The 56,558-nt window shown below is 72.0% G+C and carries 52 protein-coding genes, 1 pseudogene and 1 riboswitch; of the genes and pseudogenes, 19 read left to right on the top strand and 34 right to left on the bottom strand.

The features are described from left to right. The 3 genes from macS to EAO76_RS45935 form a co-directional block, all read right to left on the bottom strand. The coding region (gene macS, locus EAO76_RS07270; RefSeq protein ID WP_148835615.1) for a MacS family sensor histidine kinase at positions 1-1,080 on the bottom strand (1,080 nt) is incomplete at its 3' end. 51 nt (positions 1,081-1,131) lie between these two features. Further along, positions 1,132-1,893 (bottom strand): lysophospholipid acyltransferase family protein, encoded by a 762-nt coding sequence (locus tag EAO76_RS07275; protein WP_187438486.1) that lies wholly within the window; start codon positions 1,891-1,893, stop codon positions 1,132-1,134. 33 nt (positions 1,894-1,926) lie between these two features. After that, complete coding sequence (locus EAO76_RS45935) at positions 1,927-2,058, bottom strand: hypothetical protein (protein WP_262375296.1); 132 nt, start codon at positions 2,056-2,058, stop codon at positions 1,927-1,929. A gap of 46 nt (positions 2,059-2,104) precedes the next feature. On the opposite strand from EAO76_RS45935, the gene EAO76_RS07280 reads away from it, so the two are divergent. Both EAO76_RS07280 and EAO76_RS07285 read left to right on the top strand, forming a co-directional pair. Next, positions 2,105-2,884 carry a carboxylesterase gene (locus tag EAO76_RS07280; RefSeq protein WP_148834477.1) on the top strand — a complete coding sequence of 260 codons (780 nt, stop codon included), beginning with the start codon at positions 2,105-2,107 and terminating at the stop codon, positions 2,882-2,884. Then, positions 2,877-3,614, top strand: a complete 738-nt coding sequence (locus EAO76_RS07285; protein ID WP_148834479.1) for a hypothetical protein — start codon at positions 2,877-2,879, stop codon at positions 3,612-3,614. Before EAO76_RS07280 ends, EAO76_RS07285 begins: the two co-directional genes overlap by 8 nt. 45 nt (positions 3,615-3,659) lie before the next feature. Here the strand turns inward: EAO76_RS07285 and EAO76_RS07290 are convergent, their stop codons facing one another. From EAO76_RS07290 to EAO76_RS07315, 6 genes are all read right to left on the bottom strand, one after another. After that, entirely contained in the window at positions 3,660-4,442 is a 783-nt protein-coding gene (locus EAO76_RS07290) for an endonuclease/exonuclease/phosphatase family protein (protein ID WP_148834481.1), read from the bottom strand. A 64-nt stretch (positions 4,443-4,506) separates the two neighbouring features. Further along, complete coding sequence (locus tag EAO76_RS07295; RefSeq protein WP_148834483.1) at positions 4,507-5,448, bottom strand: ROK family glucokinase; 942 nt, start codon at positions 5,446-5,448, stop codon at positions 4,507-4,509. Positions 5,449-5,523: 75 nt separating this feature from the next. After that, a complete protein-coding gene (locus EAO76_RS07300) occupies positions 5,524-5,982 on the bottom strand; it encodes a DUF5304 domain-containing protein (RefSeq protein ID WP_148834485.1) in 459 nt (152 codons plus the stop codon). 212 nt (positions 5,983-6,194) lie between these two features. Next, complete coding sequence (locus EAO76_RS07305; RefSeq protein WP_148834487.1) at positions 6,195-7,478, bottom strand: ArsA family ATPase; 1,284 nt, start codon at positions 7,476-7,478, stop codon at positions 6,195-6,197. A gap of 5 nt (positions 7,479-7,483) precedes the next feature. Beyond that, positions 7,484-7,930: an SRPBCC family protein gene (locus EAO76_RS07310; protein WP_148834489.1), complete on the bottom strand. Its 447-nt coding sequence runs from the start codon at positions 7,928-7,930 to the stop codon at positions 7,484-7,486. 106 nt (positions 7,931-8,036) lie between these two features. Continuing rightward, on the bottom strand, positions 8,037-8,843 hold the full coding sequence (locus EAO76_RS07315; RefSeq protein ID WP_187438487.1) for a metallophosphoesterase: 807 nt from the start codon (positions 8,841-8,843) through the stop codon (positions 8,037-8,039). 279 nt (positions 8,844-9,122) lie between these two features. Here EAO76_RS07315 and EAO76_RS07320 point away from each other — a divergent pair, with 279 nt between their 5' ends. Continuing rightward, a complete protein-coding gene (locus tag EAO76_RS07320) occupies positions 9,123-10,922 on the top strand; it encodes a long-chain fatty acid--CoA ligase (RefSeq protein ID WP_148834491.1) in 1,800 nt (599 codons plus the stop codon). Between the two features lie 107 nt (positions 10,923-11,029). On the opposite strand, the gene EAO76_RS07325 is transcribed toward EAO76_RS07320, so the two are convergent. Next, the gene (locus EAO76_RS07325; RefSeq protein ID WP_148834493.1) at positions 11,030-12,172 is read right to left on the bottom strand and encodes a glycosyltransferase family 4 protein; all 1,143 of its coding nucleotides are present in this window, start codon (positions 12,170-12,172) and stop codon (positions 11,030-11,032) included. A gap of 127 nt (positions 12,173-12,299) precedes the next feature. Between EAO76_RS07325 and EAO76_RS07330 the strand changes: the two genes are divergently transcribed. Then, the gene (locus EAO76_RS07330; RefSeq protein ID WP_148834495.1) at positions 12,300-13,550 is read left to right on the top strand and encodes a glycosyltransferase family 87 protein; all 1,251 of its coding nucleotides are present in this window, start codon (positions 12,300-12,302) and stop codon (positions 13,548-13,550) included. Positions 13,551-13,608: 58 nt separating this feature from the next. On the opposite strand, the gene EAO76_RS07335 is transcribed toward EAO76_RS07330, so the two are convergent. The 5 genes from EAO76_RS07335 to EAO76_RS07355 form a co-directional block, all read right to left on the bottom strand. Next, a complete protein-coding gene (locus EAO76_RS07335; RefSeq protein ID WP_187438488.1) occupies positions 13,609-14,868 on the bottom strand; it encodes a hypothetical protein in 1,260 nt (419 codons plus the stop codon). A 16-nt stretch (positions 14,869-14,884) separates the two neighbouring features. Then, the gene (locus EAO76_RS07340; protein WP_148834497.1) at positions 14,885-15,925 is read right to left on the bottom strand and encodes an NlpC/P60 family protein; all 1,041 of its coding nucleotides are present in this window, start codon (positions 15,923-15,925) and stop codon (positions 14,885-14,887) included. Positions 15,926-16,162: 237 nt separating this feature from the next. Next, positions 16,163-17,191 carry an NlpC/P60 family protein gene (locus EAO76_RS07345; RefSeq protein WP_148834499.1) on the bottom strand — a complete coding sequence of 343 codons (1,029 nt, stop codon included), beginning with the start codon at positions 17,189-17,191 and terminating at the stop codon, positions 16,163-16,165. 284 nt (positions 17,192-17,475) lie between these two features. Next, complete coding sequence (locus tag EAO76_RS07350; protein WP_187438489.1) at positions 17,476-18,837, bottom strand: NYN domain-containing protein; 1,362 nt, start codon at positions 18,835-18,837, stop codon at positions 17,476-17,478. Positions 18,838-18,874: 37 nt separating this feature from the next. Then, positions 18,875-19,117 (bottom strand): hypothetical protein, encoded by a 243-nt coding sequence (locus EAO76_RS07355; RefSeq protein ID WP_136328374.1) that lies wholly within the window; start codon positions 19,115-19,117, stop codon positions 18,875-18,877. 161 nt (positions 19,118-19,278) lie between these two features. Between EAO76_RS07355 and EAO76_RS07360 the strand changes: the two genes are divergently transcribed. Then, positions 19,279-20,031, top strand: coding sequence for a rhomboid family intramembrane serine protease (locus tag EAO76_RS07360; RefSeq protein WP_148834502.1), 753 nt, complete (start codon positions 19,279-19,281; stop codon positions 20,029-20,031). Continuing rightward, entirely contained in the window at positions 20,028-20,309 is a 282-nt protein-coding gene (locus EAO76_RS07365; protein ID WP_148834504.1) for an Lrp/AsnC family transcriptional regulator, read from the top strand. Before EAO76_RS07360 ends, EAO76_RS07365 begins: the two co-directional genes overlap by 4 nt. Positions 20,310-20,387: 78 nt before the next feature. On the opposite strand, the gene EAO76_RS07370 is transcribed toward EAO76_RS07365, so the two are convergent. From EAO76_RS07370 to EAO76_RS07395, 6 genes are all read right to left on the bottom strand, one after another. Beyond that, on the bottom strand, positions 20,388-21,764 hold the full coding sequence (locus EAO76_RS07370) for an aminotransferase class V-fold PLP-dependent enzyme (RefSeq protein ID WP_148834506.1): 1,377 nt from the start codon (positions 21,762-21,764) through the stop codon (positions 20,388-20,390). A gap of 175 nt (positions 21,765-21,939) precedes the next feature. Beyond that, a riboswitch (SAM riboswitch) is annotated at positions 21,940-22,057 on the bottom strand. A 149-nt stretch (positions 22,058-22,206) separates the two neighbouring features. Continuing rightward, positions 22,207-23,271 (bottom strand): anthranilate phosphoribosyltransferase, encoded by a 1,065-nt coding sequence (trpD, locus tag EAO76_RS07375; protein WP_148834508.1) that lies wholly within the window; start codon positions 23,269-23,271, stop codon positions 22,207-22,209. 124 nt (positions 23,272-23,395) lie between these two features. Further along, positions 23,396-25,021, bottom strand: a complete 1,626-nt coding sequence (locus tag EAO76_RS07380; protein ID WP_148834510.1) for a cytochrome bc complex cytochrome b subunit — start codon at positions 25,019-25,021, stop codon at positions 23,396-23,398. A gap of 5 nt (positions 25,022-25,026) precedes the next feature. Continuing rightward, on the bottom strand, positions 25,027-26,079 hold the full coding sequence (locus EAO76_RS07385) for a ubiquinol-cytochrome c reductase iron-sulfur subunit (protein WP_148834512.1): 1,053 nt from the start codon (positions 26,077-26,079) through the stop codon (positions 25,027-25,029). Further along, positions 26,076-26,885, bottom strand: a complete 810-nt coding sequence (locus EAO76_RS07390) for a c-type cytochrome (protein ID WP_148834515.1) — start codon at positions 26,883-26,885, stop codon at positions 26,076-26,078. The genes EAO76_RS07385 and EAO76_RS07390 overlap by 4 nt, the downstream gene beginning before the upstream one ends. Positions 26,886-26,979: 94 nt before the next feature. Continuing rightward, entirely contained in the window at positions 26,980-27,600 is a 621-nt protein-coding gene (locus EAO76_RS07395; protein ID WP_148834517.1) for a heme-copper oxidase subunit III, read from the bottom strand. Positions 27,601-27,787: 187 nt separating this feature from the next. Between EAO76_RS07395 and EAO76_RS07400 the strand changes: the two genes are divergently transcribed. Continuing rightward, a complete protein-coding gene (locus tag EAO76_RS07400) occupies positions 27,788-28,189 on the top strand; it encodes a hypothetical protein (protein ID WP_148834519.1) in 402 nt (133 codons plus the stop codon). An 80-nt stretch (positions 28,190-28,269) separates the two neighbouring features. On the opposite strand, the gene EAO76_RS07405 is transcribed toward EAO76_RS07400, so the two are convergent. The 4 genes from EAO76_RS07405 to coxB form a co-directional block, all read right to left on the bottom strand. Next, a complete protein-coding gene (locus EAO76_RS07405) occupies positions 28,270-29,520 on the bottom strand; it encodes an Ig-like domain-containing protein (protein ID WP_148834521.1) in 1,251 nt (416 codons plus the stop codon). A gap of 118 nt (positions 29,521-29,638) precedes the next feature. Further along, a complete protein-coding gene (locus tag EAO76_RS07410) occupies positions 29,639-30,037 on the bottom strand; it encodes a cytochrome c oxidase subunit 4 (protein WP_148834523.1) in 399 nt (132 codons plus the stop codon). Continuing rightward, entirely contained in the window at positions 30,034-31,770 is a 1,737-nt protein-coding gene (gene ctaD / locus EAO76_RS07415; protein ID WP_148834525.1) for a cytochrome c oxidase subunit I, read from the bottom strand. The genes EAO76_RS07410 and ctaD overlap by 4 nt, the downstream gene beginning before the upstream one ends. After that, complete coding sequence (coxB, locus tag EAO76_RS07420) at positions 31,767-32,729, bottom strand: cytochrome c oxidase subunit II (protein WP_148834527.1); 963 nt, start codon at positions 32,727-32,729, stop codon at positions 31,767-31,769. The genes ctaD and coxB overlap by 4 nt, the downstream gene beginning before the upstream one ends. Positions 32,730-32,999: 270 nt before the next feature. Between coxB and EAO76_RS07425 the strand changes: the two genes are divergently transcribed. After that, positions 33,000-34,382, top strand: a complete 1,383-nt coding sequence (locus EAO76_RS07425; protein ID WP_148834529.1) for a cysteine desulfurase/sulfurtransferase TusA family protein — start codon at positions 33,000-33,002, stop codon at positions 34,380-34,382. Positions 34,383-34,430: 48 nt separating this feature from the next. On the opposite strand, the gene EAO76_RS07430 is transcribed toward EAO76_RS07425, so the two are convergent. Further along, positions 34,431-35,405, bottom strand: coding sequence for a carbohydrate kinase family protein (locus EAO76_RS07430; protein ID WP_148834531.1), 975 nt, complete (start codon positions 35,403-35,405; stop codon positions 34,431-34,433). A 159-nt stretch (positions 35,406-35,564) separates the two neighbouring features. Here EAO76_RS07430 and EAO76_RS07435 point away from each other — a divergent pair, with 159 nt between their 5' ends. Continuing rightward, positions 35,565-35,762 carry a hypothetical protein gene (locus EAO76_RS07435; protein WP_148834533.1) on the top strand — a complete coding sequence of 66 codons (198 nt, stop codon included), beginning with the start codon at positions 35,565-35,567 and terminating at the stop codon, positions 35,760-35,762. 166 nt (positions 35,763-35,928) lie between these two features. Then, a complete protein-coding gene (locus tag EAO76_RS07440) occupies positions 35,929-37,422 on the top strand; it encodes a hypothetical protein (RefSeq protein WP_148834535.1) in 1,494 nt (497 codons plus the stop codon). A gap of 119 nt (positions 37,423-37,541) precedes the next feature. Here EAO76_RS07440 and EAO76_RS07445 read toward each other — a convergent pair whose 3' ends face one another. Continuing rightward, entirely contained in the window at positions 37,542-37,898 is a 357-nt protein-coding gene (locus EAO76_RS07445) for an iron-sulfur cluster assembly accessory protein (protein ID WP_148834544.1), read from the bottom strand. A gap of 234 nt (positions 37,899-38,132) precedes the next feature. Between EAO76_RS07445 and nadA the strand changes: the two genes are divergently transcribed. Then, on the top strand, positions 38,133-39,329 hold the full coding sequence (nadA, locus tag EAO76_RS07455) for a quinolinate synthase NadA (protein WP_187438490.1): 1,197 nt from the start codon (positions 38,133-38,135) through the stop codon (positions 39,327-39,329). A 108-nt stretch (positions 39,330-39,437) separates the two neighbouring features. Here the strand turns inward: nadA and EAO76_RS07460 are convergent, their stop codons facing one another. From EAO76_RS07460 to EAO76_RS07480, 5 genes are all read right to left on the bottom strand, one after another. After that, positions 39,438-42,584 carry an efflux RND transporter permease subunit gene (locus EAO76_RS07460; protein WP_148834550.1) on the bottom strand — a complete coding sequence of 1,049 codons (3,147 nt, stop codon included), beginning with the start codon at positions 42,582-42,584 and terminating at the stop codon, positions 39,438-39,440. 166 nt (positions 42,585-42,750) lie between these two features. Then, entirely contained in the window at positions 42,751-43,446 is a 696-nt protein-coding gene (locus tag EAO76_RS07465) for a response regulator transcription factor (protein ID WP_148834552.1), read from the bottom strand. 41 nt (positions 43,447-43,487) lie between these two features. Continuing rightward, entirely contained in the window at positions 43,488-44,747 is a 1,260-nt protein-coding gene (locus tag EAO76_RS07470) for a sensor histidine kinase (protein WP_148834554.1), read from the bottom strand. Between the two features lie 226 nt (positions 44,748-44,973). Further along, on the bottom strand, positions 44,974-45,252 hold the full coding sequence (locus EAO76_RS07475; RefSeq protein ID WP_148834556.1) for a PspA-associated protein PspAA: 279 nt from the start codon (positions 45,250-45,252) through the stop codon (positions 44,974-44,976). Positions 45,253-45,261: 9 nt separating this feature from the next. Then, a complete protein-coding gene (locus tag EAO76_RS07480) occupies positions 45,262-46,044 on the bottom strand; it encodes a PspA/IM30 family protein (protein WP_148834558.1) in 783 nt (260 codons plus the stop codon). A gap of 298 nt (positions 46,045-46,342) precedes the next feature. Between EAO76_RS07480 and EAO76_RS07485 the strand changes: the two genes are divergently transcribed. From EAO76_RS07485 to EAO76_RS07495, 3 genes are all read left to right on the top strand, one after another. Then, on the top strand, positions 46,343-46,942 hold the full coding sequence (locus EAO76_RS07485; RefSeq protein ID WP_148834560.1) for a DUF3043 domain-containing protein: 600 nt from the start codon (positions 46,343-46,345) through the stop codon (positions 46,940-46,942). Positions 46,943-47,058: 116 nt separating this feature from the next. After that, positions 47,059-47,793: a methyltransferase domain-containing protein gene (locus tag EAO76_RS07490; RefSeq protein WP_262375354.1), complete on the top strand. Its 735-nt coding sequence runs from the start codon at positions 47,059-47,061 to the stop codon at positions 47,791-47,793. Positions 47,794-47,908: 115 nt separating this feature from the next. After that, the gene (locus tag EAO76_RS07495; RefSeq protein ID WP_148834562.1) at positions 47,909-48,985 is read left to right on the top strand and encodes a S1C family serine protease; all 1,077 of its coding nucleotides are present in this window, start codon (positions 47,909-47,911) and stop codon (positions 48,983-48,985) included. A gap of 94 nt (positions 48,986-49,079) precedes the next feature. Here the strand turns inward: EAO76_RS07495 and EAO76_RS07500 are convergent, their stop codons facing one another. Beyond that, entirely contained in the window at positions 49,080-49,289 is a 210-nt protein-coding gene (locus tag EAO76_RS07500; RefSeq protein ID WP_148834564.1) for a hypothetical protein, read from the bottom strand. Between the two features lie 208 nt (positions 49,290-49,497). Here EAO76_RS07500 and EAO76_RS07505 point away from each other — a divergent pair, with 208 nt between their 5' ends. The 4 genes from EAO76_RS07505 to EAO76_RS44370 all read left to right on the top strand — a co-directional run bounded on the left by EAO76_RS07505 (position 49,498) and on the right by EAO76_RS44370 (position 54,679). Next, a complete protein-coding gene (locus EAO76_RS07505; protein WP_148834566.1) occupies positions 49,498-50,700 on the top strand; it encodes a bifunctional adenosylcobinamide kinase/adenosylcobinamide-phosphate guanylyltransferase in 1,203 nt (400 codons plus the stop codon). Between the two features lie 272 nt (positions 50,701-50,972). Further along, positions 50,973-52,079: a nicotinate-nucleotide--dimethylbenzimidazole phosphoribosyltransferase gene (cobT, locus tag EAO76_RS07510; protein ID WP_148834568.1), complete on the top strand. Its 1,107-nt coding sequence runs from the start codon at positions 50,973-50,975 to the stop codon at positions 52,077-52,079. A gap of 135 nt (positions 52,080-52,214) precedes the next feature. Further along, positions 52,215-54,020 (top strand): phosphatidylglycerol lysyltransferase domain-containing protein, encoded by a 1,806-nt coding sequence (locus EAO76_RS07515; RefSeq protein ID WP_148834570.1) that lies wholly within the window; start codon positions 52,215-52,217, stop codon positions 54,018-54,020. Next, positions 54,017-54,679 carry a hypothetical protein gene (locus tag EAO76_RS44370; protein ID WP_187438491.1) on the top strand — a complete coding sequence of 221 codons (663 nt, stop codon included), beginning with the start codon at positions 54,017-54,019 and terminating at the stop codon, positions 54,677-54,679. Before EAO76_RS07515 ends, EAO76_RS44370 begins: the two co-directional genes overlap by 4 nt. Here the strand turns inward: EAO76_RS44370 and EAO76_RS07525 are convergent. Continuing rightward, on the bottom strand, positions 54,622-55,383 hold the full coding sequence (locus tag EAO76_RS07525; protein WP_148834572.1) for a hypothetical protein: 762 nt from the start codon (positions 55,381-55,383) through the stop codon (positions 54,622-54,624). The genes EAO76_RS44370 and EAO76_RS07525 overlap by 58 nt on opposite strands. Before the next feature lie 88 nt (positions 55,384-55,471). Here EAO76_RS07525 and EAO76_RS47500 point away from each other — a divergent pair. Beyond that, a pseudogene (locus EAO76_RS47500) lies at positions 55,472-56,280 on the top strand (adenosylcobinamide-GDP ribazoletransferase). The last annotated feature ends 278 nt before the right edge of the window (positions 56,281-56,558 follow it).

The following is a 56,558-nucleotide window of genomic DNA, read 5'->3' on the forward strand; positions in this document are numbered from 1 at the left end:
CCCCTCCCCCTCGGCCTGGGCGAGCCGCCCCTCCGGGATTCCGGGGCCGTCGTCCCGGACCGTGACGATCACCTCGTCCGGCCAGTCCTCGACGAGGATCCACGCCTGGGCATTCTCCCCCGCGTGGACCCCGACGTTGTCCAGCGCGGCGCCGACCGCGGCCGCCAGCTCCTTCGCGGCGGCGGGTGCGAGCAGCACCGGGGCGCCGGGCTCCGCGAAGCTGACCCGGGAGCCCGCGTGCGGGGCGAGCAGGGAACGCAGGTCGCAGTCGGCCCGGTCGGACGGTTCGTCGTCGACCTCGACGCTGCGGACGACCGCGCCCTCGGCGGCGTCCTCGGAGACCCGGGTGGTGGGGACGAGCCCGCTGGAGACCAGGGTGCGCAGGGCCACCTCCTGCTCCCCGGCCATCCGGCCCAGTTCGGCGGCCTCCCCGCCGAGGGCGGTGCCGCGGCGCTGGACCATCGCGAGGACCTGGAGCACGCTGTCGTGGATGTCCCGGGCCAGGCGTTCCCGCTCGCGGGTGGCGGCCTCGATCTCCAGGGCGCGGGCGAGGGTGCGCTCACTGGCCCGGGCGACCTCGACGACGTAGCCGATGGCGACGGAGGCGACCCAGACCAGCAGGACGTTGTGGAAGGTGTCCCGGCTCGGGTCGCCGCGCTCGACGATGTTGACGACGGCCACGAAGGTGGAGGCGAAGGCCGCCCAGCGCCAGCCGCCCTTGATCGCGAAGGCCAGTACGGAGCCCGCGGTCCAGATGGACGGCAGCGTCGGGCCGTCCATGGACCGGGCCTCGACGTTGGCGAGGGGGGTGAGGAGTATGCCGGTGAGCGCGATCGCCAGATCGGTGCCGAGGAAGCGCTTGGTGCAGGCGGCGGCGCCCGAGACCTTCGGGAGGGTGGCGAGCGTCCAGACCACCATCACCGCCAGGAAGGCGACGGCCACCCAGGGCCGTTCGTACTTGTCCCGGCCGTAGACGGAGAGCAGCACCGCGTACAGCATCGTCAGAACGCGGTACCCGGTCAGCGCGCGCCACAGCGGCTGCTCGACCGACATCCGTACGACCCGCTCGCGCCTGGCCATGGTCCCCACCCCCCGGACGGAAACGACGCGCGGACGCGCCGTACCGTTCCGTCACCCTCGCGTCCCGGACTCTCCGCCCGTGTTCTTCTGCGCCCCGGCGTTCTTCTCCGCCTCGGCGCGGTGCTTCGCCTCGTCCGCGATCTGCCGCTTGGCCGCCGTCGCGTAGATGTCGACGTACTCCTGGCCGGAGAGCTTCATGATCTCGTACATCACCTCGTCGGTGACCGAGCGCAGGATGAAGCGGTCCCCGTCCATGCCGTGGTAGCGGCTGAAGTCGAGCGGCTTGCCGATCCTGATTCCCGGGCGCATCAGCTTGGGCACCACCTGGCCGGGCGGCTGGATCTTCTCCGTGTCGATCATCGCGACGGGGATGACGGGCGCCCCGGTGGCCAGTGCCACCCGGGCCAGTCCGCCGGGCTTGCCGCGGTAGAGGCGGCCGTCGGGCGAGCGGGTGCCCTCCGGATAGATGCCGAAGAGGCCGCCGCTCTCGACGACCGCGATGCCCGCCTTGATGGCCGCCTCGCCCGCGCCGCGGGCGCCCGAGCGGTCCACCGGGAGCTGGCCGACGCCCTTGAAGAAGGCGGCGGTGAGCTTGCCCTTCACGCCGGAGCCGGTGAAGTACTCGGACTTGGCGATGAAGGTGACCTTGCGGTCCAGGACGGCCGGCAGGAAGAACGAGTCGGAGAACGACAGGTGGTTGCTCGCGAGGATCGCCGGTCCCTGCGCGGGGATGTTCTCCAGGCCCTCCACCCATGGCCGGAAGGCCAGCTTCAGGCCCCCGCCGATGGAGAACTTCATTGCGCCGTAGATCAACTCGGGTGCCTCCTGTGTGCTGTCCGACAGACCTTAACCCGTGCGGGCGCCCGCGCTCCCGCCCGGCACGGGGCCGACGCGGCGGCCGGGGCCGCGACGGCCCTGGTCGGTGTCGGCCCGGTCGCGTACGGTGAAGTAACGGCCGAGGCCGTAATCCTTCCGCACACCCTTTTTCCGCTCCCTTCGCGAGCCTCACGAACAGGAGACCTTGGTGCCGGTCCTTCCCGGAGCCGAGCCGTTCCGCCACGACGGCGGAGAGGTCGGCGTCCTCCTCTGCCACGGATTCACCGGCTCCCCGCAGTCGCTGCGCCCCTGGGCGGAATACCTGGCGGAGCGCGGGCTGACCGTCTCGTTGCCGCTGCTGCCCGGACACGGCACCCGCTGGCAGGACATGCAGCTCACCGGCTGGCAGGACTGGTACGCGGAGGTGGACCGGGAGTTGCGCGGTCTGCTGGAGCGGTGCGAGCAGGTCTTCGTCTTCGGGCTGTCCATGGGCGGTGCGCTGGCGCTGCGGCTGGCCGCGAAGCACGGGGACGCGATCAGCGGTCTGGTGCTGGTGAATCCGGCGAACAAGGTGCACGGCCCGGCCGCGTACGCGCTGCCGGTCGCCCGTCATCTGGTGCGGACCACGAAGGGGCTGGCCAGCGACATCGCCCTGGAGGGCTCCGACGAGGTGGGGTACGACCGGGTGCCGCTGCACGCGGCGCACTCGGTGCGGAAGTTCTTCCGACTGGTCGACGCCGAACTGCCCCAGGTCACCCAGCCGATCGTGCTGCTGCACAGCCCGCAGGACCATGTGGTGCCGCCCGCCGACTCGGCCCGCATCCTCGGCCGGGTGTCGTCGACGGACGTCGAGGAGATCCTGCTGGAACAGAGCTACCACGTGGCGACGTTGGACCACGACGCGGAGCGGATCTTCGACGAGAGCCATCGGTTCATCGGCCGCCTCGCCCCGAGCGTCGGACAGAAGGGGAGCACGTCAGGTGGCTGAGCACGACGCGGAGCGCGCGGGCGGCGAGGAGGAGCGCGAGTCCCTCCCCGCGGAGGGCCGCAGGCCCCTTCCCGCGGAAGGACGCGAACCCCTCCCCGCGGAGGGTGCGGCCGTGCCCGACGACGGTACGGGCCCGCAGGACGCCCCGGCCCAGAAGGCGCCGTCGGTGTCCGGGAGCGACCGGCCCGGCCCGGGGCTCGACGAGGACGCCGCGTGGCAGGCGATCATCGCGGGGTACGGCGAGGAGCCGCCGGACCCGCCGGGCGCCAAGCCGTTCAGGTCGGTCGAGGACCTCGCGCTGCTGGAGGACGAGGGCCGGTCGGAGGTGCTCGACCCGGACAAGGGGCTCGGGAAGAAGTCCCCGAAGCCGCCGGAGCGGCCGCTCGGCAGCTCGGTGGTGTTCGCCCCCGGCGTCGGCGTCGGCGGCCCGCGCGACTACGAGGTGGCGGAGCCGAAGGACGACGACCTCGACGAGAGCGACGAGGGGCATTTCGTCCCACCGGAGCCGCCGCCGCTGCCGGAGGCCGACGTCACGGCGAAGTTCGCCTGGCTCGCGGTCGTCGGCGGCCCGGTGCTGATGCTGGTCGCGATCCTGCTCCAGTGGGAGATGACCTGGTGGCTCACGACGATCTGCGTCGGCGGCTTCCTGGGCGGTTTCGTCACGCTGGTGGCGCGCATGGAGGACGACGACGAGGAGGACGACGACCCCGGGCGCGGGGCGGTCGTCTGATCCGGCGCGGGCCCCGGGAACCCGGTGGCCCGCCGCGCCGGGTTCTCAGTGGCCCGGCGCGCCGGGCGGCAGAAGGCCGGTCGCCGGAACCCGTAGCGCCGCCAGTACCGGCAGGTGGTCCGTGGCCGCCCGCAGGTCCGCCCCGGTGACCCCGGGCAGCCCGGCCGGGACGCCGCAGCCGAGCACCTCGATGCCCCCGGTCGCGAAGATCGCGTCGATGCGCTTGCGCGGCCCGTCTGCCGGGGAGGTGTTCTCCTCGCCCCACGGCCGGACCGCCCGGCAGTCCTGGAGCCGCCCGGCCAGCCGCCGGAACGCCGGACCGGTCGGTACGTCGTTGAGGTCGCCGGCCGCGACCGCGTGTTCGACGCCCATCGTCTCCAGCCGTTCCAGCAGCAGCTCCGCCTGGGTCAGGCGTTCGTCGCGCTGAAGGCTCAGGTGGAAGCTCAGCAGGCCGATCCGGGTGCCCGCGATCCGTACCACCGACGTGGCGAAGCCCCTGCGGTGCAGTCCGGGGGTGAGCGGCAGCAGGACATCCTCCGTCCGCTCCACCGCGGCCCGCAACGAGCACAGCAGCAGCGGTCCGGCCGCCGTGGCACCGCCGCCGAGCACGACCAGACCGGTGCGGGCCGCGAGCCAGGCGGCGCGCTTGCGCCAGCGGAAGAAGCGCGGCGCCTCCTGGACGAGGACGAGGTCGGGGGCGCAGGCGCCGATGACGCGGGCCAGCGCCTCGCAGTCGTCGCGCATCGACCGGATGTTGTAGGAGAGCACCCTGATGACGGCCGAACCATCCGGCTCGGTACGGGAGTCGGGCAATGGCGTCAGGACCATGTGCCTCACGATACGACGGACGCCCGCCGCTCCTCCAGGGGCGCGACGGGCGTCCGGCGGGCTCTCAGCCCTGGCGGGCGAGGTCCGCCGCACCCACCAGACCTGCCTCGCCGCCCAGTTGGGCCGCGAGCACCTGGGCGTGCGGGCGCCACTGGCCGCCGATCAGCCAGCGCCGGAACGACTTGCGGATCGGGTCGAGGACGAGTTCGCCCTCGTCCGACACGCCGCCGCCGACGATGAAGGCGGACGGGTCGAAGAGCGAGGCGAGGTCGGCGAGTCCGGCACCGGCCCAGCGGGCCAGCTCCCGGAACGAGTCGATCGCGACCGGGTCGCCCTGCCGGGCGGCCTGGCTGATGTGCTTGCCCTCGATGCCCTCCACCGTGCCGTCGCCGAGCGACAGCAGGACGGTGGCGTTCTCCGGGGTGGCGTTGGCGCGCTGCCTGGCGTACCGGACCAGGGCGCGCCCGGACGCGTACTGCTCCCAGCAGCCCTGGCTGCCGCAGCCGCAGAGCAGGCCGTCCGGGACGACCCGGATGTGGCCGAACTCCGCCGCCACGCCGAAGCGTCCGCGGCGCAGCTTGTTGCCGATGATGATGCCGCCGCCGAGGCCGGTGCCGAGCGTGATGCAGATGACGTCGTCGTGGCCCTGTCCGGCGCCGAAGCGGTATTCGCCCCAGGCGGCGGCGTTGGCGTCGTTCTCGACGACGACGGGGAGGCCGACGCGCTGTTCGACCTTGTCCTTCAGCGGTTCGTGGCGCCAGTTGATGTTCGGGGCGAACAGCACGGTGGCGCGCTTGTCGTCGACGTATCCGGCGGCACCGATGCCGACGGCCTCGATGCTGCGTCCCTCGCTCGCGCCGGACACGGCCGTCGCGATCGCGTCCACGATGCCTTCGGCGGTCGGCGGGGTCGGCACCTTGTGCGTGGAGAGGATGCGGCCCTCTTCGTCGACCACGCCGGCCGCGATCTTCGTGCCGCCGATGTCGACGCCGATGGTGAGTCCCATGAATCCCTCAGTTCCGGTCGAGCCCCGCTGTGGCCAACCGTACCCGAGCCGGGCCCCCGGTCCTTTCGCCGCCGGTCAGTCCAGGTCGATGTGTTCGCCCGCGGCGGGGGGCTCGTCGCGCGGGTCGGTGGGGTCGCCGGCCTGCTTCTTCGTGCCCGCGGGGTCCCCGGCCTCCCGGGTCCAGCGGCGTTCCTGGCCCTCGACGGCGGAGCGGTAGGCGGCGAGGAGTTCGCCGCCGGCCGCCGCGATGTGGTCGAAGACCTCGGGGTTGCGTTCGATGACGGGTCCGACGGCGGACTTCGCCTGCTGGATGATCTGCTGCACGGTGCCCTGGGCCGCCGCGCCGAGCAGCGGCGCCTGGAGGGACGAGACCTTGTCGGCCACGGCGTCGACCAGCTTGCGCAGCTCCTCGGCGGCGGAGCCGGGCGGCGGTCCCTGCCGCTCGCGGCGGCGGGTCTTCTCCGCCTCCAGGTCCTCGGCGCAGGCCCTGGCCCACGCGTCGTCGTCGACGGGACGATCGGTGGCTTCGCTCATGGCGGACTCCTGCGACGGGGTGTGCCCGCGACACGGTGTGCCGGCGGGACGGCGTACGGGGCACGTACTACCGACGTTACCCGAACCGCGACCCGCCGTTCAGGGGGTCCGGCGGCGGATGCCGCGCCACCCGCCGCCGGGTCCGCCCGGTCCGTACGGGACCGCGGGCCGACGGTGGCCGTCTCCAGCGGTCCGGTGCGCGAGGAGTCCGCTCAGTCCGTACGGGGCCACAGGCCGGGGTCCGGCGTGAACCGGACCCGGAGCACCCCGTCGGTGAGGGCGGCGCCGGAGACGGTGCAGCGGCGCAGCCCGGACTCCAGGGGGACGATCCGGTGGAACGGGCCCACGGTGAGCAGCAGTTCGCCGCCCCGGCGGACCAACTGGAGGTCCTCCTTGACGGCGCCGGGCAGCGGCAGGCACCAGACGAGGACCGGGTCGCCGTCGGCGGGGCGCGGGGCGGGCACGATCCGGCCGCCGGACCCCGGTCCGTCGAAGCCCTCGGGGGCGTCGGGGTCCTCGGTCCACCAAGGGTCGTCGGCCCGGCCGGGGCGCTGCCCGTCCAGCCGTCCGGCGAGTCCGCCGTCCGTACCGGGGGCGTCGGGGGCGGTGTCCAGGAGGGCCAGGTCGTCGAGGCCGCGCGGGTCGCGGCCGAGGTGGGGCACCTCGCACAGGGCGGTGTCGGGCGCCCACTGCTCGTACCAGTGGTCGACGGTCTTCTCCTGCTGCGCGGCCAGCGCCGCGAACCAGGGGTCGGCGGAGTGCCGGGGCAGCGTCCGGTTCACGGCGAGGGTGTCGACGCGCAGTCCGTGCAGGGCGAGGCCGGTGCGGGCGGTGCGCAGGGCGTCCTCGGCCGCGGGTCCGGGCTCCGCGACCAGCCGGACGGTGGTGGTGCGGTCCTCGATCAGGGCCTGGACGGCGGCCAGCTCGGCGTCCTTGCGGGCGGCGGCCTCGTACAGCCACTGGGCGGGCATGGGGACGCCGGCGAGCTGGGCGAGCATCGGACGCAGGGCGCGGGCGGCCTGGCGCTCGGGAGGCAGCAGCCGGCGCAGGTAGCGGCGCAGCTGTTCGGGGAGGGCGAGCACGGCGAGCGCCTCTCGCAGCGGCGGCAGGTCGACGACGAGGAGCTCGTGTCCCGCGCGGGACCAGTCGCCCTCGGCGACCCGGCGCAGGGCGTGCAGCAGGGCGAGCTGGGTGCTGCCGGGGAGTTCGGTGAGCTCCTCGCCGTCCATCCGGTTCCCGCCGAGCAGGTCGAGCACGCCGGAGGCCCGGTCCTGGAGGGCGAGGAGTTCGCCGCGGAAGTGCTCGCCGGAGTCGATGCGGGCCGACCACAGGTTGTCGGCGACCTCGACGGGCTCGGTGGCCGCGGGGAGGCCGGGCACGGCGTCGGCGGAGAGCAGCAGGGTGCGGCGGCCGCGGCGGGCCGCCGCGAGGGCGGTCGCCGCGGCGACGGTGGTACGGCCTGCGCCGCCGGGGCCGGTGACGAGGACCGTACGCATTCGGGTCAGGCCTTCGGGCCGGACTCGACGCGCTTCTTCAGCCCGGCCAGGGCCCGGTCGATGATGACCTTCTCGGCCTTGCGCTTGATCATGCCGAGCATCGGGATCTTGACGTCGACGGTCAGCCGGTAGGTGACCTGGGTGCGGTCGGCGCCGAGCGGGGCCAGTACGTACGAGCCGTCGATGGCGCGCAGCATCTGGGACTTCACGAGGGTCCAGCTGACCTCGTGGTCGCCGGTCCAGGTGTAGGCGAGGGTGTGGTCGTCCTTGATCGCTCCGGCGTCGAGGACGAGACGGACCTTCTCGGCGCGGCCCTGGTCGTCGGTGGAGAGGACCTCGGCCTCCTTGACCTCGCCGGTCCACTCGGGATAGCGGTCGAAGTCGGAGATCACTCCCATGACGTCGGCCGGCGCCGCCTCGATCGTGATGCTCGAGCTGGTGTGTTCAGCCATCGCCGTGGCTCCTCCAGTGCGGTGTACCGGTGCGTCGGCAGCGGACTGCCGCCAGAAGGCTATCGCGTGTGCGCGGTGCCTCGTCCCGGGGTGCGCCCCGGTGCCGTCACCACTCCAGGGCCCAGGGCCTGCCGGAGGAGGCGAAGTGGCCGACGTTGACGCATTCGGTGGCGCCGATCCGCATCCGTCGGACCAGCGGCTGGTGGACGTGACCGAACAGCGCGTGCCGGGGGCGGGTTTTGCGGATGGCGTCGAGCAGGGCCCGGCTGCCGCGCTCGAAGCGGCGCGCCACCGTGTCGTACGTCAGCTCCGGCACGTCGGGCGGGATGTGGGTGCAGAGCACGTCGACCGGGCCGATCGCCTCGATCTTGGCCGCGTACTCCTCGTCGTCGATCTCGTACGGGGTCCTCATCGGGGTCCGCAGGCCGCCGCCGACGAAGCCGAGGACCCGGCCGCCGATCTCGACGCGCTCGCCGTCCAGGACGGTGGTGCCGGGGCGCGCGTACTCGGGCCACAGGCCGGGGATGTCGACGTTGCCGTAGGTGGCGTACGTGGGGGTGGGGAAGGCGGCGAAGAGCTCGGCGTACTGCTTGCGCACCGCCGAGACGATCGCCGCGTCGCGGTCCACGCCCGCCCACAGGGAGCGGCCGAACGCGCGGGCCTCCTCGAAGCGGCGGGCGGTGCGCAGCGCGACGATCCGGTCGGCGTTCTCCACGCCGAAGAGATCGGGGAAGATGCCGCGCGAGTGGTCGGCGTAGTCGAGGAAGAGCACCAGGTCGCCGAGGCAGACCAGGGCGTCGGCGCCCTCCCCGGCGCGGGCCAGCGCCTCGGTGTTCCCGTGCACGTCGCTGACCACGTGGATGCGGGTGCGCTGTCGGGTCGATGTACCCCGGCTGTCCGGTCCGGCTCGCATGACGGCCACCCTAGAACGCCGCCGTCCACCTGGGTAGAGGCCGCCGGACCTGCGCTTACCCTCGCGCGGGCGGGTCGGTGGACTACTGTGCGCGCAAGGACCACCGTTGTGTGTGACACGTAAGACATCTGGTCCGGGCCCCCTATCGGGAACCGAGTACCGGTGGGTAACGTCCGGGCAGTCCAGTCGTGCTCACTTCACGGAGCACCGCCAGTCTTGGACCGCAGCCGGTGCGTCACACAGAGCCGTGGCACCGGAGCCCGATGAGGAGCAGCAGTCTTGCGCGAGTTCAGCCTTCCGGCCCTGTACGAGGTCCCCTCGGACGGCAACCTGACGGATCTCATCCGCCGCAATGCCGCTCAGCATCCCGATGTCGCGGTGATGAGCCGCAAGGTCGGGGGGGTGTGGACCGACGTCGACGCCACCCAGTTCCTGGCCGAGGTCAGGGGCGTGGCCAAGGGTCTGATCGCCGCGGGCGTGGAGGCCGGCGACCGGGTGGCCCTGCTCTCGCGCACCCGTTACGAGTGGGTGCTGCTCGACTTCGCGATCTGGAGCGCGGGCGCGGTGACCGTCCCGGTGTACGAGACCAGTTCGCCGGAGCAGATCCAGTGGATCCTCGGCGACTCCGGCGCCACCCTGTGCGTCGTGGAGACCGAGGCGCACCAGGAGTCCGTCGTCTCGGTGCAGGACGACCTGCCCGCCCTGAAGGGCATCTGGCGGATCGACGACGACACGATCGCCCGGATGTCGGCGCTCGGCGAGGAGGAGGTCTCCGACGAGACCCTCGACCGGCGGATGGCCGCCGCCAAGGCGGACGACCCGGCCACCATCGTCTACACCTCGGGCACCACCGGCCGCCCCAAGGGCTGTGTGCTCACGCACCGCAGCTTCTTCGCCGAGTGCGGCAACGTGGTGGAGCGGCTGAAGCCGCTGTTCCGTACCGGTGAGTGTTCCGTGCTGCTCTTCCTGCCCGCGGCGCACGTCTTCGGCCGGCTGGTCGAGGTGGCCTCGGTGATGGCCCCGATCAAGCTCGGCTGCGTACCGGACATCAAGAACCTCACCGACGAACTGGCCTCGTTCCGGCCGACGTTGATCCTCGGTGTGCCCCGGGTCTTCGAGAAGGTGTACAACGCGGCGCGCGCCAAGGCGCAGGCCGACGGCCGGGGCAAGGTCTTCGACCGGGCCGCGAGCACGGCGATCGCCTACAGCCGCGCGCTGAGCACCGCGCAGGGCCCGTCCTTCGGGCTGAGGCTGAAGCACAAGATCTTCGACCGGCTGGTCTACGGCAAGCTGCGGGCGGTCCTCGGCGGGCGCGGCGAGTACGCGATCTCCGGCGGCGCGCCGCTGGGCGAGCGGCTCGGCCACTTCTACCGCGGGATCGGCTTCACCGTCCTGGAGGGCTACGGCCTCACCGAGACCTGTGCGGCCACCGCCTTCAACCCGTGGGACCGGCAGAAGATCGGCACGGTCGGCCAGCCGCTGCCCGGTTCGGTGGTGCGGATCGCCGACGACGGCGAGGTGCTGCTGCACGGCGAGCACCTGTTCACCGGCTACTGGAACAACGAGGCGGCGACGGCCGACGCGCTGGCCGACGGCTGGTTCCACACGGGCGACATCGGCACGCTCGACGAGGACGGCTACCTCGCGATCACCGGCCGCAAGAAGGAGATCATCGTCACCGCGGGCGGCAAGAACGTCGCTCCCGCGGTGATCGAGGACCGGATCCGCGGGCACGCCCTGGTCGCCGAGTGCATGGTGGTCGGCGACGGCCGGCCGTTCGTGGGCGCGCTGATCACCCTGGACGAGGAGTTCCTGGGCCGCTGGGCCGCGGAGCACGGCAAGCCGGCCGGGGCGACGGCCGCGTCGCTGCGCGAGGACCCGGAGCTGCTGGCCGAGGTGCAGCGGGCGGTGGACGACGGGAACGCGGCGGTCTCCAAGGCGGAGTCGGTCCGCAAGTTCCGTGTGCTGCCCTCCCAGTTCACCGAGGAGGCGGGCCACATCACGCCGTCGCTGAAGCTGAAGCGGAACGTGGTGACGAAGGACTTCGCGGACGAGATCGAGTCGATCTACCAGCGCTGATCCATACGTACGCAGAAGGGAGGGCGGCCCGCACGGAATGTGCGGGCCGCCCTTCCGCGCGCCGCGCCCGCTCCGGGGACCGGGCGGGGGGGCGGCCCGCGGCAGCGTCAGAGCAGGGCCCGCAGCCGCTCGGCCAGCAGGTCCCAGCGCCATTTCTCCTCGACCCAGGCCCGTCCCCGCTCCCCCATCCGCCGGCGCAGTTCCGGGTCGTGGAGCAGCGTGACGATCCGGTCGGCCGCCTCGTCGGAGGAACCGCCGCGCACCACCCACCCGGTCTCGCCGTCGAGCACCGCGTCGGGCGCGCCGCCCGAGTCGCCCGCCACCACCGGCAGCCCGGTCGCGGACGCCTCCAGGAAGACGATGCCCAGGCCCTCCACGTCGAGGCCGCCGCGACGGGTGCGGCACGGCATGGCGAAGACGTCGCCCGCGCCGTAGTGGGCGGGCAGCTCCTCCCACGGCACCGGTCCGGTGAACCGTACGGAGGCGTCGACCCCGGTCCGCACCGCCAGGCGCTTCAGGTCGTCGGCGTACGGTCCGCCGCCGACGATCAGCAGGACCGCGTCGGGCACCCGTGCCAGGATCTTCGGCATCGCGAGGATCAGGGTGTCCTGGCCCTTGCGCGGCACGAGCCGGGACACGCAGACCACGACGGGCCGGTCGGCGAGGCCGAGCCGGGCCCGGACCAGGTCGCCGCCCGATCCCGGGTGGAAGGTCTTCTCGTCGACGCCGGGCGGCAGCTGGACCATGCGGCCCGCCGCCCCGGGAGTGAGCGCGGGGGCGATCCGGGAGCGGGTGTACTCCCCCAGGTAGGTGATCGTGTCCGTGCCCTCGCCGATCCGGCGCAGCAGCTGCCGGGAGGCGGGCAGCTGGGCCCAGCCCGCCTCGTGGCCGTGGGTGGTGGCGACCAGGCGGCGGGCACCGGCCCGGCGCAGCGCGGGTGCCATCAGGCCGAGCGGGGCGGCGGCCCCGAACCAGACGGAGGTGCAGCCGTGTTCGCGCAGCAGCCGCACGGCGCGCCGGGTGGCCCCCGGGGTCGGCAGCAGCATGGTCGTGCTGTCGCGCACGACGGGGAAGGGCTGCTCGGCGTCGAAGGCGGCGGTGGCCGCGCGGCCCTCGGGGCTCCGCTTCCAGGTCGAGGCGTACACGACGATCCGTCCGGGATCCAGGCGCAGGGCCATGTTGTGCAGGAACGCCTGGATGCCGCCGGGGCGGGGCGGGAAGTCGTTGGTCACGATCAGGGTCTTGTCCATCCCGGCCGACAGTACCGGCAGGCCCGGCCCCGATGGCCCCCGCACCGGCCGTACGGGCATCATGGCTCCTCGTACCCACCCGGCCGGACTTCCGGGTACCGGCCGACGGACAACGGATGAGGCGTTCATGACGGGATCGACCGGCGCACGGCTCGCCGTCGCGGTGTGGGCCCTGACCAGGGTCGCGCTGCTGCTCTGCGTCACCAAGGTGATCACACTGCCCGGCCCGGACGTGACCGGTGACGTCTCGGTGATCTACCACGGCTGGTCCGAGGTCCTGAAAAGCGGTACGTATCCGCAGGCCGACGTCACCTGGCAGTACCCGCCGCTGGCCGCGCTGGCCGTCCTGTCCCCCGCGCTGCTGCCGTTCCTCGACTACACCTCGGCGTTCTTCGTCCTCGCGTTCGTCTGCGACGGGCTGGTGCTGGCGCTGCTGCTGTACGCGGGCCGGGGCGGCGGCCGGTCGGCGGCGGGCGCCTGGGTGTGGGTGGCGGGGGTGCCGCTGCTCGGCACGACCGCGTACGCCCGTTACGACGTGATGGTCACGGCGGTCGCGGTGGCGGCGCTGCTGGCGGGGCTGCGGCATCCGCGGGTGCTGGGGGCACTGGCCGCCGTCGGCGCGCTGCTGAAGGTGTGGCCCGCGCTGGTCCTGGCCGGGACGGCGCGCGGCCGGCACACGCGCCTGGCGTGGTCGACGGCGGCGGCGGTGGCGGGCGGGCTGCTGGTGGTGTGCGCCCTGGCGATGCCGGGTGCGCTGGACTTCCTCGGCTCCCAGCGCGACCGGGGCACGGAGGTCGAGTCGCTGGGGGCCCTGGTCTTCCACGTGGCGCGGCAATTCGGCTGGCAGGGCCGGGTGGAGTACCACTACGGCTCGATGGAGTTCCTGGGGCCGTACGTGCCGTTGGTGAGCACGCTCGCCCTCGGCCTGTCCGTCCTGGCGTTCGGCTGGCTGCTGCTGTGGCGGCTGCGGGCCCGGGAGTTCGGGGCGAGCACCCCGGCCGACGCGGCGTTCGCGGCGGTGCTGCTGTTCACGACGACGAGCCGGGTGATCAGCCCCCAGTACATGCTGTGGCTGGTGGGGCTGGCGGCGGTCTGCCTGGTCTTCCGCGGCAGCCGGATGGTGCTGCCCGCCGTGCTGGTGCTGGTCGCCACCGGCGTCACCCAGTGGGAGTTCCCGCTCGGCTTCGTGCACGTGGTGTCCAGCGACGCTACGGGGGTGGCGCTGATGTTCCTGCGCAACGGCCTGCTGGTCGCGGCGACGCTGACGGCCTGCCGGCGGCTGTGGCGGCAAACGGTCGTCGCGGCGCCGCGCGACGGCGGCCGGGTGCCCGCCTCCCGGTCCGGCGCCGACCGGGAGACCGAGCCGGCCGCGCCCTGAACGGCACGCCGTGCGCCGCGCGCGGACGGGGCGTGGGTCACGGGTCACGGGTCACGGGTCACGGCGCGGACGTGCGGCCCAGCCGGGTGCGCAGGTGGTCCCGCCAGCGGGCGGTGAACTCCCGCGGCGTCGTGTCCAGCACCTCCCCCATGGCCCGCTCCACCGCCCCGTCCCGTCCCGGATGCCCTCCGACGGCCCGGTAGAAGGCGATCAGCTCCGCCTCGCCCCAGTGGTCGGCGATCAGCTCGCAGGCCGCCCAGCCGCCCTCGTACGCCCTCGCCAGGCGCGCGGGGTCGCCCGCGAAGCCGAAGTCCTCGTCCGCGGGAAGCTCGGCGGGCAGGTCGCCGCGCCGGACGGCGTCCGCCAGCTCCGGGGCGATCCGCGCGGCGGGGCGGTCCTCGGCGCGGTAGGCCGCCCAGTCGGCGAAGCCCTCGGAGAGCCAGGTCGGGGTGGCCGCGGAGGTGCGGGCGCGGGTGGCGACGTGGGTGGTCTCGTGGGTGAGGACGATCCGCTGCCCGAAGGTGCCGAGCGTGCCGTACGCCTGCGGGTTGACGATCACCCGGTCCGCGGGGTTGCGGCCGGTGCCGCCGGTCCGCGCGGTGGTGACGGCCGCGATGCCCCGGTAGGCGTCCGTCGGCGACCCCAGCAGCCGCGCCATGTCCTCGACGGTCCGCGGCACGAGCACCACCACGCGGCCCGCCCAGCGTTCCGGCCAGGCCCCGGACACGGCGGGCACCGCGCGGTCCGCGGTCCCGGCGATGTCGCGCAGCTCCCGCTCCGTGCGGCCCACCCCGAGTACGAGGCTGCGGCTGCCGGGCACCACTTGGACGTCGCCCTGCTGCCAGAGCTGCGCGCCGGCGTCCCCGTCCGCCGGCCGGTCCCCGGAGATGTACCAGCGGCCGTCCGTCCGGTCCCGCCTCAGGTCGAGCACCCGGTCGTCGAGGACCGGGGCCGCGTCGTACCCCTTGATCCGGTAGCGCAGCTGGACGTCCGCGACGGCCCGGTCGGTGCCCCGCCCGGTCACGCCGCGGAGCCGGTACGTCCACGAGGCCAGCGGTACGTCCGCGAGGTTGGCCAGCTCCCGGCGCTGGGCCGCGCGCAGGGCGGTGGCGCGCGGGTCGGTCACCGCCAGGTAGCCGTCCGGGTCGTGGTCCAGCACGGCCGCCGCCCTGCGCTCCAGGGCGGCGCGGACGGCGCGGGCGGTGGCGTCCGGGGCGGCCGGGTCGTCGGGGGCCGCGCAGCCGGGGACGAGGAGCAGCCCGGCGAGCAGTGCCCCCGCCGTGCGCCGTCCCCGGTCGCCCACCCGCCTCTCGGTCACCCGACCGAGGGTACGGTCAGACGCGGGTGACCGACGAGACCGGCATCATGCCGACCGGGTCGTAGCGGACCGGGGCGCCGGGGTACGGGGCGTGGATCACCTGGCCGTTGCCGACGTACATCGCGACGTGACCGGCGTCCGCGCGGTAGACGACCAGGTCGCCGGGGCGGGCCTCGGAGAGCGGCACCATGTGTCCGGCGTACCGCTGGGCCTGCGAGGTGCGCGGCAGGGCGACCCCGGCGCGGGCGTACGCCCACTGCATCAGCCCGGAGCAGTCGAACCCGTCGGGTCCGTTGGCCCCCCAGACGTACGGGCGGCCCAGCGCCTGTCGCACCGCCAGGACGGCGGCGGCGGCCCGCGCGGAACCGGCCGGCAGGTCGGCGAGGCCGGGGAGGCCGGGGAACGCCCCGTCCCGCCCGGAGCGCGAGGCCCGCTCGAAGCCGGCCCGGTCGGCGGCGGGCATCGCGCCCAGGATCCGCCGGGCCTCGGCGAGTTTGCGCTCGACGGTGCGCTTGTGGCGGGCGGCGGCCGCCCGGTTGCGCTCCAGCTCGGCCAGCGCGTGCCCGGCCTCCGCCCGGATCTGCTCCAGGTCGCGCCGGGCCCGCAGCAGCTCGCGCAGCTCCTCGGCCTGACGCCCGGTCACCCGCTCCAGCACGGCCGCCCGGTCGAGGTAGCCGTCCGGGTCCGAGGAGAGCAGCAGCGCGACCGAGGGGTCGATGCCGCCGGAGCGGTACTGCGCGCTCGCCGCCGAACCGACCACGGTGCGCATCCGGTTGACCCGCTCCTGGCCGCGGGCCGCCCGGTCCCGGGCCCGGTCGAACTCGCCGCGCAGCCGCTCGGCGTTCTCACCGGCCGCGTTGTACTGCTCGGTGGCGCGCTCCGCCTCGCCGTACAGCCGGTCCACCCGGGCCTCGGCGGTCCGGGGCGTGTCCTGCGGTTCGGCGTGCGCGCCGCTCGCACCGAGCGTGGCGGCCGCGGTCGCCGCGGCGGCCGACAGGACCGTGGCCCGGACCCCCGGACCGATACCGGACTGTGTGGAACGGCGATGGGACACCACAGGACCCCGCACTCCCCTCCGCGCTGCGCAGACGCGCGCGGCCCCTGCCGCCCGGACGGGCGGACCGACGAGCGGGAGCCGCACAGCAGACAGACAGTAGTCGGACGGTCACGGAGCGGACAAAGACCGTGCCGGGCGACCGGACGGCGGAAACGACGGCGCCCCGCCGGTGACCTGTGGTCTCCGGCGGGGCGGGCCGTTCACGGGGGCGCGGGAATTCGCCCGTTCGGGCGCGTATCAGCCGACGCGCACGCCGAACTGGAAGCTGCCGATGGTGTTCATCGACTCGTAGCGGACGAACGTGCCCGGGTACGGGGCGTGCAGGACGGTGTTGTTGCCCGCGTAGAGCGCCACGTGCGAGGTGTTGTTGAAGAAGACCAGGTCGCCCGGCTTCAGCGCGCTGCGCCCGATGTGGACCCCGTCGTTGATCTGGGTGTACGTGACCCGGGAGATCTGGACGTTGGCCTGGGCGTAGGCCCACTGGGTCAGCCCGGAGCAGTCGAAGGCGTCGGGGCCGGTGCCGCCGCGGACGTACGGCTTGCCCACCTTGGAGGAGGCGGCGCTCAGGGCGGCGGCACCCCAGGAGGAGGCGGGCACCTCCTTGCCCAGCTCGACCCGGTCGCCGGCGTCGCGGCTGGCGCGCTGCTCCTGCTCGCGGAACTTCGCCTTCTCGGCGGCGGTCAGGGTGTTGTACAGGCGCTGCGCCTCGGAGAGCTTGTCCTGGAGCTTCTTCTTCTTCGCCCCGAGCGTCTCGCGGATGTCCGCGAGGTCGCCCAGCTTGTCCTGGGCCTCCTTGCGCTTCTGCGCGAGGGAGCGCTGCTTCTCCTGGATCTTCTGGAGCGTCTCGGTCTGCTTGGCCGTCAGCTGGTCGAGCGCCGAGGCCTCGTCGAGGTAGGTGTCCGGGTTGGACGAGAGGAAGAGCTGGACCGACGGGTCGATGCCACCGGAGCGGTACTGCGCGGCGGCGAGCGAACCGAGGCCGTTGCGCAGGTTGTTGATCTCCTGCTGTCCGCGGGCCACCTTGTCCTGGAGCGCGCCGACTTCCTTCTCCAGCTTCTTCTGCTTCTCCTTGGCGCCGTTGTACTGCTCGTTGGCGACGCCGGCCTCGTGGTTGAGCTTGTCGACCTTCGCCTTGACCTCGCTCTTGGAGGGCTTGGGGTCTGCCTGGGCCGCCTGGGAGGACAGGGCCACGGCCGCGGCGGCGGTCGCGGTGAGCACGGTCACACGGGCGCGGCTCGGCTGCTTGGGACGACGGTGGGACGCCACGGAGGCGAGCTCCTTCTTCCTCGAGCCGCCTACCGGGCTGTGGGGGAGGTGAATCCCCGGCTCCGTGCACGTCACGGACTCGGCGGTTCCTTCGCCGTCGCCCCGGATGGGCGATCAACCGTGCGAAGGTTCGAAGGCCGACCCTAGTGACCATCTTGTGATCAGTTCAAATCCTCGCCGGAAAATTCTCACCCCGGGACGCACTTCTTTACCCACATCACACGGGGTGTAGCGGCGACTTGACGGTCCGTTCCCTGATATCCACCGAGTACCGACAAGCGCGACTAGACGCGCGAAAGACGCTTCAGGAGCAAGACGGACGCAACGGGCCTGGCGCCCGCCTTCGCCACCCCGTCGGCGACCTCGCGGTCGGTGGAGACCACCACGACGGGCCTGCCCGGGGGCTCGGCGCGCGCCAGTTGACGGATCAGCTCGTCGGCGGTCACCCCGGGCTTGCTGAACAGCACCCGGACCCCGCGCGGCGGCGCGAGCAGTACCGGGGCGGCCAGTTCGGCCCCGTCGAAGACACAGGTCACCTCGGCGCCGGTCTGCGCGGCGAGCACCGAGAGCCCGCCCAGCAGCCGCAACCGCTGCTTCTCCAGCGGGAGCTGCGGATAGCCGGTCTTGGTGACGTTGTAGCCGTCGATGATCAGATGCGCCTGCGGCAGCGCGAGCAACTGGTCCAGCAGGGCCGGGTCGGTCTCCGAAAGGGCCCTGGCCGCGATGTCCTTGGGCGACATCCGGCCCGGCTCGACCGCGTCGACACCGTCCGCGGGACGGATCGAGGAGGGCGGCAGGGCCAGTTCGCGGCGGAGCCCGCTCGCCGCGTCGAGCACCGTGTCCAGCAGCAGCCGCAGCCGCATGTCCTCGACCGAGCGGCCCTCCCTGGCGGCCCGGCGGCCCGCCTCGACCGCCGCCTCGGCCTCCCCGAGCCGGGCCTTGAGCCGACGGCTCTCGCTCTCGGCGGCGGAGACCTGGGCCGCCGCCTCGGACCGCACGGTCTCGGTCTCGGCCCGGCTGCGGCGCAGCGCGGCCTCGCCCCGCTTGACCTCGTTGACGGCGCTGCGCAGCTTGCGCTGCAGGGACTCGGCCTCCTTGCGGGCCGCGTCCAGCTCGCCGCGCAGCCGCTCCGTCTCGCTCTTCGTCTGGGCACGGGCCCGGGAGAGCTCCTCGCGCAGCCGCTCCAGCTCGCGGCGGCTCTCCTCGTCGGCCCGCTCGGCGTCCGCCCGCTGGGCCTCCTCACCGGCGGCGGCGACCAGCTTCACCCAGCCCGCCGGGCGCAGCACATAGGCCGCGGCGGCCACGTCGACCGGATCGGCGGCGGCCGGCGGCGCACCGGACTCCAGGGCGGCGGCCAGTTCGGGCTGCCCCTCCTTGAGCCGTTCGCCGATGCGCTGCCGGAACAGCGCGTCGCTCTCCAGGGCGGCGGCCATCGCATTGCCGGCGAACTTGGCGCGCCGGGTCGGGGTGAACCGGGCGTACTGCCTCAGCTGGGTCGGCAGTTCGCCGACCGTCAGCCCGCCGAAGGCGTCCGAGACCAGCGCCACGACCCTCCGTCGTACGCCTTCGGGCAGCGGGCGGTCGAGCGCCTCGACGGCGTCGCCGGCCGCCTCGGCCGCCTCGGCGCCATCAGCGGGCTGCTCCACGATCCGTCACCCCAAATTGTCTGTGGGCGCGGCTCCGTCAGGAGTCGGCACCCGGCCTGTCCACCAGTTCGATCTGATCCACCGCGTTGCACCAACGGCAGCGGACCGACTCGATGGTCTCACTGACCACCTCCCGTTCCTCGACGCTGGCCTCACCGGCCAGGTCGAGATGGACGTATTCGACGACCTTCGAGGAGCGCGTCACGTCGAAGCGGGTGAGATTTCCGCAGAGCGTGCAGCGCCAGCGGGTCCCGTCGGTCGGCTGGGGAACCGTCGTCATCGTTGCGTCCTCTTTCGTCGAGCCTCGTGCTGCTGCTTCAAGGATCTCGCGGTGCGCCGTCGAACTGCGGATGTCCTGCCGCAACCCTACGGCCTCGCCGCGTCCGCCCGACACGGCGAGGCGGTCCGTCCCGTTCCCTCCGCTTGCGTCATGCTCTGTTCATGATCGATCGGCGCGCTGTGACCGGCAGGTCGGCCGGCGGATTCCTGCGGACGGTCGCCCTGGGCGGATCGCCGATGACCCACGCCCTGATCGCGGCGTGCTCGCTGGTCTTCGTGATCAGCCCGCTGTCCGGCCTCAACCCGGTGCCCGGCGGCGCCGACGCCCGGCTGGCCGCCCAGGCCGGCTACTTCGAGCGCTGGGGCGTGATCCCGAACGAGCTGTGGGACGGCCCGGTGCGGGTCCTGCTCACCCCGCTCACCGCCCTCTTCGTGCACGGCAGCTGGGTGCACCTGCTCGGCAACATGCTCTTCCTGTACGTGTTCGGGGCGATGACCGAGGAACGCATGGGCCGCATCGGGTTCACCTTCTTCTACGTCATCTGCGGCTACCTCGCCCTGGTCGCCTACGCGGCCGCGCACGCCACGTCCGACCAGACGCTCGTCGGCGCGTCGGGCGCGATCTCGGCGGTGCTGGGGGCGTTCCTGTACCTGTTCCCCAGGGCCCGGGTGACCAGCCTGTTCCCGTTCCTCTTCTTCCTGCCCCTGCGCTTCCCCGCCTGGATCGTGCTGGTGTTCTGGTTCGTCCTGCAGTGGCTCGCGGTCCAGGGCGCGGGCAGCGGGGGGCCGGGGGTCGCCTATCTGGCCCATGTGGTGGGCTTCGCCCTCGGCTTCCTCTACGCCTGGGGGCGTTACCGGCGTACGGATAGAGTGAAGGCACCAGCCGCGGCCACCGAGGGAGAAAGTCAGCCGTGATCACCGCGATCGTGCTCATCAAAACCAGCGTGGACCGGATTCCCGAGATCGCCGAATCCATCGCCGCGCTGGACAGCGTCAGCGAGGTCTTCTCGGTCACCGGTACGTACGACCTGATCGCCATGGTCCGAGTGGCCAAGCACGACGATCTGGCGGACATCATCCCGGGCCGGATCAGCAAGATCCCCGGCGTCGAGGCCACCGACACCCACGTGGCGTTCCGCACCTACTCGCAGCACGACCTGGAGGCGGCCTTCGCCATCGGGCTCGACGCATAGGCACGGATTCACCCGCGTGACACTTCGGCGGGGTACGGGCGGCTTCCGCCCGTACCCCGCCGAAGTGCTGTGTGCCGGTCAGTGCTGCGCGGTGCCCCGGTCCGGGACGCAACGGCCGTCCTCGGTGCGGTACTTCCACTGGGCGCCCTCGCGCACCAGTTCCCCGACCGCGCGGACGAAACGCTCGATGTGCTCGTCCGGCGTACCGGCGCCGAAGCTCACCCGGATCGCGTTCAGGGAGCGCTCGCCCGGCTCGGCCTCGGGCGCGCCGCACTCGCCGACCTCCTGCGGGTCGCTGCCCAGCAGGGTGCGGACCAGGGGGTGGGCGCAGAACAGTCCGTCGCGGACCCCGATGCCGTACTCGGCGGAGAGCGCGGCGGCGAAGTGCGAGCTGTTCCAGCCCTCCACCACGAAGGAGATGACGCCGACCCGCGGGGCGTCGTCGCCGAACAGCGAGAGCACCTTGACCTGGGGAATCGCGGCGAGACCGGCCCGGACACCGGTCACGAGCCGCTGCTCGCGGGCGACCAGCGCGTCGAAGCCCGCCTCCTTCAGCGCCTTGCAGGCGGAGGCGATGGAGTACGCGCCGATGACGTTGGGGGAACCGGCCTCGTGCCGGGCGGCCGTGGTGTGCCACTCGACGTCCACCCCGCCGTCGGTGCGGCGGGCGACCTTGCGCGAGGCGCCGCCGCCGGCCAGGTATGGCTCGGCCTCCCGCAGCCAGTCGGCCCGGCCGGCGAGCACCCCGGAGCCGAAGGGCGCGTACAGCTTGTGCCCGGAGAAGGCGACCCAGTCGACGTCCAGCTCGGTGATGTCGACGGGGTGGTGCGGGGCGAGCTGCGCGGCGTCCAGCACGATCCGGGCGCCGTGCGCGTGCGCGGCGGCCGCCAGTTCCCCGACCGGCCACAGCTCGCCGGTGACGTTGGAGGCGCCGGTGACGCAGACCAGCGCGGGGCCGTAGGGGTCGCGCGCGGCCAGGGCCCGCTCCAGCGTCTCGACGGCCTGGGCCGGGGTGCGCGGGGCGTTCAGGTAGGTCACCCGCGCGTCGCGCCACGGCAGCAGCGAGGCGTGGTGCTCGGTCTCGAAGACGAAGACCTGGCAGTCGGCGGGGAGCGCCGCGGCCAGCAGGTTCAGCGAGTCGGTGGTCGAGCGGGTGAAGACCACCTGGTCGTCCGCGCGGCAGCCGAGGAACTCCGCGACGGTGGCGCGGCTGTTCTCGAAGAGGTCCGTGGAGAGCTGGGAGAGGTAGCCGGCGCCGCGGTGGACGCTGCCGTAGTACGGGGCGTACGCGGCGACGTCGTCCCAGACCCGGCGCAGGGCGGGTGCGCTGGCGGCGTAGTCGAGGGCGGCGTACGCGACTTCACCGCCCGTGACCAGCGGAACCCTCACGTCCTCCCCCAGAACGGGCAGGGGGGCACAAACCGACTCGTCGATGGCAGCGGTGGATACAGACATGGCGAACTCCCGTAAGAGGCAGGCGAAGAGCGCGCACCGGCGGATACGCGGCAGTGCGGCAGAAGGAGAAAAAGGGTGTGCGGAAGAGGGCCGGCCGGCCCTATCGCATTCGCGTGCTCACAAGAGGCTCCCTAGGGACCAGGACCCCGGGGGTTGGCATTCACCGATGCCGAGGGGCCCGCGCTTGCCGCGGACCTCGCTGCCCACGGCCTGGTCTTCACCCGGGGCACCCCGCCACGGACGGAGGGTTGCCGGACAGCGGGCCGGGGCCGTAGTCGCTGTCACTCATGACCTGCCCAGCATCTTGCCATACGCGCGGACGCGCGCAAGGCGCGGTCCAGGATCCGGACCGCGCCCCGCGTCACTTCTCCGCCCGACCAGGAGCCCGTCGGGGCCTGCCCGCGCCTGCCGGGCGGCCATCGGATGGCCGCCCCGCGGGCCCTCAGGCGTTGCTGGCCGCCACCCAGCGCTCCAGCGTCCGCGCCGCCGCGCCCGAGTCGATGGACTCGGCCGCCTTCGCCATCCCGGCGGCGAGCTGCTCGTTCAGCGTGCCGTCCGTCGGGTCCAGCGCCGTCAGGGCCGCCGCCGAGTTGAGCAGCACGGCGTCGCGCACCGGCCCCCGCTCGCCCGCCAGCAACCGGCGGGCCACATCGGCGTTGTACGAGGCGTCCGCGCCGCGCAGCGCCTCCACGGGCACCAGCTCCAGACCGACGTCGCGCGGGTCGAACGTCTCCTCGCGGACGGCCCCGTCCCGCACCACCCAGACCCGCGAGGTCGCGGTCGTCGTCAGCTCGTCCAGGCCGTCGTCGCCGCGGAAGACCAGCGCGGAGTTGCCGCGCTCGGCGAGCACCCCGGCGACGATGGGTGCCATCTTCGGGTCGGCCACGCCGACGGCCTGGGAACGCACCCGGGCCGGGTTGGTGAGCGGACCGAGGATGTTGAACGTGGTCGGCGTACCGAGCTCCTTGCGGGCCCTGGCGACGTACCGCAGGGCGGGGTGGAACTTCACCGCGAAGCAGAAGGTGATGCCCGCCTCCTCGGCGACCTCGACGACCCGCTCCGCGGAGAGGTCCAGGTTGACGCCGAGCTTCTCCAGCACGTCGGAGGAGCCGCTCGCCGAGGACGAGGCCCGGTTGCCGTGCTTGACGATCTTGGCACCGGTGCCGGCGATGACGATCGCCGACATGGTGGAGATGTTGACCGTCTTGGCGAGGTCGCCGCCGGTGCCGACGATGTCGACCGTGCGGCCGGGCACCTCGATGGTGCGGGCGTGCTCGTACATCGCCCGCACCAGGCCGGTCACCTCGTCGATGGTCTCGCCCTTGGCCCGCAGCGCCACCGCGAACCCGGCGATCTGCACATCGGTCGCCTCGCCGCTCATGATGCGGTCCATGGCCCAGGCGGTGGCGTCCGCGGTGAGGTTCTCTCCGCGCAGCAGGGGGTTCAGCACGCCGGGCCAGGAACGGTCCGCCACGCTGTCGCCGCCGATCGGGGTCACAACGTTCATGGTCCGCTCCCGGGGTCCACAGTCGGTAAAAGGATCGTCTCCACCCTATCGATCGGAAGAGGACGGCGAAGAGCCCCGTCCAACGCGTGGACGGGGCTCCTGCCGTGGCGATCAGTTCAGGCGATCAGTGGTGACCGTGGCCGCTGGTGATCTCCTTGTACTCCTCGACGGTGGGCTTGGCGATCTGGTTGTTCTCGCCGTAGTAGCCCTTGCTGAGTCGGGCGCGCAGCTTCTCCAGAGGCGACACCTTGCGCTCGACACCGTTCTCGTCGACCGTCGGGCCGATCTCGACCGGCTTGTACTGCTCGTGCGCGGTGAGCGTGTGCAGCTGCTCGGGGCCGAGCGGCTCGTGGATCTCGACGAACTCACCGTGCGGCAGGCGCTTGATGATGCCGGACTCGCGTCCGTGCAGCACCTTCTCCTTGTCGCGGCGCTGGAGGCCGAGGCAGATCCGCCGGGTGACGATGAACGCGATGATCGGGCCCGCGAAGATGAAGATGCGGATGAACCAGGTGATGGCGTTGATCGACAGGTGGAAGTGCGTGGCCCACAGGTCGTTGCCACCGCCGATGAAGACGATGACGTAGACGGTGATCCAGGCGACACCGAAGGCCGTCCGGGTCGGGGCGTTGCGCGGGCGGTCCAGGATGTGGTGCTCGCGCTTGTCCCCGGTGATCCAGGACTCGACGAACGGGTAGACCGCGAGAACCGCGAGCACCACTCCGAAGGCCATCAGCGGGATGAACACACCCAGGGCGAGCGTGTGACCCCAGAGGTTGATCTCCCATCCCGGCATCACTCGGATCAGACCCTCGGCGAAGCCCATGTACCAGTCGGGCTGGGCGCCGGTGGACACCTGGTCCGGACGGTACGGACCGATGTTCCAGACCGGGTTGATCGTGGCGATCCCCGCGATGATGGCGATGATGCCGAAGACCAGGAAGAAGAAGCCGCCGGCCTTCGCCATGTACACCGGCAGCAGCGGCATGCCGACGACGTTCTTGTTGGTGCGGCCGGGACCCGCGAACTGCGTGTGCTTGTGGTAGAAGACCAGGATCAGGTGCGCCACCAGCAGACCGAGCATGATGCCCGGCAGCAGCAGGATGTGGATCGAGTAGAACCTGGCGACCATGTCGTGGCCGGGGAACTCCCCGCCGAACAGGAACATCGAGATGTACGTGCCGACGATCGGCATCGACAGGATCGCGCCCTGGGTGAAGCGGATACCCGTACCGGACAGCAGGTCGTCCGGGAGCGAGTAGCCGGTGAAGCCGGTGAACATGCCCAGCACGAACAGCAGGAAGCCGAACAGCCAGTTGATCTCACGCGGCTTGCGGAACGCACCCGTGAAGAAGACGCGCATCATGTGCACGAACATGCCGGCCAGGAAGATCAGCGCGGCCCAGTGGTGGATCTGGCGGACCAGCAGACCACCGCGGACGTCGAAGCTGATGTCCAGCGTCGAGGCGTACGCCTCGGACATCCGGATGCCCTGCATCGGCTCGTACGAGCCGTGGTACACGATCTCGTTCATGCTCGGGTGGAAGAACAGCGTCAGGTACACACCCGTGAGGATGATGATGATGAAGCTGTAGAGGGCGATCTCACCGAGCATGAAGGACCAGTGGTCCGGGAAGATCTTGCGCATGTTGGCCTTGGCCAGGGAGTAGATCCCGAGCCGGCCGTCCGCCCAGTCGGCCACCCGCTCGCCGGCGGGTGCCTTGCGCTTGGTGTCGGTCGCAGTACTCATCCGTGTCATCCCCGCTCGAAGAAGGACGGACCGACGGGCTCGTCGAAGTCACCGAGCGCTTCGAGGTTGCCCTCGCTGTTCACACCGATCCGCAGCTGCGGAAGGGCGTGACCGGCCGGACCGAAAATGACGCGGGCGCCGTCGGAGAGGTCGAAGGTGGACTGGTGGCACGGGCAGAGCACGTGGTGGGTCTGCTGCTCGTACAGGCTGATCGGGCAGCCGACGTGGGTGCAGATCTTGGAGAAGGCCACGATTCCCTCGTGGGACCACTCCAGCTCGCGCTTGTCCTTGATGTTCTCCGGCTGGATCCGGACGATCATCAGCGCGGCCTTGGCGATCTGGTTGTTGAAGTCCTCCGCGTCCTCCTCCAGGCCCTCGGGCATGGCGAAGGTCAGCGAACCCACGATCACGTCCTCGGGACGCAGCGGCTCCATCGTGTTCATGTTGATGAGCTGCTTGCCCTTGCTCCACATGGTCTCGCGGAGCTTCTTCTCGGGCAGCGGGCCGAGGTCGCGCAGCAGCACCACACCGGAGAGCGGCACCAGGGCCAGCGCGCCGAACATGGTGTTGCGGATCAGCTTGCGACGGCCGATCGCGGACTCCCGGGCACCGTCCGCGAAGTCGGCGAGGACCTTCGCCTTGACCTCGGGCGCGGCCTCGATGGGGTGCCGGTCGTCGGCGACCTCCACGTCGGACATCAGCGTGCGCGCCCAGTGGACGGCACCGGCGCCGATCGCGAAGAGAGCCACGCCCAGGGTCAGCCCCAGGGAGAAGTTGAGCGCGCTCACATGGCCGAAGGGCCAGATGTACACGATCTTGTCGACCGGGAAGATGACGTACGAGGCGATGAAGCCGACCGTCGCCAGCATGGACAGCGTGAACAGCAGCGCGACGGTGCGCTCGGAGCGCTTCGCGGCCCGTTCGTCGATGTCCTGGATGCGCGGCTTGTGGGCCGGCAGCCCCGGGTCCGCGAACGGGTCGTCCGCGACCTTCACCGCGCCGTGCGCGGGGTCCTGCTCAGCGGGCAGGTTCTCGTCTGGAATCTCTTGGCTACTCATGACTTCTTGGCCTTAGCGGTGTGGGCCGCGACCCAAACGGCAACTGCGATCAGTGCGCCGAGCCCGAAGATCCAGGCGAACAGGCCCTCGCTGACCGGCCCCAGGCCACCCAGCTTGAGACCGCCCGGGTTCTCCGACTGGTCGCTGTTCACGGTCTGGACGTACGCGATGATGTCCCGCTTCTGCTGCTCGGGCATCGTGCTGTCCGGGAAGGACGGCATGTTCTGCGGGCCGGTCTGCATGGCCTCGTAGAGGTGCTTCGGGTCCACGCCCTCCAGGCTGGGCGCGTACTTGCCGTTCGTCAGCGCGCCGCCCTCACCGGTGAGGTTGTGGCACTGCGCGCAGTTGGTGCGGAACAGCTCGCCACCCTTGGCGATGTTCGCGCCCGCAGGGTTGACCTGCTTCTTGGTCGGAGTGATCGGACCGGCGCCGAGCGACGCGACGTAGGCCGCGAGCTGGTCGATCTGCGCCTGGGTGTAGATGACCTTCTTCTTCGGTACCTGGGCGCCGGGCTGCTGCGCCGGCATGCGGCCCGTACCGACCTGGAAGTCCACGGCGGCGGAGCCCACGCCGACCAGGCTCGGCCCGTCGGTGGTGCCCTGACCGCCGGTTCCGTGGCAGCTGGCGCAACCGACGGAGTACAGCTTCTTGCCCTCTTCGATGGCGAGGGACTGGGCGGTTTCGTCGGCCTGCGCCTTGCTCGCGGGCGCAAACGCGGCGTACAGCCCCCCAGTGGCCGCCAGCGCGAGGAGTAGTACGACGACCGCCGCCAACGGATGGCGTCGTCGTGCGGAGAGCTTTTTCACGGATTACCCCGGTGTCAGGATCTTCTGCGTCGATGCTGGATGTGGTTCGGGTGCGAGCCCGATTACTTGATCATGCGGTTCGGGTCGGGCCCGATTACTTGATCATGTAGATCGTGGCGAAGAGGCCGATCCACACGACGTCGACGAAGTGCCAGTAGTAGGACACGACGATGGCCGAGGTGGCCTGTTCGTGGGTGAACCTCTTGGCCGCGTACGTCCGGCCCAGGACGAGCAGGAAGGCGATGAGACCGCCTGTCACGTGCAGCCCGTGGAAACCGGTGGTCAGGTAGAACACCGAACCGTACGGGTCGGAGGAGAGGGAGAGACCCGCCTCCTTGACCAGCTCGGTGTACTCGAGGACCTGGCCTCCGATGAAGATCGCACCCATCACGAAGGTGATGATGAACCAGGTGCGGAGTTTCTTCACATCGCCCCGCTCCGCGGCGAAGACGCCGAGCTGGCAGGTGAGTGAGGAGAGCACCAGGATCGTGGTGTTTGTCGCCGAGAACGGGAAGTTCAGGTGCTCGGCCATCTCCTTCCAGTGATCCGGTCCCATCACCGATCGCAGGGTGAAGTACATCGCGAAGAGGGCCGCGAAGAACATCAGCTCGGAACTCAGCCAAATGATGGTTCCGACGCTGGTGAGGTTCGGTCGATTGACCGACGGGTGCGCGTGCCCGGTTTCTACTGTCGTTGCTGTCGCCACGACCGACATTATGTCGGTCGCTTATCCCGCCCTCACCCCGGGGGGTGCCGTTCGGTGTGTCAGCGGGGTGTGTCCGCCCCGAACGGCCCATGGAACAGCTGTCCTGACCGGTGCTGACAGGCCGTCGGGCGGAGTACGATCCGCGCATCGGTTCATGCCCGTAAAGCCCCGAAGACACGGATGTCACGGAGGAACTATGCAGCCGACCGCCACGGTCCTGGTCTACAGCGACGACGCCAACACTCGTGAGCAGGTGAGGCTGGCAGCCGGGCGCAGGCCCGCGGCCGACGTGCCACCGGTGGAGTTCCTGGAGTGCGCCACGCTGCCCGCGGTCCTGGAGGCGCTGGAGCACGGGGGCGTCGACGTCTGCGTGCTGGACGGCGAGACGGCGCCCGCGGGCGGCATGGGCGTCTGCCGGCAGATCAAGGACGAGGTCTTCCGCTGCCCGCCGGTGCTGCTGCTGATGGGCCGCCCGCAGGACGCCTGGCTGGCCACCTGGAGCCGTGCGGACGCCGCGGTGACCCTGCCGGTCGAACCGGTCGAGTTCGCGGACGCCCTGGCCGCCCTGCTGCGCAGCAGGCTCTGCGTGGGGGCCTGAGTCCCGCCGCAGGGCCCGCCACGAGCCCCCTCGCGGGCTCCTTCGCGGTTCTGCCGAGGGGCAGCGCACTCCCCGGGCCGTCAGACCTCGGGGCGCAGTCGCGCCGCCTGGATCGTGTCCGAACGGTCCGGGACGGTGTTCTTCTGCAGTGCGCTGCCCTTCAGCCATTTGGCCCAGGAGAGGTTCCAGTCGCCGTAGCCGTTGCCGAACGGCGCCATCGTCTCGCCCTGGCTGCCGACGACCTCGACGATGTCGCCCTCGCGCACGGTGTTGAAGAACCACTCGGCCTGGCCGGTGCTCATGCCCGTGCAGCCGTGGCTGACGTTCGCGTACCCCTGCGAGCCGGTGGACCAGGGGGCCGCGTGCACGTACTCGCCGCTCCAGGTGACCCGGGTCGCGTAGTAGACCTGCAGGTCGTACGAGTCGGAGGAACCCTCCGCGATGCCAATCGTCTCCCCGCGCATACGTACGCGGTATTCCTTGCCCAGCACGACCTTGACGCCGTTTCGGGTGGCGAAGCCGGGCTTCCCGGTGGTGACCGGAATGGTGTTGATCACTTTCCCGTTGCGCTTGACCGTCATCGAGTGCGTCGAGGCGTCGGTGACGGCCTCGATGCGGTCGCCCGTGGTGATTTTCAGCGCCTTGGAGGGGGCGCCGTGGAGGGTGTCGGTGACCCTGATGCCGGCCAGCCCGCTGGTGACCTCGATGGTGGCCCTGGCGGGCCAGTACTCCTTGGGGCGGTAGTGCAGGGTCTTGTCGTCGACCCAGTACCAGGAACCGGTCACCGCGGGCGTCGAGCGGACCCTCAGGGCGCGCTCCACGGTGGCCCTGGAGGCCCGGTCCCGGACCGGGGCGCTGAGTTCCGCGGTGACGGGCTGCCCGACGCCGTAGGTGCCCGCCCTGGGGCCGAAGGCGACCTTCAGGAACTTCTTGGCGGCGGTCGTCCCGAAGGAGAGCGTGCGGCTGCCCGGGGCGCCGTCGTCGTCCTCCACGCCGACCCGGACCGTGTAGTGGGTGCCGGCGGCCAGCGGGGCCGTGGAGTGCCAGCGCTTCCCGTCCGCGTCGAGTTCGCCCGCCAGATGGCGTCCGGTCGCGTCCACCGCCGTCACGTCCGTGATCCGGCCGTCGTCGTCGGCGGTGACTTCCAGCGGCTTGTCGGGATCGACCTTCCGATCGCCCTCGGAGACGTTGGAGGAGATCTCGTCCGCGGCGTCGTACGGCTTCTCCGCCAGCGGATGGCCGGATCCGCCGCAGGCGGTCGCGCCTGCGGCCAGGGCCGCGGCCAGCAGGGTGCAGCTCACTACGGGGCGGATGCGCGGCGTGCGGTTCATGGATCCACGTTATGGAGACGCGTCCGCGTCAGCGCGCGGGATGACTGCAAACGGGGGGCCCGCACTCCTCTCGGTGGAGAAGTGCGGGCCCCCCGTCAGGTGGAGCGGTGGAGCGGTGTCACTGGGTGCGGTTCTCACCGCGGTAGTACTCGAAGACCCAGCCGAACAGACCGATCATGAGCATCGGGGCCGAGAAGTAGAGCAGCCACCAGCCGAAGATGACGCCCATGAAGGCGAGCGCGCCACCGACCGCCAGCGAGAGCGGCTGCCAGCTGTGCGGGGAGAAGAACCCCACCTCGCCGGCCTCGTCCGCGACGTCGGCCTCCTTGTTGTCCTGCGCCATGGCGTCGACCCGCCGGGCCGTGAAGGCCAGGTAGAAGCCGATCATCACGCTCAGACCGAAGGACAGGAACAGCGCGGTGGTGCCGACGGGCTCCTTCGCCCACACGCCGTAGGTGATGGCCATGGCGAGCATGAAGATGCTCAGCCAGAGGAACATCTTGCCCTGGATCTTCACTTGCCGGCCTCCTTGCCGCCAGCGAGGGCCTTGTCATCCTCGGAGTGGTGCTCCAGCTGCTCCAGCGCGGCGATCTCCGGGTGGTGCAGATCGAAGGCCGGGGATTCGGAACGGATCCGGGGCAGGGTGAGGAAGTTGTGCCGCGGCGGCGGGCAGGAGGTCGCCCACTCCAGCGAGCGGCCGTAGCCCCACGGGTCGTCGACCTCGATCTTCTTGCCGTACTTGGCGGTCTTCCACACGTTGTAGAAGAACGGCAGCATCGACAGGCCGAGCAGGAACGAGGCGATCGTCGAGATCGTGTTCAGCGCGGTGAAGCCGTCCGCCGCGAGGTAGTCCGCGTAACGACGCGGCATGCCCTCGGCACCGAGCCAGTGCTGCACCAGGAACGTGCCGTGGAAGCCCACGAACAGCGTCCAGAACGTGATCTTGCCGAGCCGCTCGTCCAGCATCTTGCCGGTGAACTTCGGCCACCAGAAGTGGAATCCGGAGAACATCGCGAACACCACGGTGCCGAAGATGACGTAGTGGAAGTGCGCGACGACGAAGTACGAGTCCGAGACGTGGAAGTCCATCGGGGGCGACGCCAGGATCACGCCGGTCAGACCACCGAAGGTGAAGGTGATCAGGAAGCCGACGGCCCAGAGCATCGGTGTCTCGAAGGACAACGATCCCTTCCACATCGTGCCGATCCAGTTGAAGAACTTCACACCGGTCGGTACCGCGATGAGGAACGTCATGAACGAGAAGAACGGCAGCAGCACACCGCCCGTGACGTACATGTGGTGGGCCCACACCGTCACGGAAAGACCGGCAATGGCGATCGTCGCGCTGATCAGACCGATGTAACCGAACATCGGCTTCCGGCTGAAGACCGGAATTACCTCGGAAATGATTCCGAAGAATGGTAGGGCGATGATGTACACCTCTGGATGGCCGAAGAACCAGAAGAGGTGTTGCCAGAGCAATGCGCCGCCATTGGCCGCGTCGAAGATATGTGCGCCGAATTTACGGTCGGCCTCCAGCGCGAAGAGCGCGGCGGCGAGGACCGGGAAGGCCAGCAGGACCAGCACACCGGTCAGCAGGACGTTCCAGGTGAAGATCGGCATGCGGAACATCGTCATGCCGGGCGCGCGCATGCAGATGATCGTGGTGATGAAGTTGACCGAACCGAGGATCGTGCCGAAGCCGGAGAAGGCCAGACCCATGATCCACATGTCGGCGCCGACACCCGGCGAACGGACCGCGTCCGAGAGCGGGGAGTAGGCGAACCAGCCGAAGTCCGCCGCACCCTGCGGGGTGAGGAAGCCGGCCACCGCGATGATCGAACCGAAGAGGTACAGCCAGTAGGCGAACATGTTCAGCCGCGGGAACGCCACGTCGGGCGCGCCGATCTGCAGCGGCATGATCCAGTTCGCGAACCCGGCGAACAGCGGCGTCGCGAACATCAGCAGCATGATCGTGCCGTGCATCGTGAACGCCTGGTTGAACTGCTCGTTCGACATGATCTGCGTGCCGGGACGGGCCAGTTCGGCGCGCATGAAGAGCGCCATCAGACCGCCGATGCAGAAGAACGCGAACGACGTGACCAGGTACATCGTGCCGATCGTCTTGTGGTCAGTGGTGGTCAGCCACTTGACGACGACGTTTCCCGGCTGCTTGCGCCGGACCGGCAGCTCGTCCTCGTACGAGTCTTCTGCTGCCGCGGCACCCTGAGGTTCGTTGAGGATGCTCACAGTTTGTTCGTCTCCGCATTCCTGGCCGGGTCAGTCTGCTCGATGCCGGCCGGCACGTAGCCCGTCTGGCCCTTCTTCGCCAGCTCCTCCAGGTGCGCCTGGTAGCGCTCCGGGGAGACGACCTTGACGTTGAAGAGCATTCGGGAGTGGTCGACGCCGCAGAGTTCGGCGCACTTGCCCATGAAGGTGCCCTCCTGGTTGGGAGTCACCTCGAAGGCGTTGGTGTGGCCCGGAATGACGTCCTGCTTCATGAGGAACGGCACCACCCAGAAGGAGTGGATGACGTCACGCGAAGTCAGGACGAAGCGGACCTTCTCGCCCTTCGGCAGCCACAGGGTCGGACCCGGGTTGCCGTTCTGCGGGTTCCGGGTTCCCGGGATACCGAAGTCGTAGACGCCCTCGGCGTTCTTCGGGAAGTCCTTCTGGTACCGGTCGGGGATGGCGTCGAGCTCCTTGGGGATCTCGTTGCCCGTGTCGGCCGAGCCGTCCACGTCCTCGATGTAGTTGAATCCCCAGCTCCACTGGTAGCCGACCACGTTGATGGTGTGGGCGGGCTTCTCGGAGAGCGAGAGGAGCTTCGATTCATCGCGTGCGGTGAAGTAGAACAGCACCGAGACGATGATCAGGGGTACCACGGTGTACAACGCCTCGATGGGCATGTTGTACCTGGTCTGCGTAGGAACCTCGACCTTGGTTCGGCTGCGCCGGTGGAAGATGACGCTCCACAGGATCAGACCCCAGACCAGCACGCCCGTGGCGAGCGCTGCCGCCCACGAGCCCTGCCAGAGAGAAAGGATCCGTGGTGCCTCTTCCGTTACCGGCGTGGGCATACCGAGGCGGGGGAAGTCCTTGTATGTGCAACCGGTTGCGGTCGCCAGGATCAGGCCCGCAGTCAGCACCTGCGGCAGCTTCCGCCGCATCGGGCGCCGCGACGAGCGGTCGGAGCCGTTGGGACTCACGTAGCGCCTTCCCGAGAGTCTCGCCCGCGCGGTCGGCGCGGCCGTCTTTCTGGTCGGTCGCCGCCCTGACGCGGGCAGGGGTTTGGATGTTTATGCGGACCAAACCCTACTGGACGCTATTTGGGGTCGCGCGGGGAGGGTGCCCAACGCGCCGTCCGACTCCCCGAAGGGGTGGAATGCGCGCCTCCGGCCGTCATCTGACGCCCCCTCTCCCGGCGGTCCGGAAGGCCCCTCCCGGCCCCCCGGCCCGGCGCGGGCTAGCGTGGCCGGGTGCCCTACTTCGACACCGCATCCTCCGCCCCCCTGCACCCCGTCGCACGCCAGGCGCTGCTTGCCGCGCTGGACGAGGGCTGGGCCGACCCGGCCAGGCTCCACCGCGAGGGGCGGCGGGCCGGGCTGCTGCTGGACGCCGCCCGGGAGGCCGCCGCCGAGGCCGTCGGGTGCCGGCCGGACGAGCTCACGTTCACCCCTTCGGGGACCCGGGCGGTGCACGCCGGAATTTCCGGGGCGCTCGCGGGCCGTCGGCGTGTCGGCCGCCATCTGGTCGTCTCCTCGGTCGAACACTCGTCGGTACTCCATTCGGCCGCCGCCCATGAGGCCGAGGGCGGCTCGGTCTCCGAGGTGGCGGTGGACCGCTCGGGGGCGGTGGACGCGGCGGACTGGGCGCGGGCGCTGCGGGCGGACACCGCGCTGGCCTGTCTGCAGTCCGCCAACCACGAGGTCGGCACCGAGCAGCCGGTGGCGGAGGTCGCGGAGGTCTGCCGGGAGGCGGGGGTGCCGCTGCTGGTGGACGCGGCGCAGTCGCTGGGCCGGGCGCCGGTGCCGGGCGGCTGGTCGCTGCTGGTGGGCAGTGCCCACAAGTGGGGCGGACCCTCGGGGGTGGGGCTGCTGGTGGTGCGCAAGGGGGTGCGGTTCGCGCCGCGGGGGCCGGTCGACGAACGGGAGTCCGGGCGGTCGGCGGGGTTCGAGAACATTCCGGCGATCGTCGCCGCGGCGGCCTCGCTGCGGGCGGTACGGGCCGGGGCGGAGGCCGAGGCCGCGCGGCTGCGGGTCCTGGTGGACCGGATCAGGAGCCGGGTGCCGGAGCTGGTGCCCGATGTGGAGGTGGTCGGCGATCCGGTGCGGCGGCTGCCGCACCTGGTGACCTTCTCCTGTCTCTATGTCGACGGGGAGGCCCTGCTGCACGAGCTGGACCGGGCGGGTTTCTCCGTGTCGTCCGGTTCGTCCTGCACCAGCAGCACGCTGACGCCGAGCCATGTGCTCAGGGCGATGGGGGTGCTGTCGGAGGGGAACGTACGGGTCTCGCTGCCGGACGGCACCCGCGACGAGGAGGTCGACGACTTCCTGGAGGCACTGCCCCGGGCGGTGGCGGAGGTACGGGCGAGGCTCGGCGCGCCCGCGTCGGCGGCCGCCTCCCCCGCCCCGGCCGCGTCCCTGGTGGTCGACGCGCTCGGGAAGCGCTGCCCGATCCCGGTGATCGAGCTCGCAAAGGTGATCGGGGAGGTACCGGTGGGCGGGACGGTGACGGTGCTCTCCGACGACGAGGCGGCGCGCCTGGACATCCCCGCCTGGTGCACGATGCGCGGGCAGGAGTACGTGGGCGAGGAGCCCGCGGACCGCGGTTCGGCCCATGTGGTCCGCCGGCTCGTCTGAGAACCCGCCGGGTGGCCTCCGGCCGGAGGCCACCCGACACCCGTCGGGTCAGCCCAGGTGGACGCGGACCTCGGCGGCGGCGTCGTGGCCGTACGCCTTGGTGAAGCGGTCCATGAAGTGGGCGCGGCGCAGGGTGTACTCCTGGGTGCCGACCGTCTCGATGACCAGGGTGGCCAGCATGCAGCCGACCTGGGCGGCGCGCTCCAGGCCGACGCCCCAGGCGAGGCCGGAGAGGAATCCGGCGCGGAAGGCGTCGCCGACGCCGGTCGGGTCGGCCTTGGTCTCCTCCTCGGGGCAGCCGACCTCGATCGGGTCCTCGCCCGCGCGCTCGATCCGGACGCCGCGGGCGCCGAGCGTGGTGACCCGGTGGCCGACCTTGCCCAGGATCTCCTCGTCGGTCCAGCCGGTCTTGGACTCGATGAGTCCCTTCTCGTACTCGTTGGAGAAGAGGTACGTGGCGCCGTCGAGGAGGATCCGGATCTCCTCGCCGTCCATCCGGGCGATCTGCTGCGAGAAGTCGGCGGCGAACGGGATGCCCCGGGAGCGGCACTCCTCGGTGTGGCGGAGCATGCCCTCGGGGTCGTCGGCGCCGATCGAGACGAGGTCGAGGCCGCCCACCCGGTCCGCGACGGCCTTCAGCTCGATGAGCCGGGCCTCGCTCATCGCACCCGTGTAGAAGGAGCCGATCTGGTTGTGGTCGGCGTCCGTGGTGCAGACGAAGCGGGCGGTGTGCAGGACCTCGGAGATCCGGACCGAGCCGGTGTCGACGCCGTGCCGGTCGAGCCAGGCGCGGTACTCGTCGAAGTCGGAGCCGGCGGCGCCGACCAGGATCGGGTTCGTACCGAGCAGACCCATGCCGAAGCAGATGTTGGCGGCGACACCGCCCCGGCGCACGTCGAGGTTGTCGACCAGGAAGGAGAGCGAGACCGTGTGCAGCTGATCCGCGACCAGCTGGTCGGCGAAACGGCCGGGGAAGGTCATGAGGTGATCGGTGGCGATGGAGCCGGTGACTGCGATTCGCACGGGGAGACTGCTCCTGCGGAGATCGGGGGGAACGGCTGACGGTGTTCCCGGGGCGGCGTGACAGTTCACGCTACCCGCTCCCCGGACCCGGCTGAAGCGGGGAAAACTACCCGATAGTAGGGCTTTCCTCCTGAGCCGTGTGATGCCTACGGTGCGGTTATGTCGAACCACATCGCCACGCACGAGTCCGAAATGAGCCTGGCCGAGCTGCGCGGGGACTGCGCGCGGATGGCTCCGCACTGGGCGGCCCACCCGAAGTCTGCCCCTGTTCCGGTGGCTCCGTCCCGGATTCACGGGGTCACCGTGCCCGCGGCCTCCGCCCGGCTGGTCGACGCCATGCCCGAGTACGGCGACTGATTCCGGCCGGTACCGGCACGGTGCCGGTACCGGCAACGATCGCGCCCCGCCCCGGGAGGGAACCGCTCGCGCCCCTGTCCCGTCCCACCGTTGTCCCCGGACCCCGGGGACGGACGACGGGCCGGATCACGACACGTGACGGCCACGCAGGCGAAGGAGCGATCCGGTGAGCACCGAGCGACCCGACAACGACGTGACCGGCCCCCGGCGGCGTTCGCCGCTCGCCGTGGCCTCGGTGGCGGCAGCCGTACTGCTGGCCGGGGGTGGCGGCGCCTACTGGGCCGCGACCGCCGCCGACGGCGGCGACACGACGGCCGGCAGCGCGGACGACAGCGGCGGCGCCCCTCCCCCGCTGGCCCTGGACACCGAATCGGACGGCCCCGCGAGGTCGGACGGGCCCGTGCGGGGCATCGCGCCGGGCGAGCCCGACCCGAACGGCGGCCGGGTGGTCTACCGGGTGTCCGGCGAGCTGCCCCAGGGGCCCGACAGGGCCGCGGTGCGGCGGGCGACGGGCACCGTCTCGGCCGCCGAGGTGACCCGGCTGGCGAAGGCGCTGGGCCTGCGGGGGACGCCTCGGACGGAGGGCACGGCCTGGACGGTGGGGTCCGCCGGGGACGGCTCGGGCCCGGTCCTCCGGGTGGAGAAGCAGGCCCCCGGCACCTGGACGTTCAGCCGTTACGGCTCCGGCGGCACGGACAACTGCCGTGACACCGAGGTCTGTTCGAGCCAGAAGGTGTCCCCGGGCGGTTCCGGCGACCCGGTGGGCGAGAACGTGGCCAAGGCCGCCGCGACCCCGATCCTGAAGGCGGCGGGGCAGGACGACGCCGCGCTCGACACCCGCCAACTCATGGGCTCGGTACGGGTGGTGAACGCCGACCCGAAGGTGGGCGGGCTTCCCACGTACGGCTGGTCGACCGGCATCCAGGTGGGCCCCGGCGGTGAAGTGGTGGGCGGCGCGGGGAACTTGAAGGCCCCGGAGAAGAGCGACAGCTACCCGGTGATCAGCGCGGGCGAGGCGCTGAAGCAGCTGAACGGGCGCTCGACGCGCGGGGGCCTGCAGAAGGACATCGGCGGCTGTGCCACCCCCGTACCGCTGCAGGACGGGAAGGGCGACCCGAAGAAGCAGCCGAAGGTGGACTGCGGGACGCGGAGCCCGGCGGAGCAGCCGCCGACGAGGACCGTGACGATCGACAGGGCGGTCTTCGGCCTGTCGACGCAGTACGTGGCGGGCGAGCGGACGCTCGTGCCGTCCTGGCTCTTCTCGGTGCGGCAGGACGCCGGGGGCCCGGGCGCCACGCTGCCGCGGGTCGCCGTGGACCCCTCGTACCTGACGAAGGACGCACCGGCGACGACCGCGCCCGTGCCGACGCCGACCCCGTCCCCCGGGGACGGGGAGAAGTCCGGCCGGCTGCTGTCGTACAGCGCCGACGGGCGGACCCTGTCGGTGAAGTTCTGGGGCGGGGTGTGCAGCACGTACACCGCGAGCGCGACCGAGGACGGGAACCGGGTCACGGTGACGGTGACGGAGACGAAGCAGCCCGGGAAGAAGGTCTGCATCCTGATCGCCAAGGAGCTGACCCGCACGGTGACGCTGGACGCGCCGCTCGGTGACCGGAAGGTGGTCGACGCGACCTCGGGCGGCGCCGTGCCCCGCGGCTGAACCGCACGCACGACGACGACGGCGGCGGTGGTCCCCGGTCGGGGACCACCGCCGCCGTCGTGCCGTTCCGCCGTTCCCGGGATCCGCGCGCCCACTCGGGGCGCGCGGGCCCGCGGGGGTCAGTTGAAGGAGTCCCCGCAGGCGCAGGAGCCCGTGGCGTTGGGGTTGTCGATCGTGAAGCCCTGCTTCTCGATGGTGTCGACGAAGTCGATGGAGGCGCCGCCCAGGTACGGGGCGCTCATCCGGTCGGTGACGACCTTGACGCCGTCGAAGTCCTTCACGACGTCCCCGTCGAGCGAACGCTCGTCGAAGAAGAGCTGGTAGCGCAGGCCCGAGCAGCCGCCGGGCTGAACGGCGACGCGCAGCGCCAGGTCGTCACGGCCTTCCTGCTCCAGCAGGCTCTTGACCTTGGCTGCGGCGGCGTCGGACAGGAGGATGCCGTCGCTCACGGTGGTGGTCTCGTCCGATACGGACATCTGCTTCTCTCCCGGGTTGTACGGAGACTGCTTGCCGACGTTGCAACCGTCGGAGCCGCGGATTCATTCCGGGCCGAGCGCTTGCCTGTTCCATTCATGCTCGCACACCGCTCCGGCGGGGGGATGCGTCACATCGACACTATGGCCATCGTCAAAGTGACGTGAACCGGATATGATAGATAGTGTCAATTAGACGAAAAGGCTTTCGCAGAAGCTTTCAGCAGAGAAGAAAGGGTGCGTGACGTGACCACGGCCCACCCCGCCCAGGAACTCGACGTCCAGCCGACGCCCCTCGCCCTGCTCCTGCTCGGTCGTGAGGCCGACCCCCGGAGCGAGCGCGGCGTCGAGTGCCCCGGCGACCTGCCATCCCCGTCCGACCCGGACCTGGTGGAGCGCGCCCGTGCCGCCAAGGAGAAGCTCGGGGACAAGGTGTTCGTCCTCGGCCACCACTACCAGCGCGACGAGGTCATCCAGTTCGCGGACGTCACCGGCGACTCCTTCAAGCTCGCCCGGGACGCGGCGGCGCGGCCGGAGGCCGAGTACATCGTCTTCTGCGGCGTGCACTTCATGGCCGAGTCCGCGGACATCCTGACCACGGACGACCAGAAGGTCGTGCTGCCGGACCTGGCGGCGGGCTGCTCCATGGCGGACATGGCCACCGCCGAGCAGGTCGCCGAGTGCTGGGACGTGCTGACCGAGGCCGGGGTCGCCGAGCAGGTCGTGCCCGTCTCGTACATGAACTCCTCCGCCGACATCAAGGCGTTCACCGGGCGGCACGGCGGCACCATCTGCACCTCGTCCAACGCCCGGCGGGCCCTGGAGTGGGCCTTCGAGCAGGGCGAGAAGGTGCTCTTCCTGCCCGACCAGCACCTCGGCCGGAACACCGCGGTCCGGGACCTGGGGATGTCGCTGGAGGACTGCGTCCTCTACAACCCGCACAAGCCGAACGGCGGCCTGACCGCCGAGGAGCTGCGGAACGCGAAGATGATCCTGTGGCGCGGGCACTGCTCGGTGCACGGCCGCTTCTCGGTCGAGTCCGTGAACGACGTGCGCGAGCGGATCCCGGGCGTCAACGTCCTGGTGCACCCGGAGTGCAAGCACGAGGTCGTGGCCGCTGCCGACCACGTGGGCTCGACGGAGTACATCATCAAGGCCCTGGAGGCGGCCCCGGCCGGCTCGAAGTGGGCGATCGGCACCGAGCTGAACCTGGTGCGCCGCCTGGCGAACCGGTTCGCGGCCGAGGACAAGGAGATCGTCTTCCTCGACCGGACGGTGTGCTTCTGCTCGACGATGAACCGCATCGACCTGCCGCACCTGGTGTGGGCCCTGGAGTCGCTGGTCGAGGGCAACCTCGTCAACCGGATCGAGGTCGACCCGGAGACGGAGAAGTACGCGAAGCTGGCGCTGGAGCGGATGCTGGCGCTGCCGTAGCGGGAGACCGGGACGGGCCGTCGGCGACGGACCCGTCCCCCGCCGAGGTCGCACGAAGGCCCTGGCACCGTCGGACCGACGGTGCCAGGGCCTTTCGCGTGCCGGTCGTCAGGCCCCGACCGGCTCCTCCTCGCGGACGTCCTCGGCAGGCTCCGCGACGCCCGCCTTCCCCGCCCGCCCGGCGGCCTTCTTCTTCGCGCGGCGCTCCTTGCGGAGTTCGACCATCGCGTAGAGCGTCGGCACCAGGAGCAGGGTCAGCAGGGTCGAGGTGACCAGGCCGCCGATCACCACGACGGCGAGCGGCTGCGAGATGAAGCCGCCCTCGCCGGTGACGCCGAGCGCCATCGGGAGCAGGGCGAAGATCGTCGCCAGGGCGGTCATCAGGATCGGGCGGAGCCGGTGGCGGCCGCCCTCGACGACCGCCTCGACGACGCCCATGCCCTGGGCCCGGTACTGGTTGATCAGGTCGATCAGCACGATCGCGTTGGTCACCACGATGCCGATCAGCATCAGCATGCCGATCATCGCCGGGATGCCCATCGGGGTGTCGGTGGCGACGAGCAAGCCGATCGCGCCGGTCGCCGCGAACGGGATGGAGACCAGCAGGATCAGCGGCTGGACCAGGGACCGGAAGGTCGCCACCAGCAGCATGAAGACGATCGCGATCGCCGCCAGCATGGCCAGGCCGAGCTTGGCGAACGAGTCGCTCTGGTCCTCGGTGACCCCGCCGATGGTGGCGGTGGCGCCCTCGGGGAGCTCCAGCGCGTCGATCTCCTTCTCCAGCGCGGCGCTGACCGCGCCGGTGTTGTCGCTGGTGGGCTTGGCGGTGATGGTGGCGGCGCGCTGGCCGTCGATCCGGGTCATCGAGACCGGGCCGGGGACCAGTTCGACGTCGGCGACCCGGCCGAGCTTCACCGGGCCGAGGGGGAGGGCCTTCAGCTCGGCCATGGTGGTGGCCGGGTGGGCGGACTTGATGACGACGTCCCGCTCGGTGTCGTCCATGACCGCCTTGCCGGCCGGGGTGCCGCGCACCGCTCCGGCGACGGCCGCGCCGAGCGCGCTCTGGTCGAAGCCGGCGTCCGCCGCCCGGGCGTTGGGCTTCACCGAGATCCGCGGGACGCTCTGCGACAGGTCGCTCTGGACGTCGGTGACGTCCTCGATGCCGGCGACCGCGCCGCGCACCTTCTCGGACGCCTTGCGCAGCACGTCCGCGTCGGCGGCCTTGACCACGACGCTGAGGTCCTGGCTGCCGAAGCCGTCGCCCGCGGAGATGGTGGTGTCACCGATGCCGTCGAGCTCGCCGAGCGCCTTGTCGATGCGCTTCTGGGTGGCGTCGAAGTCGCCCGAGTCCTTCAGGGTGACCTGGTACGTGGCCTGGTTGGATCCGGTGCCGCCGCCGAAGGCCGCCATGAAGCCGGAGGAACCGACGGTGACCTGGTAGTCCTTGACGCCCTTGTCGTCGGCGAGGACCTTCTCGACCTTCCCGGCCGCCTCGTCGGCGGCCGCCAGGCTGGTGCCGGGGGCCAGCTCCTGCTTGATGGAGAGGACCTCCTGCTCGCCCTGGTCGAAGAAGTTGGTCTTCAGCAGCGGGGCCATGCCGAAGGTGGCGAGCAGCACCACGACGGCGATGGCGAGGCTGGTGACACGGCGCCGGGTCGCGAAGCGGAGCACCGGGACGTACAGCCGCTGGAGCCGGCTGCGGGCCTCCTTCTCCTCCGCCTTGCGACGGGCCTCTTCCGGGTCGTCCAGGGCGGTGCCCTTGGGGGCGCGCAGGAACCAGTACGACAGGACGGGCACCACGGTCAGCGAGACCAGCAGGGAGGCCAGCAGGGCCGCGGTGACGGTCAGCGAGAAGGAGCCGAAGAGCTCTCCGACCACGCCGCCGACGAGGCCGATCGGCAGGAAGACGGCGACCGTGGTGAGGGTCGAGGAGGTGACCGCGCCGGCCACTTCCTTCACCGCGGTGATGATCGCCGACTGGCGCTCCTCGCCGTAGCCGAGGTGGCGCTTGATGTTCTCCAGGACCACGATCGAGTCGTCGACGACCCGGCCGATGGCGATGGTCAGCGCGCCGAGCGTGAGCATGTTGAGCGACAGGTCCCGGGTCCAGAGCACGATCAGCGCGAGGACCACGGAGAGCGGGATGGAGACCGCGGTGACCAGGGTCGAGCGCAGCGACGCGAGGAAGACCAGGATCACGACGACGGCGAAGAGCAGACCGAGCGCGCCTTCGGTGGTCAGACCGGAGATCGCCTTGGAGACGGCGGGGCCCTGGTCGGAGACCACGGTCAGTTCGGCGCCGGCGCCGAGGTCCTTGCGGAGGTCGGGGAGCTTGTCCTCGACCGCGTCCGAGATGGCGACGGCGCTGCCGTCCTTGTCCATGGTGGCCATCACGGCGAGGCTCGGCCGGCCGTTCGTCCGGGTGATGGAGACCGCGGCGGCCTGCTCCTGCTCGACCTTCGCGACGTCACCGACGCGAACCGGCTTGCCGCGCTCGCCCGTTGCCGCGCCCTGGGGGGCGATCCGCAGGTCCTCGATCTGCTTCAGGGAGGTGAAGGAGCCGCCGACCTGGACGGTGCGGCTCTTGCCCGACTCGGAGAACGAACCGGCCGGGACGGTCGCGCCGCCCGACTGGAGCGCCTGGGCGAGCGTCATGGCGTTCAGCCCGGCGGCGGCGAGCTTCTCGTCGTCGGGGGTGACGGAGACCTGGAGGTCGCGCACCCCGTCGACGGTGACCTGGCCTACGCCGCTGATGTCCTCCAGGGCGGGGACGACCGTGCGGTCCAGCTGGTCGGCGAGCGCCTGCTGGTCCTTGTCGGAGGTGACGGCCAGGACGACCGCCGGGATGTCGTCGGTCGAACCGGCGATGACCTGCGGGTCCACGTCGTCGGGAAGCAGGGCGCGGGCGCGGTTGACCGCCTGCTGGATGTCGGCGACGAGCTGCTTGGTGCCCTCGCTGCCGAAGTCGAAGGACGCCATGATGACGGCGCTGCCCTCGCTGGCGGTGGAGGTGATGCCGGTGACCCCGTCGACCGTCTTGAGGGAGTTCTCCAGCGGTTCGACGACCTGCTTCTCGACCACATCGGGGGACGCACCCTGATAGGGGGCGAGTACCGACACCACCGGAAGCTCGATGGTGGGCAACAGCTGCTGCTTGAGCTGCGGGATCGCGATCGCTCCGAATACGAGCGCGACGATCGAGATCAGTCCGATCAGGGCCCGTTGCGCGAGGCTGAATCTGGACAGCCAGGACATGGGTGAGGTCTCTCTTCTGTGGCTTGCGCGGCAGGTGGGACGGGTGACTCGGGACAGACCCGGCCCAGTTACACCTTCGCTCACCGCCGGGGGCGCGGACCTCGGCCCCAGGGTCGCTTTCTCACGCCCCGCATACCGCAGGTGGAGTACGCCGAATCTCCACCCGTTACTCCACCCTGGGGCGCACCAGGCCCGATTCGTAGGCGATTACCACCAATTGCGCCCGGTCCCTGGCGCCCAGTTTCGCCATCGCCCTGTTCACATGGGTCTTGACCGTGAGCGGGCTGACGACGAGCCGCTCGGCGATCTCGTCGTTGGAGTGGCCGCCCGCGACCAGGACGAGCACCTCGCGCTCGCGGCCGGTGAGCGCGGCGAGCCGTTCCGAGTACTCCGCGGCGCTCGGCCCCTCGCCGTCCGAACTGCCGCCCTGGGCGAGGAAGGTGGCGATCAGGCCCTTGGTGGCGGCCGGTGAGAGCAGTGCCTCGCCGGCCGCGGCGATCCGGATGGCGTTGAGGAGTTCCTCGGGTTCCGCCCCCTTGCCGAGGAAGCCGGACGCCCCGGCCCGCAGCGACTGCACCACGTACTCGTCCACCTCGAAGGTGGTGAGCATGACGACCCGCACGTCCGACAGTTCCGGATCGGCGCTGATCATGCGGGTCGCGGTGAGCCCGTCCGTGCCGGGCATCCGGATGTCCATCAGCACCACGTCGGCCCGGGTGGAGCGGGCGAGTTCCACGGCCTGCGCGCCGTCCGCCGCCTCGCCGACCACCTCCATGTCGGCCTCCGAGTCGACCAGCACCCGGAACGCGCTGCGCAGCAGCGTCTGGTCGTCGACGAGCAGCACCTTGATGGGCGGTGTCATGCGTTCTCCCCCGTCCGGCCCGCCGTGTCCGGTTCCTCGGACTACTCCTCGCGGGCCTTGACGGGCAGGATCGCATGGACCCGGAATCCGCCGCCGTAGCGGGGCCCGGCGGTGAGCGTGCCGCCGAGCGCGGTGACGCGTTCGCGCATGCCGAGCAGGCCGTGGCCGCCTCCCCCGCCGCCGGGCAGGCCGCGGCCCTCGCCCCCGTCCGGCGCGTCCGCGGCGCAGCAGCCCCCGCCTCCCGCGCCGTTGTCGATGACGGTGATCTCGGCGGTGGACCCGACCCGTACGACGCTCACCTCGGCCCTCGCCCCGGGGCCGGCGTGCTTGCGGACGTTGGTCAGCGCCTCCTGGATGACCCGGTACGCGGCGAGGTCGACGGCGGCGGGCAGCGGGGGGCGCCGGTCGGTGCAGGCCACCTCGACGGGGAGTCCGGCCCGGCGGACGGTCTCGACCAGCTCGTCCAGGACCGCGAGGCCCGGGGCCGGTTCGGTGGGCGCCTCGGGGTCGCCGGACTGGCGCAGCAGCCCGACCGTGGCCCGCAGTTCGTCGAGCGCGGAGCGGCTGGCCTCGCGGACGTGGGCCAGTGCCTCCTTGGCCTGGTCGGGGCGCTTGTCCATGACGTGGGCGGCCACCCCGGCCTGGACGTTGACCAGGGCGATGTGGTGGGCGACGACGTCGTGCAGGTCGCGGGCGATCCGCAGCCGCTCCTCGGCGACCCTGCGCCGGGCCTCCTCGTCGCGGGTGCGCTCGGCCCGTTCGGCCCGTTCCCTGATCGCGTCGACGAACGCCCGCCTGGAGCGGACGGCGTCCCCGGCCGCCCCGGCCATGCCGGTCCAGGCGAAGACGCCGAAGTTCTCCTGGCTGTACCAGGGCGCCGCGCCGAAGAACATCGCGGCGGCCGTCAGCACCGCCATCGTGAGCAGTCCGACCCGCCAGGTGGTGGGCCGGTCGGTGCGGGCGGCGACGGTGTACAGCGCGATGACGGTGCAGGTCACCACGGGGGCGGGCGGGTCGGACCGCATCAGCTCGGCGACCGTCAGCCCGCCGGTGGCCACGAGCACCGCCATGGGGCGGCGGCGGCGCCAGATGAGCGCGACGGCCCCCAGCACCATCAGGAGCACGCTGCCCACCCCGGGCCTGCGGGTGGCGAAGACGGCCCCGTCCGGTGCGCCGGGATGGATGAAGGACCCGATGATCATGGCCACGAGCACGGCCAGGGCGAGCGCGGCGTCCAGCGCGAGGGGATGGCCGCGCAGCCAGTTCCGGACGCGCAGGACCCCGGTTCCGAGGGTGGTCACGTCGAGCTACGTTACGGCGTGTCGCACGGGGACCGGGCCGGAAGCCGCACACGGGGCCCGGGGACGGGGAACGGACGTCCCGGGGCCGGCCAAAAGCCGTGCACCGGGCCGTCCCGCACGCGACCGTGCCCCGGGCCCGGTGCCCCGGACGCACTCGTGCCCCGGGTCCGGCGGACCGGATCCGGGGCACGGTCGCCGTGCGGGCGCGTGCTGGAGGCGCCGCGGGTCAGCCGGGGATCAGTCCGTCGTCCCGGAGCATGGCGCGCACCTCTTCGAGGGTCGCGTCGGACGACGGCAGAATCAGCTCGGACGGCTCCAGGGAGTCGTCCGGCAGGGACGTGCCGAGCTCGCGCACCCTGGCCAGAAGCGCGTGGAGCGTGGTGCGGAAGCCCGGGCCGTCCCCGCGCTCCATCTCGGCGAGCAGCTCGTCATCGAGCTCGTCGAGCTCGGCGAGATGGTTGTCGGCCAGAGCGACCTGGCCCTCCCCCATGATCCGTACGATCATGACGCTGCCTCAACTCTTGTCGAACCGGTGCGGGGACTGCGACGACTGCCGCTGGGCGGCGTCCTGCGGGCCGCCCTCGATCGCCTGCTGCGGCGTGGAGCCGCCGGCCAGCTCGGCCTTCATGCGCTGGAGCTCCAGCTCCACGTCCGTGCCGCCGGAGATCCGGTCCAGCTCGGCGGCGATGTCGTCCTTCGCCGTACCGGTCGGGTCGTCCAGGGCGCCGGAGGCGAGCAGCTCGTCGATCGCGCCGGCGCGCGCCTGCATCTGCTGGGTCTTGTCCTCGGCCCGCTGGATCGCCAGGCCGACGTCGCCCATCTCCTCGGAGATCCCGGAGAACGCCTCGCCGATCCGGGTCTGCGCCTGGGCGGCGGTGTAGGTGGCCTTGATGGTCTCCTTCTTGGTTCGGAAGGCGTCGACCTTGGCCTGCAGCCGCTGCGCCGCGAGGGTGAGCTTCTCCTCCTCGCCCTGCAGCGTGGAGTGCTGCGTCTCCAGGTCGGTGACCTGCTGCTGGAGCGCGGCGCGCCGGGACAGCGCCTCGCGGGCCAGGTCCTCGCGGCCGAGCGCGAGCGCCTTGCGGCCCTGGTCCTCCAGCTTGGCCGACTGGCCCTGCAGCTGGTTCAGCTGCAGCTCCAGCCGCTTGCGCGAAGTCGCCACGTCGGCGACCCCGCGACGCACCTTCTGCAGCAGTTCGAGCTGCTTCTGGTACGAGTAATCGAGGGTCTCGCGCGGATCCTCGGCCCGGTCAAGGGCCTTGTTTGCCTTCGCGCGGAAGATCATTCCCATACGCTTCATGACACCGCTCATGGGCTTCGCGCGCCCCCTTCTGACGGACTGAGCTCCAGCACTCCAACAGAACCCACAGTACGGGCCCTGCCTCTATTACCGCACTGTTCGAGCACGGATGTGCTCCTCCCCAAGGACGACTGCGTCCGGTCACCGCTCCGGCCCAGGGAGTAGGTGGAGGTCGGGGAGAACCGGTACGCCCGCATCCCGCCGAACACGCGGGTACACCGGCCAGGACGCGGGCCGTTGCCGGATCGTTCCCGACCGGCCTGGGGTCATCGCGATCGAACCCGTACCCTTGGACCTTGTGTTCCGTAGCCGTTCGAAGGAAGAGAAGGCGCCCACCGACAAGGTGACGGCGGACCTCTCCAAGCAGCCCCGCGACCCGCAGGCTCCCAAGGGTCGCCCCACCCCCAAGCGCAGCGAGGCCCAGTCGCAGCGCCGTCGCGCCTCCAGTGGCGCGCCGCTCGACCGCAAGGAGGCAGCGAAGAGGCAGCGCGAAGCACGCCGGGCGGACCTGGCCAGGCAGCGCGAGGCGCTCGCCAGTGGTGACGAACGCTATCTGCCGGTCCGCGACAAGGGCCCGGTGCGGCGCTTCGTCCGCGACTACGTGGACTCGCGTTTCTGCGTCGCGGAGTTCTTCCTTCCGCTCGCCGTGATCATCCTGATCCTGAGCGTGATCCAGATCCGGAACATCCAGAACATCTCGCTGTTGCTCTGGCTCTTCGTGATCGTGCTGATCGTCATCGACTCGATCGGTCTCTCGATCCGCCTGCGGAAGCAGCTCAAGGAGCGCTTCCCCGACACCCCCAAGCGCGGCGCGGTCGCCTACGGCCTGATGCGCACGCTCCAGATGCGTCGCCTGCGACTGCCCAAGCCGCAGGTCAAGCGTGGAGAGCGGCCCTGAGTACGCACGTCTCCGGCTCGGCCGGCGGTCCGTCCGCCGGCCCGCCCGACGATGCCGCCCCGGCCGTCACCGGCTTCTCCGGGGCCTCCCCGGTGTGGCTGAAGGAGCTGGGCGGTCTGCGCAACACCGTCCGCCAGGAGCTGGTCGCCCGACAGCTGGACGAGCAGATCGCGGCCCGCTTCCCGGTCGGGCAGCGGCTGCGGGTGCTCGACGTCGGCATGGGGCAGGGCACCCAGGCGCTGCGCCTGGCCAGGGCGGGGCACACGGTGACCGGCCTGGAGTCCGACGCCGAGATGCTGCGGGTGGCCAGGGAGGCGCTCGGCAGCGAGCCGGCCGGCATCCGTGAGCGGGTCCGGCTGATCGAGGGCGACGGCCTGGACACCGGGGTGCACTTCCTGCCGGGCAGCTTCGACGTGGTGCTCTGCCACGGCGTGCTGATGTACGTCCGGGAGCCGGACGCGATGCTGGCCGGCCTGGCCCGGATGCTGGCCCCGGGCGGGCTGCTGTCGCTGCTCGTGCGGAACGCGGACGCGCTGGCGATGCGCCCCGGGACCGCCGGGGACTGGGACGCGGCGCTGGCCGCCTTCGAGAGCGACACGTACACCAACCGGCTGGGCGTCGCCGTACGGGCCGACCGGCTGGACGCCCTGACGTCCACCCTCGCCGGGATCGCGGCGCCCCTGCACGCCTGGTACGGGGTGCGCGTCTTCACGGACAACGTGAGCAACGACGTGGAGCTCCCCGCCGCCGCGGAACTGGAGCGGGTGCTCGCCGCCGAGGACCGTGCCGGGCGCACGGACCCGTACCGCCGGGTGGCCGCGCTGCTGCACCTGTGCGGCGTACGGGGCTGACCGCCCGCCGCACCCGGCCGGGCGGCCGCGGGCCACTGCCGGGGCCGCCCGGCCGCGCACCCTGGCCGGCCGAACCCAACAGGCCACCGGAAGCACCGAAAGCGACAATCCAGGCATGGATGCTTCCCACTCCCGCAGCCGTGCCCGGCGGCTCCTGCCGCACCTGACCGCAGGCGTCTGCGCCGCCGTCCTGGTGAGCGGCTGCTCGGACCCGGCCTCCGGCTCCCCGGAGGCCGAACCCAGCAAGCCGGCCTCCGCCTCCGGTACCGCCGGCGACCTGCAGAACGACTACCAGACCGTGATCAAGAACGTGCTGCCGTCGGTCGTGCAGATCGACGCCACCGGAAGCCTGGGCTCGGGGGTCGTCTACGACTCCAAGGGCCACATCGTCACCAACGCCCACGTGGTCGGCAACGAGAAGGCGTTCAAGGTCACCGTCGCCACGGGCGAGAAGGTGCAGCGTGCCTCGCTGGTGTCCACCTACCCGGATCAGGACCTGGCCGTCATCAAGCTCGACAGCGTGCCGGACGGGCTGAAGCCCGCGAAGTTCGGCGACTCGGAGAAGGTCGAGGTGGGGCAGATCGTGCTGGCGATGGGGTCGCCGCTGGGGCTGTCCTCCAGCGTCACCCAGGGCATCGTCTCGGCGGTCGGCCGGACCGTCAGCGAGAGCCGCGCGGGCGGCGGCACCGGCGCGACGATCGCGAACATGGTGCAGACCTCGGCGGCGATCAACCCGGGCAACAGCGGCGGCGCGCTGGTCAACCTGGACAGCGAGGTGATCGGCATCCCGACCCTGGCGGCGGTGGACCCGGAGCTGGGCGACAGCGCGGCGCCGGGCATCGGGTTCGCGATCCCGGTGTCGATGGTGCGGACGGTCGCCGACCAGATCATCAAGAGCGGCCGGGTCACCGACTCGGGCCGGGCGGCCCTGAACATCACCGGGCGCACGGTCGTCGACGAGAACTACCAGCCGGCCGGGGTGGCGCTGGTCAGCGTGCCGAAGGGCGGCGCCGCGGAGAAGGCGGGGCTGCGGGTCGGCGACATCGTCACCGGCATCGACGGCACACCGGTCACCACGATCACGTCCCTGTCGGAGGCGCTCGCCTCGGACAAGCCGGGCCAGAAGGTCACGGTGACGTACCTGCGCGACGGGGCGGAGAAGACCGCGGAGGTCAAGCTGGGCGAGATCTAGGGTCCCGCGTCCGGGATCGTGCCGGGCGGGCCGGAAACGGCCGTGCGGGCCCATGACCGGGCCCGCACGATCGTTTCCCCGCGCCGGAGCGGGATCAGCCCTGGTCGCCCTGGAGGCTCATGGGGCCGTAGATCTTCGTCGAGTCCTCGAAGAGCGTCACCTGCTCCGCCCCGCCGTCGAGGAGTTCCTTCCAGTACTCGCCGATCCAGGACTCCGCGTCGCCCTGGGTCGTGAATTCCTCCGGCTGCAGCGCCGGCTCCGTCTCCGTACCGTCGGACTTCTCGAACCGCCACGTCCACGCCATGTCCGCCTCCTGGGTCGCGTTGCTGTCCGCAGCCTAGTGCCCCTCCCGGCAACCCCTGCCCCGCGGCGCCGTCCCGCACGCACACTCCCGCCGGACGGAACCGGCCGGTCGCGGCGCCGGGGTCCGTGCCCGGCGCGGGCGGCGCCCGTACCCGCCCGAAGTGTTCCAAGTCGCGCACCCGCCGCGCGGACGCGGGAGGATCGAGGGCGTGGAACTGACTCTCCTCGGCACCGGAGCCCCCGACGGGCTGCCGCGGCCCGAATGCCCCTGCGCCGCCTGCGCCGTCGCCTGCGGGGCGCGCTCGCGTGCCGCCACCGCGCTGCTGATCGACGACGCGCTGCTGCTCGACCTCACCCCGGGGGCCGTGTTCGCCGCGGCCCGTGCGGGGCGCTCGCTCACCGGTGTGCGGCAGGTACTGCTCACCCATCCGCACGACGGCCCCGCCGTGGAGCTGCCCCCCGGGCTGCCCCCGGCGGGGCGGGTGCCGGACGGCCGGGTGCTGACGCTGATCAGCGGCCACCGGGTGCGGGCGGTGCCCATGGACGCCCCGGGCACCGGGTACGAGGTCACGGCGCCGGAGGGGACGCGGCTGCTCTACCTGCCGCCGGGGGCCGCGCCCGCCGGGCTCGCGGACCCGGTGGCGGAGCCGTACGACATGGTGGTCGGCGACGTGACGGGGCGGCCGGACGCGGTGGCGCGGCTGCGGGCCGTCGGGGCGATCGGCCCGGCCACCGAGATCGTCGCCGTCCACCTGGACCACGACGCGCCGCCCGGGGCCGAGCTGGACCGGCGGCTCGCGGCGGCCGGTGCGCGGGCCGTGCCGGACGGGACGACGCTGGGGGTGGGCGAGTACCGCGCGGGGCCGGGGGTGCCTCGGCGCACCCTGGTGACGGGCGGGGCCAGGTCGGGCAAGTCGGTGGAGGCCGAGCGCCGTCTGGAGACGTTCCCCGAGGTGGTGTACGTGGCGACCGGCGGGGGCCGCGAGGGGGACGCCGAGTGGGCGGCCCGGGTCGGCCTGCACCGGGAGCGCAGGCCGGCCGCCTGGCGCACCGAGGAGACCTGCGAGCTGGTGGAGCTGCTGGAGTCGGACGGGCCGCCGCTGCTGATCGACTGCCTGTCGCTGTGGCTGACGGACGCGATGGACCGGGTCGGCGCCTGGGACGACGCGGCGTGGGCGGACGGCGGCGAGGACGCCCTGCGGAAGCGGACCGCCGCCCTGGTCCGCGCGGTGCGCGGAACGCGGCGCACGGTCGTCGCCGTCACCAACGAGACGGGTTCGGGCGTGGTGCCCGCGACGGCCGCCGGACGGCGCTTCCGCGACGAGCTGGGCCGGCTGAACGCCGCGTTCGCCGACGAGTGCGAGCAGGTGCTGCTGGTGGTGGCCGGCCAGGCCCTGACCCTGCGGGGCTGACCGGGGCGCGTACGGCGGGGCGGCACGTGCGGACGCCCCGGTGCGCGGCACGTACGGGCGTGCGGGGCGCGTGCCGTACGCGCCGGGCGGCGGCCCCGGTCCCGGGGCCGCTTTCCCCGCCCCCGCCGTGCGCGGCCCCGGGCCGCGCGGCCCCGGCCGGGACGGGCCACGTTCCGGCCGGGCGCCGAAAACACGGCGGGTACTGTTCCGCAGTGAGCCCGCCGCCGGGCTCACCGGCCCACTCGACGCATCGACCCGCGAGGCAGACCCCCGTGAATCTGGACGACTTCTCCGACCTGATCGAACGCCCCGACGGCGGCGTACGGCGCGATGCCGAGGAACGCCGGGAGCGCATGATCGTTCCCGTCGGCGCCCTCGGCCGCCTGGACGAGCTGGGCGAATGGCTCTCGGCCGCGCAGCAGGCCGTACCGGTCAGGGCGATCGAGCAGCCGCGCGTGGTCCTGTTCGCCGGTGACCACAAGGTGGCCGAGCTGGATGTCTCCGGGCGCGCGGCCGGTACCGCGCACGAGCTGGTGCGGGCCACGCTGGACGGCACGACGCCGCTCGCCGTGCTGGCCCGGCAGTTCTCCGTACCGGTGCGGATCGTCGACGCCGGGCTGGACTGCGATCCGGAGCTGCTGCCCGAGTCGGTGGTGCGCCACCGGGTGCGGCGCGGCACCGGCCGGATCGACATCGAGGACGCGCTGACGGCCGAGGAGGCCGAGCGGGCGGTGCGGCTCGGCATCGCGATCGCCGACGAGGAGGCCGACTCCGGCACCGACCTGGTGGTGCTCGGCGATCTGAGCGTGGGCGGCACGACGGCCGCGTCCACGCTGATCGCGGCGCTGTGCGGCACGGACGCCTCGGTGGTCACCGGGCGCGGCGGGGCGGGCATCGACGACCTGGCGTGGATGCGCAAGTGCGCGGCGATCCGGGACGCGCTGCGGCGGGCCCGGCCGGTCCTGGGCGACCAGCTGGAGCTGCTGGCCGCGGTGGGCGGGGCCGACCTCGCGGCGATGACCGGTTTCCTGCTCCAGTGCGCGGTGCGCCGGCTGCCGGTGATCCTGGACGGGGTGGTCTCCTCGGCCTGTGCGCTGGTGGGGCAGCGGGCCGCCTTCCGGGCCCCGGACTGGTGGCTGGCGGGCCAGGCGAGCGGCGAGCCGGCGCAGAGCAAGGCGCTGGACCGGATGGCGCTCAACCCCCTGCTGGACCACGGCGTCATCGTGGGGGAAGGAAGCGGGGCGTTGCTCGCACTTCCGCTCGTCCGGGCCGCGGCCGCGCTGGCGGCGGAACTGCCCGAGCGCGAGCCGGGCACCGACGACGAGGACGGTGCCGACGAGGGGGCCGAAGCGGGCGCCGCGTACGACGACGCGACCTGAGCGTCCGCCGGGTGACCTCCGGCGACCGGAGGCCGCCCGGCGGGCGTCGAGCCCGCGGACCGGCGGTGCCGCGGCCGTGGAACACCGGCCGCAGCACGGCTCCATGCGATGCGATGCCCCATATGATCGCTTTTCATGGGAGAGGTCCATATGGCCACCGAGGACTCCGAACGGGCCGGCACCCGGCCGCCGAGCACCGTCCGGTCACGACGCGGCGCCGCGTTCGCCATCTGGTACCTGCGCGTCGTCTCGTTCATCAATTTCCTGAGCGCCGTCTGGGTCACCCTCGGCAACGACCTGCGCCGCCACAACACCGCGAACTACTTCACCCCGTACCTGCTCACGGCGGGCTTCTCCTCGGGCGTGGTCGCGCTCTTCCTGGCGATCACCATGCGCCGCCGCAAGCGGGCCGCGTGGATCGTGAACCTGGTGGTGAGCGGTCTGCTGCTGCTCCTGTTCGCCCTGGTGCTCATGTTCCCGGAGGTCCGGCAGTACCCGCAGAACTGGATCTCGCTGGCGCTGACCGCCGCCTTCGTCGGGGCGCTGCTCGTCGGCCGGCGCGAGTTCTACGCGAAGGGCGACCGGTCCAACCCGAAGCTGGCGGCCCTCGTCGCGATCGGCGGACTGTTGGTCACCTCGCTGCTCGCCGCGGGGCTGGTCGCCCTCACCAACACCGCGCACGACGAGCACCGGGCGACCTTCCTGGACCGGTGGCGCTACGGCGCCCTGCGACTGGTCTCGGTCGCCGACAACGACGCCGCCTTCCCCGGGATCACCACGCCCGGCTGGGTCGACGTCACCATCAACGTCCTCTCCACGCTGCTGCTGATCGCCGTCGTCTACGCGGCGTTCCGCTCCCGCCGGGCGGTCGACCCGATCACCCCCGAGGACGAGTCCCGGCTGCGGGCCCTGCTCGACCGGCACGGCGAACGCGACTCGCTGGGCTACTTCGCGCTGCGCCGGGAGAAGAGCGTCATCTGGTCCCCCACCGGGAAGGCCGCCGTCATGTACCGGGTGGTGGGCGGGGTCTCGCTCGCCTCCGGCGACCCCATCGGCGACCCCGAGGCGTGGCCGGGGGCGATCGGGCCGTGGCTGGCCGAGGCCCGTGAGCACGGCTGGGTCCCGGCGGCGATGGGGGTGAGCGAGGAGGGCGGCACCGTCTACGCCCGGCACGGCCTGGACGCCCTGGAGCTGGGCGACGAGGCGATCGTGGAGACCGCCGACTTCACCCTGGAGGGGCGGGCGATGCGCACCGTGCGCCAGGCGTACAACCGGGTGCGGCGCGCCGGGTACGAGGTGACCGTCCGCCGCCACGCCGACATCCCCGAGGAGGAGATGGCCGAACTGGTGCGCCGGGCCGACGACTGGCGCGACGGGGCGACCGAGCGCGGCTTCTCGATGGCGCTGGGCCGGCTCGGCGACCCGGCCGACGGGCGGTGCGTGATGCTCGAGTGCCGTGACGCCCCGGCCGCGGAGGGTGGTGCCCGGGGCGAGCTGCGGGCCGTGCTGAGCTTCGTCCCGTGGGGGCCGAACGGCCTCTCGCTGGACCTGATGCGCCGTGACCGGGACGCCGAGAACGGGCTGATGGAGTTCATGGTCATCGAGCTCCTCCAGCGGGCGGAGGAGATCGGGATCACCCAGGTCTCACTGAACTTCGCGATGTTCCGGTCGGTCTTCGAGAGGGGTTCGCGACTCGGTGCGGGACCGGTGCTGCGGCTGTGGCGTTCCCTGCTCGGCTTCTTCTCGCGCTGGTGGCAGATCGAGTCGTTGTACCGCGCCAACGCCAAGTACCGACCGATCTGGGAGCCGCGCTTCATGCTGTTCGAGAAGAGCTCCGACCTGCTGCGCATCGGCGTGGCGGCCGGGCGCGCCGAGGGGTTCCTGGAGGCGCCCGGCCTGCCCAAGTGGCTGCACCGCTCGCATCTCGGGACGCGTGGATGAGAGCCGGGGGCCGGCTGCGCGCCGGGGCGCGGGCGGTCCCGTTGACGCTCGCCGCGGTCTGCCTGACGGCGCTGCTCCATGTGGTGCAGCACCGTTCGTGGGGCTTCGGCGCGGTGCACGCCCTCGGGACGGTGCGGGCCGAGGACCCGCTGTGGGCGGCCCTGCTGCGCACCCCGCTGTCGCTGTTCGTGCCGGCGCTGGACCTGCCGGTGTGGGGTGCGCTGGCGCAGATCCTGGTGGTGTTCGGCATCGCCGAGGTCTGCCTGGGCCGGTGGCGCACCCTGCTGATCGCGTACCTGGCGACGCTGGCCGGGACGCTGTACGCGCGGATCGGTGTCGCGCTCGGCCCGGACGGGCCGTTCGGGCTGCCCGCCTCCGACGCCCGGGTCGCCGACACCGGGCCCTCGGCGGCGGTGGTCGGCCTGGCCGTGTACCTCTGCTGGACGTACCGGGCCCGGTTCACCGGCTGTCTGGTGGTCGGGGCGATGGTGGCCGAGGTGTTCGTCAAGGACAACCTGGCGGGCAAGGAGCACCTGGCGGCGATCGCCGCGGTGCTCGTGCTGTGCGTCCGTACGACCGTCCGGGCCCGGCCGCGCCGGGGTCAGGGCCCGCGTCCGGGGAGCGGCGTCCGGTCCGGCGCGCCGCCGATCAGGTCCTGAAACCTGCGGCGGGGGCCCGCCCAGCGCACGTCGTGGTGGTAGGCGCGCAGCAGCGCGCGGGCGCGGGCGCGGTGGCGGTTCCGGTAGAAGCGCCTCGCCCACATGGAGGTCGGCCGGGCCAGCCGGAGCGCCCCGACCAGCGCGACGAACGGGACGAGGGCGCCGATGACCGCGAGCCGCGCCTTGCCCTTGAAGAGGGCGATCAGCACGAAGCCGAAGTTGACGACCATGGTCAGGATCACGCCGAGCCGGTCCTGCTGCTCGTCGCTGCTCAGCTCGTTCACGCCCAGCGGCGAGAACCCGGCCAGGACCAGCAGCACCAGTGCGGCGGTGAGGACCACGACCTCCACGCTCCGCCGCCCCTCCTCGGTCCAGTACACGTCGTCGAGGTAGAGGATCAGGGCGAACTCGTCCAGCACCAGTCCCGCGCCCACGCCGAAGACCACCGCGCAGATCCCCGCCCCGAGGCCGTGGCGCCCGCTGGCGACCGCGCCGAACCCGCCGATCACGCTCAGCACCACTCCGGGGACGACGTGGTGGATGTGCATCCCGCCGGGCGTGATGTTGCGGAACGGGCCCTTCCCGGCCCGGATCATCCGGGTGACGAACCGGGTGACGGCGAAGGTGAGCACGAAGGCGGCCAGGGCGAGCAGCAGGGGCACTTTCCCCGGCTCGACGATGTTCCGTTCGAACCAGTGACCCATGCCACCCACTCCCGATATGCCGCGCCTGCGGAGGCTTATCCCGACATGGGCAATCTATCGGCCGACGGCACCGATTAGCCTGCGCGCCGTGACCTCCCTGAACAGCCACGGCGTGCGTTTCGCCTTCGGCACCCTGACGGTGCTTCCCGTCCGCGTCACCCGCTGGGACCGCGGGGCCGCCCGTGCCGGAATGCTGTGCGCGCCGCTCGCCGGTCTCGTCGTGGGGCTCGCCGCCGCGCTGCCCGGCGTCGCGTCGCTGCTGCTCGGCGCGGGTCCGCTGCTCGCCGCGGTGATCTCGGCCGCCGTGCCCGCGGTGCTGACCCGGGGGCTGCATCTGGACGGTCTGGCGGACACCGCGGACGGCCTGGGCAGCGGCAAGCCGGCGGGCGACGCCCTGCGGATCATGAAGCAGTCGGACATCGGGCCGTTCGGGGTGATCACCCTGCTGTTCGTGCTGCTGGCCCAGGTCGCGGCCCTGTACGAGCTGTACGGGCGGGGCTGGGCGTACGGCGCGGCGGCGGCGGTCGCGGCGGCGGTCACGGCCCGGCTGGTGCTCACCCTGGCGTCCCGCCGGGGCGTGCCGCCGGCCCGTCCGGAGGGGCTGGGCGCGCACAGCATTCCGGCACGGGCGGCCCCGCGGTCCCAGCGGGTGACGCGGACGGGAAGCACCGTCAGGGTGCCGAAGGCGAAACGGTCGCGGGCTGCGCGGGGGCCGGGGCGCTCCTCGGCGGGTACGGGGCGCCGCACCACGCGCTGGCCGCGCTGACCGCGCTCGGTGCGGCCGAACTCCTGCTGCGGCACTGCGTGCGGCGCTTCGGCGGGGTGACCGGCGATGTCTTCGGCGCCCTGGCGGAGACCGCGGCGACGGCGGCCCTGGTGGTCCTGGCGCTCGGCTGAGACATGTCCGGATCGTGCCGCGTCCGAATCGTGCCGCGTCCGCGTGCGCCCGGGAGGTCCGCCGCGAGGTCCGGGCCTCCGGCACGGCCCGTTCCGTGCCCCGTCGGGCCCGTGCGGGCCCCGGAGCGGCCGTCCGGGGGCGAAGCCTTCACGCCACGGGGCCCCACGGGCGGCCCGCCGCCGTGATCCCGCAGCAAGGGCGCGCGTAGGCTCATTACCGGCACATTGCGGCGCCGTCTACGATGCGCCGGGCACGGTCGGCCCACCCATCGACCGAC

The sequence above is a fragment of the Streptomyces sp. sk2.1 genome (genome assembly GCF_008120935.1).
Taxonomy (GTDB): Bacteria; Actinomycetota; Actinomycetes; order Streptomycetales; family Streptomycetaceae; genus Streptomyces.

Bases quoted from the DNA above. Each gene is read 5' to 3' on its own strand.
- EAO76_RS07290 (WP_148834481.1), bottom strand. From the start codon at position 4,442: ATGGTCCTGACGCCATTGCCCGACTCCCGTACCGAGCCGGATGGTTCG.
- EAO76_RS07295 (WP_148834483.1), bottom strand. From the start codon at position 5,448: ATGGGACTCACCATCGGCGTCGACATCGGCGGCACGAAGATCGCGGCC.
- EAO76_RS07300 (WP_148834485.1), bottom strand. From the start codon at position 5,982: ATGAGCGAAGCCACCGATCGTCCCGTCGACGACGACGCGTGGGCCAGG.
- EAO76_RS07305 (WP_148834487.1), bottom strand. From the start codon at position 7,478: ATGCGTACGGTCCTCGTCACCGGCCCCGGCGGCGCAGGCCGTACCACC.
- EAO76_RS07310 (WP_148834489.1), bottom strand. From the start codon at position 7,930: ATGGCTGAACACACCAGCTCGAGCATCACGATCGAGGCGGCGCCGGCC.
- EAO76_RS07315 (WP_187438487.1), bottom strand. From the start codon at position 8,843: ATGCGAGCCGGACCGGACAGCCGGGGTACATCGACCCGACAGCGCACC.
- EAO76_RS07325 (WP_148834493.1), bottom strand. From the start codon at position 12,172: ATGGACAAGACCCTGATCGTGACCAACGACTTCCCGCCCCGCCCCGGC.
- EAO76_RS07330 (WP_148834495.1), top strand. From the start codon at position 12,300: ATGACGGGATCGACCGGCGCACGGCTCGCCGTCGCGGTGTGGGCCCTG.
- EAO76_RS07355 (WP_136328374.1), bottom strand. From the start codon at position 19,117: ATGACGACGGTTCCCCAGCCGACCGACGGGACCCGCTGGCGCTGCACG.
- EAO76_RS07360 (WP_148834502.1), top strand. From the start codon at position 19,279: ATGATCGATCGGCGCGCTGTGACCGGCAGGTCGGCCGGCGGATTCCTG.
- EAO76_RS07370 (WP_148834506.1), bottom strand. From the start codon at position 21,764: ATGTCTGTATCCACCGCTGCCATCGACGAGTCGGTTTGTGCCCCCCTG.
- trpD (WP_148834508.1), bottom strand. From the start codon at position 23,271: ATGAACGTTGTGACCCCGATCGGCGGCGACAGCGTGGCGGACCGTTCC.
- EAO76_RS07380 (WP_148834510.1), bottom strand. From the start codon at position 25,021: ATGAGTACTGCGACCGACACCAAGCGCAAGGCACCCGCCGGCGAGCGG.
- EAO76_RS07385 (WP_148834512.1), bottom strand. From the start codon at position 26,079: ATGAGTAGCCAAGAGATTCCAGACGAGAACCTGCCCGCTGAGCAGGAC.
- EAO76_RS07395 (WP_148834517.1), bottom strand. From the start codon at position 27,600: ATGTCGGTCGTGGCGACAGCAACGACAGTAGAAACCGGGCACGCGCAC.
- EAO76_RS07400 (WP_148834519.1), top strand. From the start codon at position 27,788: ATGCAGCCGACCGCCACGGTCCTGGTCTACAGCGACGACGCCAACACT.
- EAO76_RS07405 (WP_148834521.1), bottom strand. From the start codon at position 29,520: ATGAACCGCACGCCGCGCATCCGCCCCGTAGTGAGCTGCACCCTGCTG.
- EAO76_RS07435 (WP_148834533.1), top strand. From the start codon at position 35,565: ATGTCGAACCACATCGCCACGCACGAGTCCGAAATGAGCCTGGCCGAG.
- EAO76_RS07445 (WP_148834544.1), bottom strand. From the start codon at position 37,898: ATGTCCGTATCGGACGAGACCACCACCGTGAGCGACGGCATCCTCCTG.
- EAO76_RS07460 (WP_148834550.1), bottom strand. From the start codon at position 42,584: ATGTCCTGGCTGTCCAGATTCAGCCTCGCGCAACGGGCCCTGATCGGA.
- EAO76_RS07465 (WP_148834552.1), bottom strand. From the start codon at position 43,446: ATGACACCGCCCATCAAGGTGCTGCTCGTCGACGACCAGACGCTGCTG.
- EAO76_RS07475 (WP_148834556.1), bottom strand. From the start codon at position 45,252: ATGATCGTACGGATCATGGGGGAGGGCCAGGTCGCTCTGGCCGACAAC.
- EAO76_RS07480 (WP_148834558.1), bottom strand. From the start codon at position 46,044: ATGAAGCGTATGGGAATGATCTTCCGCGCGAAGGCAAACAAGGCCCTT.
- EAO76_RS07495 (WP_148834562.1), top strand. From the start codon at position 47,909: ATGGATGCTTCCCACTCCCGCAGCCGTGCCCGGCGGCTCCTGCCGCAC.
- EAO76_RS07500 (WP_148834564.1), bottom strand. From the start codon at position 49,289: ATGGCGTGGACGTGGCGGTTCGAGAAGTCCGACGGTACGGAGACGGAG.
- EAO76_RS07515 (WP_148834570.1), top strand. From the start codon at position 52,215: ATGGGAGAGGTCCATATGGCCACCGAGGACTCCGAACGGGCCGGCACC.
- EAO76_RS44370 (WP_187438491.1), top strand. From the start codon at position 54,017: ATGAGAGCCGGGGGCCGGCTGCGCGCCGGGGCGCGGGCGGTCCCGTTG.
- EAO76_RS07525 (WP_148834572.1), bottom strand. From the start codon at position 55,383: ATGGGTCACTGGTTCGAACGGAACATCGTCGAGCCGGGGAAAGTGCCC.